At 57.7% G+C, this 57671-nt stretch carries 45 protein-coding genes and 10 pseudogenes (2 of these 55 cut by a window edge); 31 read left to right on the top strand and 24 right to left on the bottom strand.

The annotated features are described in order from the left end of the window. From R5N89_RS14540 to R5N89_RS14495, 10 genes and pseudogenes are all read left to right on the top strand, one after another. Positions 1 to 234, top strand: the end of a protein-coding gene (locus R5N89_RS14540; protein WP_110570112.1) for an ImuA family protein. The gene continues 543 nt to the left of window position 1, outside the view; only the last 234 of its 777 coding nucleotides appear in the window; its start codon lies off the left edge, out of view; it ends in the stop codon at positions 232 to 234. Positions 235 to 277: 43 nt separating this feature from the next. After that, on the top strand, positions 278 to 1672 hold the full coding sequence (locus R5N89_RS14535) for a DNA polymerase Y family protein (protein ID WP_244192294.1): 1395 nt from the start codon (positions 278 to 280) through the stop codon (positions 1670 to 1672). After that, positions 1669 to 4602 carry an IS110 family transposase gene (locus R5N89_RS14530; RefSeq protein ID WP_167400910.1) on the top strand — a complete coding sequence of 978 codons (2934 nt, stop codon included), beginning with the start codon at positions 1669 to 1671 and terminating at the stop codon, positions 4600 to 4602. The genes R5N89_RS14535 and R5N89_RS14530 overlap by 4 nt, the downstream gene beginning before the upstream one ends. Before the next feature lie 336 nt (positions 4603 to 4938). Next, positions 4939 to 6288, top strand: a pseudogene (locus R5N89_RS14525) (OB-fold nucleic acid binding domain-containing protein); the annotation flags it as partial. Positions 6289 to 6380: 92 nt separating this feature from the next. Next, on the top strand, positions 6381 to 7205 hold the full coding sequence (locus R5N89_RS14520; protein ID WP_110570116.1) for an IS5 family transposase: 825 nt from the start codon (positions 6381 to 6383) through the stop codon (positions 7203 to 7205). A gap of 211 nt (positions 7206 to 7416) precedes the next feature. After that, positions 7417 to 8229, top strand: a complete 813-nt coding sequence (locus R5N89_RS14515) for an IS110 family transposase (protein WP_244192293.1) — start codon at positions 7417 to 7419, stop codon at positions 8227 to 8229. 64 nt (positions 8230 to 8293) lie between these two features. Beyond that, positions 8294 to 8653 carry an IS66-like element accessory protein TnpA gene (gene tnpA, locus R5N89_RS14510; RefSeq protein ID WP_007400224.1) on the top strand — a complete coding sequence of 120 codons (360 nt, stop codon included), beginning with the start codon at positions 8294 to 8296 and terminating at the stop codon, positions 8651 to 8653. Further along, on the top strand, positions 8650 to 8997 hold the full coding sequence (tnpB, locus tag R5N89_RS14505; protein ID WP_010510701.1) for an IS66 family insertion sequence element accessory protein TnpB: 348 nt from the start codon (positions 8650 to 8652) through the stop codon (positions 8995 to 8997). Before tnpA (R5N89_RS14510) ends, tnpB (R5N89_RS14505) begins: the two co-directional genes overlap by 4 nt. 63 nt (positions 8998 to 9060) lie before the next feature. Then, positions 9061 to 10671 carry an IS66 family transposase gene (gene tnpC, locus R5N89_RS14500; protein WP_130732979.1) on the top strand — a complete coding sequence of 537 codons (1611 nt, stop codon included), beginning with the start codon at positions 9061 to 9063 and terminating at the stop codon, positions 10669 to 10671. After that, entirely contained in the window at positions 10626 to 10916 is a 291-nt protein-coding gene (locus R5N89_RS14495) for a transposase (RefSeq protein ID WP_408887038.1), read from the top strand. The genes tnpC (R5N89_RS14500) and R5N89_RS14495 overlap by 46 nt, the downstream gene beginning before the upstream one ends. Positions 10917 to 11115: 199 nt before the next feature. Here R5N89_RS14495 and R5N89_RS14490 read toward each other — a convergent pair whose 3' ends face one another. The 6 genes and pseudogenes from R5N89_RS14490 to tnpA (R5N89_RS14465) all read right to left on the bottom strand — a co-directional run bounded on the left by R5N89_RS14490 (position 11116) and on the right by tnpA (R5N89_RS14465) (position 15688). Continuing rightward, the gene (locus R5N89_RS14490) at positions 11116 to 12006 is read right to left on the bottom strand and encodes an FRG domain-containing protein (protein WP_110570269.1); all 891 of its coding nucleotides are present in this window, start codon (positions 12004 to 12006) and stop codon (positions 11116 to 11118) included. Positions 12007 to 12212: 206 nt separating this feature from the next. Continuing rightward, positions 12213 to 12560, bottom strand: a pseudogene (locus tag R5N89_RS14485) (IS481 family transposase); the annotation flags it as partial. Between the two features lie 69 nt (positions 12561 to 12629). After that, a pseudogene (locus R5N89_RS14480) lies at positions 12630 to 12965 on the bottom strand (IS5 family transposase); the annotation flags it as partial. A 345-nt stretch (positions 12966 to 13310) separates the two neighbouring features. Then, complete coding sequence (tnpC, locus tag R5N89_RS14475; protein ID WP_130732979.1) at positions 13311 to 14921, bottom strand: IS66 family transposase; 1611 nt, start codon at positions 14919 to 14921, stop codon at positions 13311 to 13313. 63 nt (positions 14922 to 14984) lie between these two features. Then, positions 14985 to 15332, bottom strand: coding sequence for an IS66 family insertion sequence element accessory protein TnpB (tnpB, locus tag R5N89_RS14470; protein WP_010510701.1), 348 nt, complete (start codon positions 15330 to 15332; stop codon positions 14985 to 14987). After that, the gene (tnpA, locus tag R5N89_RS14465; protein ID WP_007400224.1) at positions 15329 to 15688 is read right to left on the bottom strand and encodes an IS66-like element accessory protein TnpA; all 360 of its coding nucleotides are present in this window, start codon (positions 15686 to 15688) and stop codon (positions 15329 to 15331) included. Before tnpA (R5N89_RS14465) ends, tnpB (R5N89_RS14470) begins: the two co-directional genes overlap by 4 nt. A 113-nt stretch (positions 15689 to 15801) precedes the next feature. Here tnpA (R5N89_RS14465) and R5N89_RS14460 point away from each other — a divergent pair, with 113 nt between their 5' ends. After that, entirely contained in the window at positions 15802 to 16587 is a 786-nt protein-coding gene (locus R5N89_RS14460; protein ID WP_110569784.1) for an IS5 family transposase, read from the top strand. Positions 16588 to 16757: 170 nt separating this feature from the next. On the opposite strand, the gene R5N89_RS14455 is transcribed toward R5N89_RS14460, so the two are convergent. Beyond that, the gene (locus R5N89_RS14455) at positions 16758 to 18773 is read right to left on the bottom strand and encodes a hypothetical protein (RefSeq protein WP_146220222.1); all 2016 of its coding nucleotides are present in this window, start codon (positions 18771 to 18773) and stop codon (positions 16758 to 16760) included. Between the two features lie 1168 nt (positions 18774 to 19941). Beyond that, the gene (locus R5N89_RS14450) at positions 19942 to 20181 is read right to left on the bottom strand and encodes a hypothetical protein (RefSeq protein WP_146220223.1); all 240 of its coding nucleotides are present in this window, start codon (positions 20179 to 20181) and stop codon (positions 19942 to 19944) included. Positions 20182 to 21284: 1103 nt separating this feature from the next. Between R5N89_RS14450 and R5N89_RS14445 the strand changes: the two are divergent. The 3 genes and pseudogenes from R5N89_RS14445 to R5N89_RS14435 form a co-directional block, all read left to right on the top strand. Continuing rightward, positions 21285 to 21650 (top strand): annotated as a pseudogene (locus R5N89_RS14445) (antitoxin Xre/MbcA/ParS toxin-binding domain-containing protein); the annotation flags it as partial. Positions 21651 to 21667: 17 nt separating this feature from the next. Beyond that, positions 21668 to 21871: pseudogene (locus R5N89_RS14440) on the top strand (RES family NAD+ phosphorylase); the annotation flags it as partial. A 116-nt stretch (positions 21872 to 21987) separates the two neighbouring features. After that, positions 21988 to 22158, top strand: coding sequence for a hypothetical protein (locus tag R5N89_RS14435; protein ID WP_259369141.1), 171 nt, complete (start codon positions 21988 to 21990; stop codon positions 22156 to 22158). 144 nt (positions 22159 to 22302) lie between these two features. Here R5N89_RS14435 and R5N89_RS14430 read toward each other — a convergent pair whose 3' ends face one another. Beyond that, positions 22303 to 23721 (bottom strand): alkaline phosphatase family protein, encoded by a 1419-nt coding sequence (locus tag R5N89_RS14430; protein WP_007396762.1) that lies wholly within the window; start codon positions 23719 to 23721, stop codon positions 22303 to 22305. 541 nt (positions 23722 to 24262) lie between these two features. Between R5N89_RS14430 and R5N89_RS14425 the strand changes: the two are divergent. Together R5N89_RS14425 and R5N89_RS14420 are read left to right on the top strand one after the other, a co-directional pair. Further along, positions 24263 to 24421 (top strand): annotated as a pseudogene (locus tag R5N89_RS14425) (hypothetical protein); the annotation flags it as partial. 99 nt (positions 24422 to 24520) lie between these two features. Then, positions 24521 to 24850, top strand: coding sequence for a heavy metal-binding domain-containing protein (locus tag R5N89_RS14420; RefSeq protein ID WP_133251178.1), 330 nt, complete (start codon positions 24521 to 24523; stop codon positions 24848 to 24850). A gap of 397 nt (positions 24851 to 25247) precedes the next feature. Here the strand turns inward: R5N89_RS14420 and R5N89_RS14415 are convergent. Further along, positions 25248 to 26002 (bottom strand): IS5 family transposase gene (locus R5N89_RS14415; protein ID WP_085948970.1). Its coding sequence is split into 2 segments (ribosomal slippage): positions 25248 to 25663 and positions 25663 to 26002, totalling 756 coding nucleotides; the frame shifts between segments, so codons are not numbered across the junction. 339 nt (positions 26003 to 26341) lie between these two features. Between R5N89_RS14415 and R5N89_RS14405 the strand changes: the two are divergent. Further along, a pseudogene (locus R5N89_RS14405) lies at positions 26342 to 27452 on the top strand (IS3 family transposase). A 25-nt stretch (positions 27453 to 27477) separates the two neighbouring features. Here the strand turns inward: R5N89_RS14405 and R5N89_RS14400 are convergent. After that, positions 27478 to 28362, bottom strand: coding sequence for an iron-containing redox enzyme family protein (locus tag R5N89_RS14400; RefSeq protein WP_007396755.1), 885 nt, complete (start codon positions 28360 to 28362; stop codon positions 27478 to 27480). A 19-nt stretch (positions 28363 to 28381) separates the two neighbouring features. Next, entirely contained in the window at positions 28382 to 29290 is a 909-nt protein-coding gene (locus R5N89_RS14395; RefSeq protein WP_010509896.1) for a class I SAM-dependent methyltransferase, read from the bottom strand. A 40-nt stretch (positions 29291 to 29330) separates the two neighbouring features. Here R5N89_RS14395 and R5N89_RS14390 point away from each other — a divergent pair, with 40 nt between their 5' ends. After that, positions 29331 to 30416 (top strand): hypothetical protein, encoded by a 1086-nt coding sequence (locus R5N89_RS14390; protein ID WP_039998446.1) that lies wholly within the window; start codon positions 29331 to 29333, stop codon positions 30414 to 30416. A gap of 96 nt (positions 30417 to 30512) precedes the next feature. Here the strand turns inward: R5N89_RS14390 and R5N89_RS14385 are convergent, their stop codons facing one another. Next, the gene (locus R5N89_RS14385; RefSeq protein ID WP_010509899.1) at positions 30513 to 31322 is read right to left on the bottom strand and encodes an ABC transporter permease; all 810 of its coding nucleotides are present in this window, start codon (positions 31320 to 31322) and stop codon (positions 30513 to 30515) included. Beyond that, a complete protein-coding gene (locus tag R5N89_RS14380) occupies positions 31319 to 31948 on the bottom strand; it encodes an ATP-binding cassette domain-containing protein (protein ID WP_025440182.1) in 630 nt (209 codons plus the stop codon). The genes R5N89_RS14385 and R5N89_RS14380 overlap by 4 nt, the downstream gene beginning before the upstream one ends. 341 nt (positions 31949 to 32289) lie before the next feature. Between R5N89_RS14380 and R5N89_RS14375 the strand changes: the two are divergent. Next, positions 32290 to 32767: pseudogene (locus R5N89_RS14375) on the top strand (multicopper oxidase domain-containing protein); the annotation flags it as partial. 25 nt (positions 32768 to 32792) lie between these two features. On the opposite strand, the gene R5N89_RS14370 reads toward R5N89_RS14375, so the two are convergent. Beyond that, positions 32793 to 33194 (bottom strand): RcnB family protein, encoded by a 402-nt coding sequence (locus R5N89_RS14370; RefSeq protein WP_023524214.1) that lies wholly within the window; start codon positions 33192 to 33194, stop codon positions 32793 to 32795. Between the two features lie 126 nt (positions 33195 to 33320). Between R5N89_RS14370 and R5N89_RS14365 the strand changes: the two genes are divergently transcribed. The 6 genes and pseudogenes from R5N89_RS14365 to R5N89_RS14340 all read left to right on the top strand — a co-directional run bounded on the left by R5N89_RS14365 (position 33321) and on the right by R5N89_RS14340 (position 39882). Continuing rightward, the gene (locus R5N89_RS14365) at positions 33321 to 33674 is read left to right on the top strand and encodes a helix-turn-helix transcriptional regulator (protein WP_048852226.1); all 354 of its coding nucleotides are present in this window, start codon (positions 33321 to 33323) and stop codon (positions 33672 to 33674) included. Continuing rightward, complete coding sequence (arsC, locus tag R5N89_RS14360) at positions 33671 to 34093, top strand: arsenate reductase (glutaredoxin) (protein WP_007396746.1); 423 nt, start codon at positions 33671 to 33673, stop codon at positions 34091 to 34093. Before R5N89_RS14365 ends, arsC begins: the two co-directional genes overlap by 4 nt. Beyond that, positions 34093 to 35388, top strand: a complete 1296-nt coding sequence (locus R5N89_RS14355) for an arsenic transporter (protein ID WP_007396745.1) — start codon at positions 34093 to 34095, stop codon at positions 35386 to 35388. The genes arsC and R5N89_RS14355 overlap by 1 nt, the downstream gene beginning before the upstream one ends. Before the next feature lie 20 nt (positions 35389 to 35408). Beyond that, on the top strand, positions 35409 to 36107 hold the full coding sequence (arsH, locus tag R5N89_RS14350) for an arsenical resistance protein ArsH (RefSeq protein WP_007396744.1): 699 nt from the start codon (positions 35409 to 35411) through the stop codon (positions 36105 to 36107). A 628-nt stretch (positions 36108 to 36735) separates the two neighbouring features. Then, positions 36736 to 38337, top strand: a pseudogene (locus tag R5N89_RS14345) (B12-binding domain-containing radical SAM protein). A gap of 249 nt (positions 38338 to 38586) precedes the next feature. Further along, positions 38587 to 39882 (top strand): carbohydrate porin, encoded by a 1296-nt coding sequence (locus R5N89_RS14340; protein ID WP_110569785.1) that lies wholly within the window; start codon positions 38587 to 38589, stop codon positions 39880 to 39882. Between the two features lie 73 nt (positions 39883 to 39955). Here R5N89_RS14340 and R5N89_RS14335 read toward each other — a convergent pair whose 3' ends face one another. Beyond that, a complete protein-coding gene (locus tag R5N89_RS14335) occupies positions 39956 to 41497 on the bottom strand; it encodes a carbohydrate porin (RefSeq protein WP_039998442.1) in 1542 nt (513 codons plus the stop codon). Positions 41498 to 42066: 569 nt separating this feature from the next. Between R5N89_RS14335 and R5N89_RS14330 the strand changes: the two genes are divergently transcribed. The 3 genes from R5N89_RS14330 to R5N89_RS14320 all read left to right on the top strand — a co-directional run bounded on the left by R5N89_RS14330 (position 42067) and on the right by R5N89_RS14320 (position 44086). Further along, positions 42067 to 42561 (top strand): hypothetical protein, encoded by a 495-nt coding sequence (locus R5N89_RS14330; RefSeq protein WP_014106858.1) that lies wholly within the window; start codon positions 42067 to 42069, stop codon positions 42559 to 42561. Positions 42562 to 42807: 246 nt separating this feature from the next. Next, positions 42808 to 43389: a cytochrome b gene (locus R5N89_RS14325; RefSeq protein WP_007396731.1), complete on the top strand. Its 582-nt coding sequence runs from the start codon at positions 42808 to 42810 to the stop codon at positions 43387 to 43389. Then, positions 43379 to 44086 carry a VIT family protein gene (locus tag R5N89_RS14320; protein ID WP_007396730.1) on the top strand — a complete coding sequence of 236 codons (708 nt, stop codon included), beginning with the start codon at positions 43379 to 43381 and terminating at the stop codon, positions 44084 to 44086. Before R5N89_RS14325 ends, R5N89_RS14320 begins: the two co-directional genes overlap by 11 nt. 431 nt (positions 44087 to 44517) lie before the next feature. Here the strand turns inward: R5N89_RS14320 and R5N89_RS14315 are convergent, their stop codons facing one another. After that, a complete protein-coding gene (locus R5N89_RS14315) occupies positions 44518 to 45204 on the bottom strand; it encodes a response regulator transcription factor (RefSeq protein WP_007396728.1) in 687 nt (228 codons plus the stop codon). 453 nt (positions 45205 to 45657) lie between these two features. Here R5N89_RS14315 and R5N89_RS14310 point away from each other — a divergent pair, with 453 nt between their 5' ends. The 3 genes and pseudogenes from R5N89_RS14310 to R5N89_RS14300 all read left to right on the top strand — a co-directional run. Further along, positions 45658 to 47055: a HAMP domain-containing sensor histidine kinase gene (locus R5N89_RS14310; RefSeq protein WP_053324002.1), complete on the top strand. Its 1398-nt coding sequence runs from the start codon at positions 45658 to 45660 to the stop codon at positions 47053 to 47055. A 190-nt stretch (positions 47056 to 47245) separates the two neighbouring features. Further along, positions 47246 to 47992 carry a sulfite exporter TauE/SafE family protein gene (locus R5N89_RS14305; RefSeq protein ID WP_241503147.1) on the top strand — a complete coding sequence of 249 codons (747 nt, stop codon included), beginning with the start codon at positions 47246 to 47248 and terminating at the stop codon, positions 47990 to 47992. 209 nt (positions 47993 to 48201) lie between these two features. Next, a pseudogene (locus tag R5N89_RS14300) lies at positions 48202 to 48956 on the top strand (IS5 family transposase); the annotation flags it as partial. Positions 48957 to 49200: 244 nt separating this feature from the next. Here R5N89_RS14300 and R5N89_RS14295 read toward each other — a convergent pair. The 7 genes from R5N89_RS14295 to R5N89_RS14265 all read right to left on the bottom strand — a co-directional run. Next, positions 49201 to 49611, bottom strand: coding sequence for an Rrf2 family transcriptional regulator (locus tag R5N89_RS14295; RefSeq protein WP_082267083.1), 411 nt, complete (start codon positions 49609 to 49611; stop codon positions 49201 to 49203). A 167-nt stretch (positions 49612 to 49778) separates the two neighbouring features. Continuing rightward, entirely contained in the window at positions 49779 to 51116 is a 1338-nt protein-coding gene (locus R5N89_RS14290; RefSeq protein WP_014106854.1) for a histidine kinase dimerization/phospho-acceptor domain-containing protein, read from the bottom strand. Beyond that, positions 51113 to 51784, bottom strand: coding sequence for a response regulator transcription factor (locus R5N89_RS14285; protein WP_014106853.1), 672 nt, complete (start codon positions 51782 to 51784; stop codon positions 51113 to 51115). The genes R5N89_RS14290 and R5N89_RS14285 overlap by 4 nt, the downstream gene beginning before the upstream one ends. Next, positions 51784 to 54858, bottom strand: a complete 3075-nt coding sequence (locus R5N89_RS14280; RefSeq protein WP_110569786.1) for an efflux RND transporter permease subunit — start codon at positions 54856 to 54858, stop codon at positions 51784 to 51786. The genes R5N89_RS14285 and R5N89_RS14280 overlap by 1 nt, the downstream gene beginning before the upstream one ends. Beyond that, the gene (locus R5N89_RS14275) at positions 54858 to 56009 is read right to left on the bottom strand and encodes an efflux RND transporter periplasmic adaptor subunit (RefSeq protein ID WP_110569787.1); all 1152 of its coding nucleotides are present in this window, start codon (positions 56007 to 56009) and stop codon (positions 54858 to 54860) included. The genes R5N89_RS14280 and R5N89_RS14275 overlap by 1 nt, the downstream gene beginning before the upstream one ends. Then, positions 56006 to 57253 (bottom strand): TolC family protein, encoded by a 1248-nt coding sequence (locus R5N89_RS14270; RefSeq protein ID WP_019092071.1) that lies wholly within the window; start codon positions 57251 to 57253, stop codon positions 56006 to 56008. Before R5N89_RS14270 ends, R5N89_RS14275 begins: the two co-directional genes overlap by 4 nt. A gap of 11 nt (positions 57254 to 57264) precedes the next feature. After that, a protein-coding gene (locus R5N89_RS14265; protein ID WP_370664434.1) for a hypothetical protein crosses the window boundary here: on the bottom strand, positions 57265 to 57671 show its 3' portion. The gene runs 70 nt beyond the window's last position; the window shows 407 of its 477 coding nt (coding positions 71-477); its start codon lies beyond the right edge, outside the window; its stop codon occupies positions 57265 to 57267.

Here is a 57671-nt window from a genome sequence, read left to right as displayed (position 1 = left end):
GTCACCCGGTGGCGGGTCTCGGTCCTGCCATCCGTGCCGCTGCCGGTCCCCGGCGTCGGCCGGTCCCGCTGGCTGCTGGAACTGATCCGTGCCCGCGCGGGCGAATGCGCCGATTTCGAAGTGGAGGCCTGTGATGCCAAAGGGAGACTGGTGCCGTGTCGTCTCGCTCTACCTGCCGCTCTGGCCGACAGACCGGCTCAGGAAGCGGCTGGGGACCGACGCGCCCGCGCCTGACTACCCATTGGTGCTGGCCGGGCGGGAAGGGCGGCGACGGGTCGTGCTGTCGGTCGATCTCGCCGCCCGCAGGCTGGGCCTGCGTCCCGGCACGCCTGTCGCGAAAGCGCAGGCGCTTCATCCCGATCTGCTCATCATGGATGCCGACCCGGACGGTGACCGGGCAGGGCTGGAGCGGCTGGCCCTGTGGTTCCAGCACCGCATCGCCCCCATCGTGGCCCCCGATCCGCCAGACGGCATCGTGCTGGATACGACCGGTGCCGATCACCTGCATGGGGGCGAGGCCGTCATGCTGGAGAACATGGTCACACGCCTGAAGGAGTCCGGGATCACGGCCCGGGCCGCGATTGCCGATACATGGGGTGCCGCCCATGCGCTGGCGCGCTATGGCCGGGGACGCATCACCATCGTGCCGCCGGGTGAGATGGCAGCAGTGATTGCCGATCTGCCGATCGAAGCCCTGCGCTTACCAGCGGATATCATTGATGGCCTCCATGGGCTGGGCGTATCACGCATCGGCCCGCTGGCCGGCATGCCGCGCGCGCCGCTGGCCCTGCGATTCGGCCCGGATGTCGCCCGCAGGCTGGACCAGGCTTTTGGACGACAGGCAGAAGCCATTGTCCCGGTCCGGCTGCAGGCGCCGGTGCAGGTCAGCCGAAACTTTGCCGAACCGATCAGTGCTGCCGAGACCATAGCTCGCTACATCACCAAACTCGTGCCGCCCCTGTGCGCCGGGCTGGAGGAACGCGAGCAGGGCGTGCGCCGCCTCGACCTGCTGCTGCACCGGGTGGACAGCCGCACCGAGGCCGTCCGCGTGGCCACGGCCATGCCGGTGCGGGATGTCAGACGCCTGACCCGTCTGCTCTGTGACAGGATCGAGACCATCGATCCGGGCTTTGGGATCGAGCGCATGGTGCTGACGGCGTCGCTGGCCGAGCCGATCCTGCATCGTCAGGGTGTATCCGCCCTGATCGAGGAAGAAGAAGCTGATGTCTCCGACCTGATCGATACCCTGGCCAACCGCGTCGGCATGCAGGCCCTGTATCGCTTCGCCCCGGTGGAAAGCGATGTGCCAGAGCGGGCCGTCTGCCGCGTGCCTGCCCTCGCACCCGAGGAGGCAAGGGAGTGGCCTGATCACTGGCCGCGCCCCACGCGCCTGCTGCCCCGTCCCGAGCCGATCCAGACCATGGCGGTGTTGCCCGACCATCCGCCGGTCTTCTTCATCTGGCGTGGCATCCGCCGCCGGATCAGATGCGCCGATGGCCCCGAGCGGGTCTTTGGCGAATGGTGGAAAGGAGATGCCGAACTGACCACCGTGCGGGACTATTTTCGGGTGGAAGACACCAGCGGGGAGACATTCTGGGTTTACCGGACCGGGGATGGCGAACATGGCGAGACCGGTTCGCAGGGCTGGTTCCTGCATGGTCTCTTTGAATGAGCGTGCCATACGCCGAGCTGCAGGTGACGACGTATTTCTCGTTCCTGCGCGGCGCGTCCTCACCAATTGAACTGTTCGAGCAGGCAAAGGCTCTTGGCATTGAAGCGCTGGGGATCTGCGACCGGAATTCCCTGGCGGGCATGGTGCAGGCCCATGTCGCGGCCAAAGAGACCGGCATCCGCCTAGTCGTGGGGTGCCGTCTCGATCTGGCCGATTTTCTGCCCGTGCTGGTCTATCCGACGGATCGGGCCGCTTATGGCCGGTTGTGCCGGCTGCTGAGCCTTGGCAAGGCCCGGGCCGGGAAGGGGAAGTGTCATCTGCTCTGGGAGGATCTGGTGGCATGGGGCGAAGGCCTCCTTGTCATCCTGCTCCCGGATACGGCGGATGATGCCTGTGCCCTGCATCTGCGCAAGCTGAAGGACGCCTTTGCCGACCGGGCCTATATGGCGCTGACCCTGCGGCGCCGGCCCAATGACCAGATGCGGCTGTATGAGCTGGCGAACCTCGCCCATCAGGCGCGGGTGCCAGCGGTCGTGACCAATGACGTCCTATTCCACACCCATGACCGGCGCATCCTGCAGGATGTGGTGACCTGCATCCGCAACCATACCACCATCGACGAGGCCGGGTTCGCGCGGGAGCGCCATGCGGACCGCTACCTCAAGCCGCCCGCGGAAATGGCGCGGCTGTTCAGCCGCTATCCCGAAGCGGTGGCCCGGACCATGGAGATCGTGGAGCGCTGCCGCTTCAGCCTTGATGACCTGGCCTACCAGTATCCCGACGAGGTCTCCGTCCCGGGCCAGTCACCGCAGCAGGCGCTGGAAGCCCTGACATGGGAAGGGGCGGCAGCGGCCTATCCCGAAGGCATTCCGCCCGAGGTCAGGAAGACCCTCAGCCATGAACTCGCCCTGATCGGGCGCATGGATTACGCACCGTATTTCCTCACCGTCCACAGCATCGTCCGTTACGCCCGCTCACAGGGCATCCTGTGCCAGGGGCGGGGATCGGCGGCCAATTCCGCTGTCTGCTACGTGCTGGGCATTACCGCCATCGATCCGGCACGGACGTCGCTGCTCTTCGAGCGGTTCGTCTCCGAAGAGCGCCGCGAGCCACCCGATATCGATGTGGACTTCGAACACGCGCGCCGGGAGCAGGTGATCCAGTGGATTTATGGTCATTATGGCCGCAACCACGCCGCCCTTACGGCCGTGGTCACGCGCTACCGTGCGAAGGGGGCGCTGCGCGATGTCGGCAAGGTCATGGGTCTGCCCGAAGACCTGATCCGCACCCTGTCCGGCCAGATCTGGGGCTGGGGGCGCAAGCTGGATGAGGGCGCGCTGAATGAGACGGGCATCGACCTGTCCGACCGGCGCATCCGGCTGACGCTGGATCTGACGCGCTGCCTGATCGGCGTGCCGCGTCACCTGTCGCAGCATCCCGGCGGGTTTGTCCTGACCCGTGACCGGCTGGATGAACTGGTGCCGATCGAACCGGCGGCCATGGATGGTCGCCAGATCATCGAATGGGACAAGGACGATATCGACGTCCTGAAATTCATGAAGGTCGATGTGCTGGCCCTGGGCATGCTGACCTGCATGAAGAAGGGGCTGGACCTTCTGGCCGAACACAAGGGACAGCATTACACGCTGCAGACCATTCCGGCCGAGGATCCGCGGACCTACGCCATGATCCGGAAGGCGGACACGATCGGGGTGTTCCAGATCGAATCCCGCGCGCAGATGTCCATGCTGCCGCGTCTCAGGCCCCGGGTGTTCTATGATCTGGTGATCGAGGTGGCCATCGTCCGGCCCGGTCCCATCCAGATGGGGTGGACGGCCTCCATGCGGCATCAATGTGCCATGCTGGGGTCGGAAGACCATTCAGAGGAGACCGCCCGGATGAAAGTTACCATAATCGGCCTGGATATCGCCAAGTCTGTTTTTCAGGCGCATGGCACAGACGCAAGCGGAAAGTGTCTGCTCAAGAAGAAACTCGGTCGGAGCGAGGTCGTCCCATTCTTTGAAAAGCTGGAGCGCTGCCAGGTCGTAATCGAAGCCTGCAGCACGTCGCATCACTGGGCTCGTGTCATCCGTGACACCGGTCATGAGGTAAAACTCATTCCTCCTGAAATGGTCAAACCATTTGTCAAACGTGGCAAGAAAAACGATGCTGTTGATGCCGCCGCGATTTGTCTTGCCGCGATCCATCCCGATACGCGGTTCGTCCCGATTAAAAATCGGGAGCAGCAAAGCCTGTTATCGCTGCACTCAACTCGTACCCTTCTGGTCAAACAGCAAACGATGCTGGTGAATGCATTGCGTGCACTTGCAGCGGAATTCGGTTTGATTGTTCCCCTTGGAAATGCCCGTCTGCCCGAACTTCTGGCGAAAATCGAAACCTCATCCAATCTGCCTGACGCCCTGAAACAAACAACCATATTGCTCTTTGAGCAGTATGGCCGGCTGAGCGAGAGCATCGAAAGCCTTGAAGGAGGTATCCGTACCCATGCCAAACAGGATGAAGATGCCCGCCGTCTTTTGACCGTCCCCGGCATCGGTCCGGTAACCGCCTCCCTGATTGTCGCGTCTATTACCGATATTGCAGCTTTCGATACGGCCCGGCACTTTGCGGCCTGGCTCGGACTGGTGCCCCGTCAGCATTCATCCGGCGGAAAGACCCGGTTGGGCAGGATTACAAAAACGGGCAATCGGGAAATAAGAAAAATGCTCGTTCTGGGCGCAACATCCATGCTTTATCGTGCGCAGAAGTGGAACAGCGCTGCGGGAGCATGGCTCTGCAAACTTCTGGAACGTCGCCCGGGCCGCCTGGCAACCGTGGCATTGGCCAACAAGCTGGCCCGGATCATCTGGGCCCTGTTGTCGCGCAAAGAGATCTATCGTCCGGCCGGTCGCAGTGTCGCTACAGTCTGACATGCACCACCAGGATGATGGATACCGGGATAAACCCCGGTAGATCCGGCAGTATGCACTGACCGCGTGATGGGAAAGACTGTAATCAGAAGCAGTTCAGGCAATACCGAATGTCGCCCTGTGCCCTTGAGCACGAGATTCAGATTGGTGCCTGACACGCAAGCGCACACCCATGATGGCCAGCGAAGGATTTCGCATGCACAGGCCGGACATAAGGGCGCATCTGACCGGATCTCCACATCATGACAGTATCCGTGTGTTCCGCTGGAGCAAAAATACGCAGGAAGGAAGATGTAACAATGCGCTCAATGTGATCTCTTGCACCATAAAGGCCGTCCACATAAGGGGGACATGGTGCATCCCTATCTGCGCCGGCGGGCCGGACAGGAAAAGGAAATCTACCCGACGCCGGAACTGGAAAAGGTGCTCAAGAAGACGCTGGGCATTCCGCTGTTCCAGGAACAGGTGATGCAGGTGGCCATGGTGTGTGCCGGGTTTTCGGCATCCGAGGCCGACCAGCTGCGCCGGGCCATGGCGACGTTCAAGAATACCGGCACGGTCTCGCGTTTCCGCACGCGGCTGATCGAAGGCATGACGGCGCGGGGTTATCCCGCGACCTTTGCAGAACGCATCTTCCAGCAGCTGGAGGGGTTTGGCAGTTACGGCTTTCCCGAAAGCCATGCCGCCAGCTTCGCCATTCTGGCCTATTCGTCATCGTGGATGAAATGCACCCATCCGGATGTGTTTCTGGCAGCACTCCTGAACAGCCAGCCCATGGGATTCTACGCACCGGCGCAGCTTGTACGCGATGCGCGCGAGCACGGGGTCGAGATCCGGCCGGTCTGCATCAACGCCTCGCGCTGGGACAGCACGCTCGAAGGCCCGGAGCGGGATGACGGGCTGTTTGCCGTCCGTCTGGGCATGAACCTGGTAAAAGGGCTGGCCAATGAGGAGGCCGCCCGCATCGTGGCGGCGCGGGGCGACCAGCCCTTTGCCTCGGTCGACGATCTGTGGCGCAGGGCAGGGGTGAAGGGGGCAGCCCTGACCCATCTGGCCGAGGCGGACGCCTTCCGGCCAGGGCTGGATCTGGCCCGGCGTGAGGCGCTTTGGGCGATCAAAGCACTACGTGACGAACCCCTGCCGCTGTTTGCGGCGGCTGCGGTTGTGCGTGAGGCGGAAGAACCCGACGTGCTGCTCCAGCCCATGCGGGACGGGGCCGAAGTCGCGCGCGATTACAACCGCACCGGCCTGACCCTGCGGGACCATCCCGTGGCGTTCCTGCGTGCCGATCTTATCGAGCGCGGAATGGTGACGTGCCGGCAGGCCTTTGAGGCAAGGGACAGGAGCAGCCTGTCGGTGGCTGGACTGGTGCTGGTCCGCCAGCGGCCCGGTTCAGCCGAGGGCGTGGTGTTCATGACGTTGGAGGACGAAACGGCAGCGATCAATGTCATCATATGGCCTGATATGTTCGAGCGCTTTCGTCGTGTGGTCCTGTCAGGCCAGATGCTGGGGGTTGTGGGACGGCTGCAGAAGGAAGGGGAGGTGGTGCATCTCGTGACGCGTGAAATTGTTGATCTCTCCCCTCTCCTGGCCGATGTGGGAAATCGGTCGTTGCACGCTTCCCCCGACCCTGAGCAGGGTCGCTTGCGAGAGAATATCGTGGTGAAGCCGCGGAATTTCCATTGAATGTTGTGTCAGAAGGATAATCCTTGTTTGTGACGTTCTTTTGCGTCTTAGAACCTGTTTGGAAAATCGATCTGATGTGTTTCAAGCTCTGGATGTGGACGCCAGAGCAGAGGGGCCGGATGGCTAGGATCACCCGCAAGACGAAACGCTACCCGTCTGACATGACAGACGAGGAATGGGAGCGGATCGCGCCGTTGATGCCAGGTCCTGGGCGTCGTGGCCGCCCACGAGAGGTCGAATTCCGTGAGGTGATCAATGCGGTGCGCTATCTCGTTCGTTCAGGCTGCGGTTGGCGGATGCTACCGATCCACTTCGGGCACTGGCGCACGGTCTATGGCTGGTTTCGTGAGTTGGCGCGACGGTTCCTGTTCCAGACCATCCATGATGTTGAACTGATGCTTGACCGGGAACAGGCAGGCCGCGAGGCCAGTCCGACAGCGGCGGTGATCGACAGCCAGAGCATCAAGGCACCTCATGCGAGGACAAGGGGTTACGATGCCGGCAAAAAAGTCGTCGGGCGCAAGCGGCATATCGCCGTCGACACGGACGGGCGCCTCCTGATGGTCAACCTCACTCCAGCCGACATCTCCGACAGTGCCGGTGCTCAGATGATCCTGGATGCGATCCGCAAGCGTTGGCCGTGGGTGAAGCATCTGTTCGCCGATGGCGCCTATGACCGCCTGAAGTTGATGGACAAGGCGACTTACATGGATTTCATCGTCGAAATTATCCGCCGCCGTGACGGAGCAAAGGGCTTTGAGGTGTTGCCGCGACGCTGGGTGGTCGAGAGGACCTTTGGCTGGATGACCCGCTGGCGCCGGCTCGTGCGTGATTACGAGCGCCGCGTCGACGTGTCACAGGCCATGATCTTCGTCGCCATGGGCGCCAATCTCATGCGCAGAAATGCTCATCCATGATTTTCCAAACAGGCTTGTCTTATGCATTCCGTGTCGCGGCGTGCGACAAAGGACTGATTTTTCCGGGGTGGCCACCCCGGAAAAATCAGGAAGGGGACGGGTCGGCAACAGGCAGACCGTAATGGGTCGTCTTGAGAGTATGACCACCCCTTCTTTTCCTTGTGCCCTGAACGGATACCCGAGGTTCGGCCTCGGATGACAAGCATAGGACATGGAAAAGATGACGCATCCAGTTGCGGCTTCCAAGGCCGAGTTGCCACCCGCATCGATCACAATTGGGATCGATGTATCCAAGGATCATCTCGACGCCGCCCGTCACCCCGGCGGTGATACCGTCCGTGTCGCCAACACCCGCAAGGGCCAGACCGCTCTTCTGCGCTGGATCGGCGACATCAAAGCCGTTGCCCGGGTGGTGTTCGAGCCAACCGGCCCCTATCACCGCACACTGGAGGAACGCCTGGCGGCCGTTGGTATCCCGCAGGTCAAGGTTAATCCACGACAGGCGCGGCGTTTCGCCGAAGCCACCGGCAAACTCGCGAAGACAGATCGCGTCGATGCGTTGATGCTGGCACGCTATGGTGCCCTGCTGGATCCGGTGGCGCGTCCAGTCCGCACGGATCTACAGAACCGTCTAGCCGAACTGATGGCTGCGCGCCGCAGTTTGATGCGAGACCGCACGGCAACGCTCAATCGTCTCAGGACCCTCACGATCGGCTTGCTGCAGCGCCACGCGCGTCATCGCCTGCGGCAGATCGAGGCGCAGGTCACATCCCTCGATGCGGCAACTGACGCGCTCGAGGCGGAAGATGCGCATCTGTCTCGACGCCGGGACGTGCTGGCCAGTATTCCGGGACTGGGAAGGGTCACGGCTCATGCGCTTCTGGCCGACATGCCCGAACTCGGCATGATGGAAGAAGGTCAGGCAGCTGCACTGGCCGGGCTGGCACCCATCACGCGCCAGTCCGGCACATGGCGAGGCCGCAGCTTCATCGTAACCGGCCGTTTGAGGCCGCCTTATGATTGAGGATTGTGACTGGTAACTTACCGTCGTTAACGACGTCGTTATTGACGTCATTTGAGAGGTAAGAATGACCCAGGAAATCCTGATTGGCGTTGAACGCCGCCGCCGCTGGTCGGATGAACGGAAGCTGGCGATACTGGCTGAAGTTGGTGTGGATGGAGCAAGTGTATCGGATGTGGCACGTCGACATGACCTGACCCGCCAACATCTTTACCAATGGCGGACGTCATTCCGTCAAAGACTATCTTCCCCAGATCAGTCTGTGGCGTTTGTTCCTGTTGCTTCAGTGACGACACCTGCTGTGGCATCTGGCGGTGATCCTGACGAACTGGCCATAGTGCTGCGCAATGGCCGTAGTATCAGGGTGACGGGACATCCTGCCGAAGATCTTCTGGCCCGGGTCATCCGGATTGCGGAGACGGCATGATTGGCGTGGGCAACGGCGTGCGTGTCTATCTGGCCTGCGGGGTGACCGATATGCGCAAGGGCATATCGGGTCTGGCAGCACTGGCACAGGACGTGCTGCGTCAGAACCCGACATCAGGGGCGCTCTTTGCCTTTCGTGGTCGCCGTGGGGACAGGATCAAGCTTCTGATGTGGGACGGTCAGGGGTTCTGTCTTTATTACAAGGTGCTTGAGAAGGGACGTTTTCCATGGCCGTCTCCGGCAGAGGGCGTTGCACGCCTGACGACAGCACAGATGGCCATGCTGTGGGAAGGCATGGAGTGGAGACGCCCTTCCTGGTCTGCACCACCGTCTCGCGTGGCCTGATTTTTATGGCGTGAGAGTGCAGAACATTTTGAATTTTCTTAGGTTTTCTGCTATTTTTTCATAATGACGTCTGCACCTGCGGTCCTGCCTGATGATCCGGATACCCTGAGGGAAATGATTGTTTCCCTGCAGACCGAAGTGGCTCGGCTTTCTGCGTCAGCCCGTGCGTATGAAGCTCTTGTCCAGTCTCTCAAAATCCGGATCGCACGTCTTCAGAAACAGAAATTCGGGGCCAGTTCAGAAAAGATAGACCGTGAGATTGAACAACTCGAACTGCTCCTTGAAGATGTAAAAATCGCCATCGCGGCAGCCGATCCTTCTCCTGATATCAGGGAGCATGATGTCAGCGATGATGCACTCTCTCCCCCACGGCAGCGTGGCAAACCAAAGGTTTCTGACACGACACCACGGGAGCGTATTGTTCTCGACCCAGGTGAGGCCTGTCCTGCCTGTGGCGGTCCCCTGCGTCTTGTAGGCGAAGATGTCACCGAAATACTGGACTTTATTGCGGCAAAACTGAAAGTTGTCGAAACGGCACGGCTGAAGAAATCCTGCCGTCACTGCGAAACACTGGTGCAGCCTGAAGCACCGTCGCGCCCTGTCCCACGGGGGATGGCTGGCACCGGGCTTTTAGCCCATATCCTGGTCTCGAAATTCGATGACCACATTCCGCTTTATCGTCAGAATGAGATCTTTGCCCGTCAGGGTGTGGACATTCCCCGTTCAACCCTGATCGACTGGTGTGGTCAGGCCGTTGCCGTTCTGCGTCCTCTGACAGATCTGATCCGTCAGGATGTCGTAAAGGCAGACCTGCTACATGCTGATGATACACCCATCCAGGTTCTTGACCCCCGTCTGCGTCAGGCTGGCAAACCCCGGGGCGTGAAGGAAGGGCGGATCTGGAGCTATCTGCGCGATCCCCGCCCATGGGGAGGGAGTGATCCGCCCGCCGTGGCCTACTGGTTCTCTCCCGATCGCAAGGGGATCAATCCCCAGACCCATCTGGCACAGTTCCGGGGCATTCTGCAGGCTGACGCCTACGCCGGGTTCAGGGATCTGTATAAACCAGACGCAACAGGAACCGTGCACGTGCGCGAAGCGGCCTGCTGGGCTCATCTCCGCCGGGCCTTCCATGATGTCTGGAAGGGCAGTGATTCGACAATCGCAAGGGAAGCACTTGAACAGATCGGAGAGCTCTACGATATCGAGCGCCAGATCACCGGACACCCGGCCCCGTATCGTCTGGCTGTCCGACAGGAACAAAGCCGCCCCCGTGTCACAGCATTCCACGCATGGTGCGAAACACAGCTTGCCCGTATCCCTGGAAAGGGGGAACTGGCAAAAGCGATCCGTTATGCGTTCAACCGGTGGAAGGCCTTTACCCTGTTCCTCGAAGATGGTCGTGTCGCCATCGACAACAATCCTGCCGAACGCGCCATACGGCCCGTATGCGTGGGGCGAAAAAATTATCTCTTTGCCGGATCCGACACCGGGGGCGACAACATCGCTGATGCCATGACGCTTATCGAAAGCGCAAAACTCTCCCGGCTTAATCCGCACGATTACCTCGCCGACGTCCTGGCCCGTATCAACGAGCACAAGATCAACCGGCTCCACGAACTGTTGCCATGGAACTGGAAACCCGTGAATACACTGCACAGACAGGCCGCATAATCAAGGCGGCCCAGAGCGGCCGGTTACGCTTCATCCAGGGTGGTCGTGCCACCGTAAGACAAGCTCTCTACATGCCGGCCATCGTCGCCATGCGGTTCAACCCAGACCTCAAGCGTGTTTACGATCGCCTTATCGCAAAGGGAAAATACGCCAAGATCGCCATTACCGCAATCATGCGAAAGCTCGTTGTCCTCGCAAACGCCCTGCTTCACAAAGATCGGCTTTGGACGCCAAAAGCCGCTTGACCACAACGGATACTCTTAGCAGCAGACACAAAACACGACAGCCTATATTTTTAATAGTGTAAGTCAGTTAAATCATAGTAAATTAGGCAACGTCGGCCCGTTGCGCAATGTCTGATTTAGAATAAACTTATCCGATGTCACCGCCATTGTTTTCAGTGGCATGTTCGGTAGTTCGCAATCAGTTTTATACGAACAAGCTCTATTCAGCAGGACGCCGCAGCAGCTTCGTCGCCGCATTGCTAGACGATAATGTTCCCGTGATGTAACGTGCGGCACGTTCAATGTCCGGAAACATAGTCTTCTCATTTATACCCAGCTTATCAAGTTCATTGAGAATATTTCTCTTAGCATCGGCAGGGATGACGATGTGATTCACTCTAATCCGGTCGCCAGATCTTGATCCAATTTCGTCTTTTAAGCCGAATGCAAAAAAAGCTCCAGCCTGCGCCAGAATGCGTTTATTGTTCTGCTTGGGCTTTACTAGGATAATCGAATCCAGATCGGCAGGGTTGATCTCCCCCAGGAAGCCATTCTTTTCCTGCCTGATGAAATGAAGCAGTCTTTTGATAGATGTGCTATTATTGAACTTTTCCAAGTCTAAATTAGTGTCTATTTCGTTTTTATAATTCCACGAGAGACGTGCTAGATTTGTGATACAACTCACAGTATCGCTGTCGAAGTATCGCACCCGTTGCTTAGGGACGCTAAGCACGACGACGTGCCCGTCCATATTCCTCCTACTTTTCTCGCCTAGGACAGGTATAATCTGCTTGACCTTCTCGCACGCGAAATAGAGCGCCACCAGTGGATTCATCGTCACATCAAGCAACCGCGTAGGTAGAGAGAAGTGCTGCATCCGTACTAACATCTCCAACGCGCTTGTATCTCGGTCGAAATCCTCGGGATGAGCAGCGATAAGTTCACGCAAAAGGATATGCTCATTTTTGCATGTGGCTGTCTTGCGAAAAATGGACGGGGTCAATCTGAAATCGGTACTGCCATGGCCGCGATAGGTCACGACCGCGTTTTTAGTAACTTTTCGGTTCAGGATGATCCCGACGAAATCTGTAACTGATTTAATAGGATTCATGTCCTTCCTCTGCGATATCTACAATAGTAGCTTGTGACCGATCACATAACCATACACGACGGGCATGCGTAAAATGCTGGGACCGCGCATCATTAATTGCGCCGAGACGACATGACGATCGAGCACGGTTGACGAAAATGATCCAATTCAGCACATGGCGGTCATCCATTAGGGGACGACCATGGCTCTTGAGATGGAATGGCTGCGTCAGGCAGACGTGACATCCCATGACGCCGAAAACAGCGATGCAGGGCTGAGCGTGTCAGATGCGGAATGGTGGCCTGCAACGCATAAAGACAATCGTCCAGCGGCAGTAAAGTATGTCGCCGGAAAGCTACGACCATCGCTTCGTCCGTCTCGGACAGAACCGTTGAGCGCGGCTTTTGGTGACCGGTCTTCTGATCCTCGACAGTCGGATGATTCCGCCATTTCGCCACCGTTTTTGGATTGATCCCAAACTTCTCGCTCAGCGCCGAGAGCGAAGCCTGCGATCGCTGTATTGCTGCTCGCACCGCGTGCGTGGTCGTGGCGCTGCCATGACGTATCTGTCCCATAATGCTTCCTTCCACTCGCGTGAAAATACCACACCATCAAACCCTGGGACTAAACACCTAGCGCCTGGTCCTTGCTCCCCCTTTTCCGTTTGCAGCCTGCAGATGGACGCGAACGATCGCTGAATCGAACATCAGATACTGATTGTTCCGATCAGTCGTCCGCATCTCGAAAATCCTGTCCCATACCCCGGCATGATTCCATCTGCTGAAGCGACGATGCACCGTCTTCCATTTGCCATACCGCTCAGGCAGATCCTTCCAATGCACTCCAGAGCGTAAAATCCAGAGGCAGCCGTGCACGAACAGGCGGTTATCCGTCTCACAGCAGCCTGCATCCCCACCCTTGCCTGGGCGCAGAGGCGCAATCCGTTGCCATTGTGCTTCACTCAACTCGTACCGCTTGATTTTTATCTCACACTCCGTGCCCTGACACGGTGATCTATGAAACATCCGTTCCGCAAAAAGAAAATCCTGAATGTCGATCGGTCCTAATGTCTGGATAGCTGCAGCCAACATGTTGCTATCCTCTATACGTAATACATGGTCGATGAAGCCAGTTCCGAACTACACGTCGCGAGTTTCGAAGATTCCAATGGCTACGCATCACTTAGTGTCTGACCGAAAATGAGTTGAGTGATTTCGGCGGGTTATGATTCATGGGTTTGCGAGAACCTGATGAGATCAAGATGGCCTGGACTGAAATCACCCGCGCGCAGTATCAAAGTAACCGGCCGCTCTGGGCCGCCTTGATTATGCGGCCTGTCTGTGCAGTGTATTCACGGGTTTCCAGTTCCATGGCAACAGTTCGTGGAGCCGGTTGATCTTGTGCTCGTTGATACGGGCCAGGACGTCGGCGAGGTAATCGTGCGGATTAAGCCGGGAGAGTTTTGCGCTTTCGATAAGCGTCATGGCATCAGCGATGTTGTCGCCCCCGGTGTCGGATCCGGCAAAGAGATAATTTTTTCGCCCCACGCATACGGGCCGTATGGCGCGTTCGGCAGGATTGTTGTCGATGGCGACACGACCATCTTCGAGGAACAGGGTAAAGGCCTTCCACCGGTTGAACGCATAACGGATCGCTTTTGCCAGTTCCCCCTTTCCAGGGATACGGGCAAGCTGTGTTTCGCACCATGCGTGGAATGCTGTGACACGGGGGCGGCTTTGTTCCTGTCGGACAGCCAGACGATACGGGGCCGGGTGTCCGGTGATCTGGCGCTCGATATCGTAGAGCTCTCCGATCTGTTCAAGTGCTTCCCTTGCGATTGTCGAATCACTGCCCTTCCAGACATCATGGAAGGCCCGGCGGAGATGAGCCCAGCAGGCCGCTTCGCGCACGTGCACGGTTCCTGTTGCGTCTGGTTTATACAGATCCCTGAACCCGGCGTAGGCGTCAGCCTGCAGAATGCCCCGGAACTGTGCCAGATGGGTCTGGGGATTGATCCCCTTGCGATCGGGAGAGAACCAGTAGGCCACGGCGGGCGGATCACTCCCTCCCCATGGGCGGGGATCGCGCAGATAGCTCCAGATCCGCCCTTCCTTCACGCCCCGGGGTTTGCCAGCCTGACGCAGACGGGGGTCAAGAACCTGGATGGGTGTATCATCAGCATGTAGCAGGTCTGCCTTTACGACATCCTGACGGATCAGATCTGTCAGAGGACGCAGAACGGCAACGGCCTGACCACACCAGTCGATCAGGGTTGAACGGGGAATGTCCACACCCTGACGGGCAAAGATCTCATTCTGACGATAAAGCGGAATGTGGTCATCGAATTTCGAGACCAGGATATGGGCTAAAAGCCCGGTGCCAGCCATCCCCCGTGGGACAGGGCGCGACGGTGCTTCAGGCTGCACCAGTGTTTCGCAGTGACGGCAGGATTTCTTCAGCCGTGCCGTTTCGACAACTTTCAGTTTTGCCGCAATAAAGTCCAGTATTTCGGTGACATCTTCGCCTACAAGACGCAGGGGACCGCCACAGGCAGGACAGGCCTCACCTGGGTCGAGAACAATACGCTCCCGTGGTGTCGTGTCAGAAACCTTTGGTTTGCCACGCTGCCGTGGGGGAGAGAGTGCATCATCGCTGACATCATGCTCCCTGATATCAGGAGAAGGATCGGCTGCCGCGATGGCGATTTTTACATCTTCAAGGAGCAGTTCGAGTTGTTCAATCTCACGGTCTATCTTTTCTGAACTGGCCCCGAATTTCTGTTTCTGAAGACGTGCGATCCGGATTTTGAGAGACTGGACAAGAGCTTCATACGCACGGGCTGACGCAGAAAGCCGAGCCACTTCGGTCTGCAGGGAAACAATCATTTCCCTCAGGGTATCCGGATCATCAGGCAGGACCGCAGGTGCAGACGTCATTATGAAAAAATAGCAGAAAACCTAAGAAAATTCAAAATGTTCTGCACTCTCACGCCATAAAAATCAGGCCACGCGAGACGGTGGTGCAGACCAGGAAGGGCGTCTCCACTCCATGCCTTCCCACAGCATGGCCATCTGTGCTGTCGTCAGGCGTGCAACGCCCTCTGCCGGAGACGGCCATGGAAAACGTCCCTTCTCAAGCACCTTGTAATAAAGACAGAACCCCTGACCGTCCCACATCAGAAGCTTGATCCTGTCCCCACGGCGACCACGAAAGGCAAAGAGCGCCCCTGATGTCGGGTTCTGACGCAGCACGTCCTGTGCCAGTGCTGCCAGACCCGATATGCCCTTGCGCATATCGGTCACCCCGCAGGCCAGATAGACACGCACGCCGTTGCCCACGCCAATCATGCCGTCTCCGCAATCCGGATGACCCGGGCCAGAAGATCTTCGGCAGGATGTCCCGTCACCCTGATACTACGGCCATTGCGCAGCACTATGGCCAGTTCGTCAGGATCACCGCCAGATGCCACAGCAGGTGTCGTCACTGAAGCAACAGGAACAAACGCCACAGACTGATCTGGGGAAGATAGTCTTTGACGGAATGACGTCCGCCATTGGTAAAGATGTTGGCGGGTCAGGTCATGTCGACGTGCCACATCCGATACACTTGCTCCATCCACACCAACTTCAGCCAGTATCGCCAGCTTCCGTTCATCCGACCAGCGGCGGCGGCGTTCAACGCCAATCAGGATTTCCTGGGTCATTCTTACCTCTCAAATGACGTCAATAACGACGTCGTTAACGACGGTAAGTTACCAGTCACAATCCTCAATCATAAGGCGGCCTCAAACGGCCGGTTACGTATCAAAGGGACGACCTGGAATATGCAAGCGACCTTCGCGATGCGGAGTGGGCGCTGATTGCGCCTCTGATGCCCGAGAGGAAACGACTGGGGAGACCACGACGTACGGATTTGCGCCGGGTCATGGAGGCGATCCTCCATATCGTCACTACGGGCTGCCAGAGGCAACAATTGCCTCGTAACTTTCCCGCTTTCACGACAGTGCAGGGCTATTTCTACCGTTGGATCCGCGAGGGACGATGGGAAGCGATGAACCATATTCTCGTGATCCTGTCGCGTGGGCAGGACGGGCGGGACGCCACGCCTTCGGTAGGTATTATTGACCGCCAGTCGGTTAAAACTGCTGAAAACGGCGGTCCACGCGGTTATGACGCGGGTAAGAAAATCAGGGGCCGCAAGCGGCACATCACGACCGGTACGCAGGGTCATGTCGTGGCAGCCGTCGTGCATCCCGCCGACATTCAGGATCGTGACGGTGCGCCGCTGGTAGCGACCAGGATACGCTCATTATTTCCCTGGCTTCGCCACCTGATCGGTGACGGCGGGTATGCTGGCGAGAAGTTGCGTAACGCGCTGGCTGAACTCGGCCGATGGACGATCGAAATCGTCAGGCGTAGCGATCGGACCAAAGGCTTCGTCGTCCTGCCCAAACGCTGGATCGTGGAGCGCAGCTTTGCATGGCCCGGACGCTGCCGTCGCCTCACGAAGGATGTCGAGGCAACACCCTCGTCATCCTGCGCGTGGTTGATGATCGCCCATATCCGCAGAGTTCTGCGGAAAGTCAATCAAACCGCTTTCTGATTCAGGCTCTTAGACCACCAACGATCTGTTTAGCAGCCTCATTTCGATATTACCCACTATTCCTCGCCGAGAAAGGCAAGGTAGTCCGTAAGACCGAGGTATTTTTATTTCATATAGAGGCCGGAATATTAAATTAGTTTTATCGCCACATATTGACTTAGTTTTTACAATTAATCACGCTGAATTATGTTACTTAAATAAGCAGAAAAAATCAATATTATCACCCATCCAGAAAGAATCTCCGACCACCCAAGCCAACGCAAAAATACACCACACCAAAAGGTCTCTCCCGTTGTATTACTTGTTAACGGAGACCAGTCACCGTCTTGGCCAAGATCTACTACGGGTAGAAGAAGGTCAAGTGAATACCAAAAAGGTTGGAAACTAGTGTATTCAGGAGGAAGACAACCGGGTTCATTCCACGTATGTTTTTTGATTGGTCCCATACGCGGATCTACGGAACGATCTGTTCCAAAGTCACCCGGTGGCCCACATCGATCACCATCTTTAAGGATCAACTGCGCATTTGTAGGAGCGAAGTATCCATTTGAATATCCATTTTGATAACATAATGAACAGATGACAACTATGCTAATTGATACGAAGACGACTCGCAGTGGCTTATATCCGTATCCAATCAAAATATCCAATAAATGTTCATAAGATACATTTATTATTCTATATATCTTGCGAAATAAATGCTGAAATATCTGTAATACGGCGTCGTAAATTCCATGAGGCTCTCTCCACGCATCATTGGAAACTGTCTTACGTAACAGCCTCTTCTTCTCGATCGCCACGGCTTTTAGTTCCTCAGACTGCCCATCATCGCGGAGAACTTTTATTAGGAATTCCCACGGTTGAGACCGAAATCCATCATGACTATCATCACGATGAAGTTGCGTTTTCAGCCATTTAATTCGAAGAGCAGCATCATATGATCCATCGATATAGTCATACGTAAAACCATCAAGTTTATTTTGTCCTCCAGACCAGCACTCAGGAAGATCTTTTTTATCTTTTTCGTTACTATCTCTAAGAGTGGTTACATGAGTTGACGTAAGATCAATATCACCCATGCAATAACAATACTCGTTTTTTATTTTTTTTTCATTGGATGTAGATGTTTTACATAACATAAATATACCTTTAATATTGGCGCTCCGCAAATTCAGCGCAATACTTTCCGCGCTATTGTCAGATTTACTAAATATTCCTCCGTAACATTCGAAATTTCCCCCAATTATAGCGCCATAAAACCGCACCTCTCCTTTTGCATTAAATTTTTCGTTTAAAAAGACGTCACCATTTACTTTTATCCCGTCTGCAGTTAGAGAAGGGTTATCAATATTTAAAAAATTACCTCCGTTGCATTGGAAGTTACTTCCAATGCTAGCCCCTAGAAAGCGCACCTCGCCAGTCGCATCAAAACCATTGAGCAGATTTACGGTTCCTTCTACGACTATACGGTCCGCATAAATCGCGTAACCGTAAGAATTATGAAATTTTCCATTCGAACAAGTAAATGTACCTTTGACGTTCCCACTTTGGAAAACAACCCTTCCTGATGCTATAAATCCGTCATTTAGAAAAACACTACCGTTTACGCGGATAAGCGCGGCATTAAGAGCATCCCCACCAGGGGCGGTAAAATATCCCCTGTGACAGTCAAAATTGCCACCAATTATAGCATTGACAAAGCTGACAGTGCCGTGTGCTTCAAATCCCTCTCCTAGTAAAACATTTCCGGATATTTTCATTCGGTCAGCATTAATGCAAGGAACACGGCTACCGTTAAGATTTAATCCTGTAAAACTGGAGCCTGTAGTAAGAACCTTTTCATGAAAGTAGCATCGGACTAAACGAATATTTGTTGATCCAATACAATTTGTTAAATCGAGTTGACCGCTAATCCACGCTCCCTCAAGGAACACGCCACATTGATGTGCCGGATATAATATATCACCACCGAGGATTAAAAAACGGATAATAGACGCACGAATCACATTACCATCGCTACCCTCGTTCTCCCTCGGGCATGTCTCTGCAACACTATATCGTTTTCCGTGCACGCACGCATTGATTAAAGCCATTTCAACTCTATTTGGCTTTGGACTAAAATCCCCTAACCATTGTCCAAATGGGACATCGTTTGGCCTCCACGTGAATAGTTTTCTTATCATCATATTTTTATTACCTGTCGTTTTGAAATAATGTCTATTTTAACAATCATGTCGGCGCTCCACAACCTCGCTCAAGAACCTCTTATGTTATTATATTTATATACGTAATTTATATTTTCTACGACTAACGTTTGAAGCGTAGTGGGGTATAAATGGCACTTATCAAATACCAAATGGCGTAGACGCTGAATCGTGTGTAAAGTAACGATTGGCGTCGGTTTTAATTCTCTTGATTTTATTAGGCTTTGACCGATGACTGCACCGGTAAAGCCCCGAGAGGACTCTGTTGATCCCCTGACCTGAGGTGGCTTGCGGCACGCCGCTGGAATGTAAACCCTGCATACCGGTTTTTGGCCCTCGCAGCGATCTGTGACGTGGCCAGCCTGATGGATGCGGCTGGCGTGGATAGTATAAACCGCCAGACATTGCATGACTAGGTTGCGCTGACAAAAGACCGATTGGTCTGGAGAAAGATCTGTTTCACTGGTTGCTTTGGCAAAGCAGCGTAGTGTAACAGATGTGGTACAAGACGATCTACCGGATTAGGAATGGACAATAATTGGTCCGCATTCTTCTGCCTGAATGCGGGCGTTGGGCTCGACCAGCCTGAGACAACCGCCTGTTCCTGAATTGCATTCTGCGTGTCCCGCGCATTGGATGCCCCCGACGGGACATGCACGAACTCTACGGCAAGTGGAACTCCTTGTATGTCCGGTTTCGCCGTTAGGCCGAACAGCGGGAAGGATGGGACGCCCTACTGCAAACCTTGGTGGATCTGGACCTGACCGACGACCGGCAGCATATGCTCGACAGCACCGTTGTCCGCGCCAGTTCGCAGGCCGCAGGAGCAAAAGGGCGCTTATCCGGAAGGTTGTGGTCGATCACGCGGTGGCTTTACGAGCAAGATTCATGCCTAATGTTACGATGAGGAACGTCCGCTCAACTCTGATCTCATAGGGGAGCAGGTCTCAGACTGTAAAGCCAAATGTGCCCTGGTGAAACTGCCGACTTCAAATCCCAGGGCCATGCTGGCTGATCGGGGTATGACAAGCGACAGTTTCCGTCGGGATCTGCTACTGCACGGTATTTTTCTGGTCATTCCATCACGCAAAGGCCGAAGTGCATCGCAGAAAACAGACTGGCGAAGGATTGCATCCTGTCATACCGCATTTTATTCTAAAATTTTTACCTGACCCGTAGAATTTACTGAAAGACGCACATTCGCGTTTTTTAGAGCGCCCTTTACAAAGTTTTCGTCAGCTTCATATAATGAATACGAACCAGATTGTTGACCATTGTTTAATTCAGCAACATATTTCCCTGCATCAATTGTTCCGGCAGGAGACTTATCGGAAAGATATATTTCTATTGATTCCGGGACGATGAGATTAATTGAGTAGACATTCATCATATGTTCTCCTTTTTTACAATTTCACTCTTTATGTCTATCTAGCGTTATGTTTTTTTACCATCATCATTTTGGCAAGTCTGCCATTATCTAGCACTACTTAGACAGGAAAACAGAGCCGTTGGTGCTATCACTCCATCTGCTCCTGCTTGATATTTCGACGGTATATCTGGCACGTCTGAGACAAGTTGGCGTTCCAATGGAACAACAGGGCTCCAAAACCACGCCGGAGATCGGTATCGACGAGATCGACCACCGCTGTGCCGCAGGTATCGGCTTCGGCTACGGTGGATGCAGGCTACTAGGTGCTGAGTGGGGGGAGCCTGCAGCCAGGCAGTGGCGGTTACCGCGCGTCACTCCAGCCAACAGGATCCGATGTCTCCAAGCGAGAAATACGGGTCATTCCGCGTTCATCCGTTATTGCAGCAGCTGCCGGTTTATGCCTATAAGCTGCCGGAAACTGTTACACTGCGCGGGGTCAACTGGCGTCGTCGAACTATGCATGGTTTAGCAGCCCGCTTTGCAGCCATGCGGATCCGCATGGCAAAGGGTCCGTCTAGCGTATCTGTGACCAGACAAACCAGCATATGCTTGGGATGGAAGTTTAACTGATTGGCGAGTACTGCTCCATTGCAGAAGAGAGAGATTACCTGTCCGATCCACCTGCCGATTCATTGCTCAGGTTTTTTGCTGCCCCAATCAAGGCCCGATGGCCTAACGAACAAACGTATCATTAACTCAAAAAGGTATTAAGCCTCGATCACTTTGAGCGGGCGATCGTGTGCAGGCTTGCACCGATATGGCATATCCTATGGAGGTCTTCGATTGCATAGCTCTCAGTGCGTTCCGCCAAAAAAAAGCATTAGACCAGCAGCCTACAAGTTGTCAGTTTGTTGGCATAACAAATATTATGGGATTTACAAGTTTGATTGTTCGGGAAGGCAACCAATGATACTTGCGATTAGCGGACAGCAAGATACCCCGTCTCGCCGCGTGACAAGGTAATCATGCCAAAACGCATGGGCATACCCAATTGGAATCCTTGTCATGGACAGACCGCCTCATATATAATCCCATTCTATGGTCAATATATGAGGCAACCTGTCATGTCCGAAACCACGTTTCTCTACTGACGCCTACGATCCGTCCGGACTGATCGCGGCCGAACGGCTGAGTAGCATGCTGCATATCACTCGTGGCGAACTGGCTGCCACCCTGGGCCTGTCCCGCGACGCCGTCTCCAAAAGTGCCCACCTCGGCCGCCCCGCCACCCAGGCGAGGCTGCGCGACATGGTCGAGATCCTCAATCGTGTCCGGCCATGGGCGGGCTCAGCCCAACAGGCTTTTGCATGGTATCGGTCACAGCCCCTGCCCTCCTTCGGTGATCAGACTGCCGAGGCGCTCGTTCGGGAAAGATACGCCGACGCCGTCCGGCGCGCTATCTCGATCGGATTGCAACCGGCGGTTACGCGCGAGGTTTACCGGACGGGTGTTCCGGGCTCATAATCCCCGCTGGTCTTTCACCCCACTGTCAGGCGACGGTGCGGCGCTTCATGGAGGCCGGTTCAACCTGGACGGCACACCTACCCTTTACACATCTCTGCGGATGGAGACTGCCTGGCTCGAGGCCCAGCAAGGCTTCCCGTTCAAGCCTCAGCCCTTGACCATCTGTGGCTATGACGTCGATAGCGAACCCGTCCTCGATCTGACCGACCCGTCCAATCTTGATAATCTCGGTTTCTCCTCCCCTGCCCCTGGGAAGATCTTGCCGATCAGGGCAAGATGCCGCCCTCGTGGGAACTCGCAAAAATGCTCACAGCCAATGGTGTGGCTGGCATCATCGTCCCGAGTTTTGCCCCCGGAGCAATGGAAAATGACAGGAAGCTGGTCTTCTGGCAGTGGTCAGACAGTCTACCCTCCCGCGTAACCGTCATCGACGATGAAAAGCGTTTGCCAGCAACCGCAACGTCATGGTTGTAAACCGAGAATAAATGAAGGACTTGCGACGATATTAGTCGGTTAAAAGTCCCAACGGAAGCCATTGGGACCATTACGTCACGTCGACCACCAACCATAACAACGGGCGCCCCTCTTTTTGAGGAGCGACAAACAACCAAGCGGCAATTATGCATTCCGTCCTGTAAATGCGTTCATATGAGCCTGAATTTCGAGAGATGCCTCTCCAACGGTCGACGGGTACGTTTGAGCAGTAGTCATCGCCGCGACGCGCTTGTTGTGAAGCGCGAGATCAGCGCCAGCGGTTGGCAATTGTCTAGCTGCCTGCGCCAGACTGATCTGAAGGCTGTTTAAAGGCTCTTTGACGGCATCAATCGAATCACGCATCGAATAAGACGTTGAAGCCTGAACGCTGCTTGGACCTTGATTGTCAGGTGTTTTAAGAAGCTCATCAAGAAAGTCCGGCGCTGCCTGGTCACGTTTGGTTAGAGAACGAATACCAAATAGTTTTCTAAGTGTCGCTATTATTGTCGTATGATCGTAAGGGGTATTGCCTTGTGGCCTGAATACGTGACCCGGCTTTACATATGGTGAGATGATTATTGCAGGGACACGGACACCGAAGTAATCAAAATTAAAACCATCTTGATGTTTATCGTCGGGTGATACTGCTGCTGGTGGAGTCACATGATCATAACATCCTCCGTGTTCATCGTAGGTAATGATTAAAAGTGTCTTATCCCATAAGGGACCATTGCGAACCGCATTATAGACCGATGCAATGAGTTCCTCCCCGTATACGACATCGTGCGCCGGATGCTGGTCATTGGGCATCTTTCTCAAAATGGGGTGAGCAAAATATCGCGGCTCGATGAAACTATACGCGGGTAAAGTCCCTTTTCTCGCATCATTCTCAAACTCCTCAAAATATTTGAAATTCGAGAGCGAGAATTCCCAAAGAGAGGACAAAGTCGTCGATTGCGCAAAGTCATGAAAATATATTTTCCAATCCTTATGAACCTCCCTTAATCTGTTGAATACGGTGGGCATTTCAAACGGGAGCTTGTCCGGATAGTTATTGACCCATCCACCAGACGTGCCCGTATGCGCAAAGATACGGTTTGGCCATGTCTGACATGGCGCAGATGCATGCCAACGGTCTGAAATGCCGAATTCCCGACCCAGCGTCGTCAATACAGGTAGCTGATCGGGGGTGAAGAAATGCATGACTGACTCAGGACTACGCGAACCCGGGCGATCAGGCTGGGCCATATAATTATCTACGAATCCTGACATGTCTGGTAATTTCGAAGCCAAGCTGCCCTTTTCCTGGCGTCCATGAATCTGTTCGTAAATGTCTTTAAATGATTCACCGGGATCAGGATCTGGAATGCGCACCACCTGACGGTCGGTTCCGTCCGTAGTCCACACGGCTATCGATTCGACGGAGCCGTCCGGATGATGCCAGGGATTAGTCTCCGTTCCCGTTAGTCGGTCGATCGGATCGGTGGACGATGGCGACTGTCCAAACATACTATCGAATGACCGATTTTCTAGCATTAATACAACTACGTGCTCAATACCCATTGATTTCCACTCCTTTTATTTTTTACACCATTTAATAAGTCATATATCAGAAAGTTATTTTCTTTTATCTTGTAAATCATACAAATCTCCCGGACCCGAAACCCACGTCTCAGTCATTGATCAAGTCCCAGTTCCCAATGATCACGGGCTGACTGCCCCGCCCAACAGAATGCCAAAAGCCCCCGAATATTGTTACAGTACCAGCTATACTCATACACTAGTTTGTGGGAACTCCGCTAATCCCCTTTTTTAAACGGGTGACACAAGAGAATGTAGAGAACAAGCCTGCAGTTTCTGTACAGACACTAGCTCGGCATATCCGCGTTGCCCTTCTCCCAACAGTATATCCCGCGTGGCGACGCCACGTAACCCCTGATGGTTAGAGACAGAGATCCAGTCGCAGAAACTGGCCATGACCAAATCGGGTCCCACACCGATGACGCCTCCTTGAGGCACGTTTTCATATCCAATCAATAGGGTAACGGCTTCAGACCCTTTACTCTTCCTTCGGCTCGACTGCGGATGTACCATGACATTCTAAATGTCTGACCGAGACGCCTCTTCTTCCTCGTCTTCACCCGTTGCGTCCATCGGGAGAGACCGCATGTCAGGAAAACAGCAGATGGACGGTCAGCATACGTCCACATCTGGTGCCGTTTGGAGCTGTCCGATGCATCCGGACATCAGGGAAGCGCATCCCGGCAAATGCCCGATATGCGGTATGACACTTCAGCCGATGAGCAGCCCCGATACTATGGAACCAAAGAAGGGAATGGGCCACGACCAGGCGATTCATGATATGGCCTGCCATGATCAGAACCGCCATGCGCCCCAGACCGCTGCCTGGCCGCCTACTGGTGGCCACACGATCTGGACATGCCCCATGCGTCCGCAGATCCGGCAGGACCATCCTGGAAACTGCGCGCTTTGCGGCATTGCGCTGGAGGCGGAGGAACCGACCGAACAGCCTGACGACAATTCGGAGCTGAAGGACTTCACGCACCGCCTGATCGTGGCCCCCGCTCTTGCCATCCCACTCACGGTCGTCACCAATGCGCTTAGGCTCGGCGCCCTACGGACCCGCACCATGCTGGTTCCATATAGTTGGTCCGCTATCTCCCTCATCTAAGACGCGCCGCCGCCCGTCTAACCTGCTCGGGAGCGGACGTTCGTGGTCTTAGTCCATCGCATCTCTTCCGACGAAACCTTCGATCCAGCGTCTCGTCAGGTAGACCATGAAGCTTTGCACGAGTTCCGCACGCGTGGGCGCGTGGCATATGTCAGGCGCACGACGTGGAGCGACATCTCCTCGGTACGCCAGTCGCGCACGGTCTCAACGACACGGCCGTCCGCCCATCTCTCGTGTCCCATGAAGCCGTGATCGCCGTGCCCCGCGCTGTAGGATGTCAGCCACGGTGCTCGGGCAAGCCATACACGCGGCTACTCGATGTCTTCCGACCTCGTCCATACAGTCGGCAAGCGCTTCGCCAAGGCGCACCTTAAAAGTGCCCAGCTACGGTGTGTCGTCAGTTAAGCAGGATCATGATTGAGGCGAACTGCACGGCTGCAAGGAATGTTGACTTCAGTTTATCGTAGCGGGTTGCGATAGCGCGAAACTGCTTGAGTTTATTGAAAAACCTCTCAACAAGGTTTCGTTCGCTGTAAAGGGAAAAATCGGTTTTCCGTCGTGTTGTTCTGTTGCGTTTTGGCGGGATGACCAGGGTAATCCCGCGCTGTATCAGCCGATCGATCAACCTGTCCGCGTCATACGCCTTGTCAGCAAGGAAAGCATCCGGGTCGATGTTTTCCAGAAGCGGTTCCGCCTGGGTGATATCTGCGTCCTGTCCCGGTGTGATGCCGAGTTCCACCGGATTGCCCAGAGCGTCGCAGATGGCATGGATCTTTGTAGTCAACCCGCCTCGTGATCGTCCGATGGCCTGATCCGTGCCCCTTTTTTGAGAGCTCCGGCACTATGCTGATGCGCCCGGACAATTGTGCTGTCGATCATCATGTATTCATTGTCGTGATCAGCGGCCAGATAACGAAATATCCGTTCGATGACACCGCTTTCACACCAGCGGCGCAGACGCCGGTGCACGTTTTTCCAGTCCCCGAAACGGGCAGGAAGGTCGCGCCATGGAATGCCCGCGCGATAGCGATACAGTACCGCCTCCACGAACAGACGGTTGTTCGCCGCAGTGCCGCCGACATAACCCTCACGACCGGGGAGAAGATCCTTTATCCGCTCCCACTGGTCATCGCGTAAACCATAGCGCCGCATCCCTCTGTCTCCCCCAAAACTGGGAAAACAGTCAGCACACGCAGCCATAAAGTACAACCCACACGTGCCACATTCAGGGCTTAACTGACGACACGCCGTAAGATAGATGCTTCGAAGGTCAGGGTTATGCCGCATGGCAACCAGAGTAGGCATGTACAGAGCGTTTCTGACATGAATCCGACCAACCCGAATAAAGCTTTTACCCTGCCACTTTCCACACTGCCTGGTCTGCGAGCCCAACAACCTGTCCATTTCCCAGTGTTCCCAGTTCGGGAATATCGACCCTGCCCCCTGAAATGCCCTCGATTTGAAGTAAGGTCTGTCCATAAGAGACAGACGATGAAGAAAGCACGTTTCACACAGGAGCGGATCATCGGGATCCTGAAGGAGCATCAGGTGGGCGCGACGGCTGCGGATCTGTGCCGCAGGCACGGGATCAGCGACGCGACCTTCTACACCTGGCGGTCGAAATACGGCGGCATGGAAGTGTCGGAAGCGCGTCGGCTGACGGCTCTTGAAGAAGAGAACGCGAAGCTGAAGCGGCTCCTGGCGGAGAGCGTAATGGACGTCTCGACGCTGAAGGCCTGCTGGCAAAAAACTCGTGACGCCCGGTTTGCGGCGGGACGCCGTGGCCTGCGCGATCCGGGAGAAAGACTATTCGCAGCGACGGGCCTGCCGGCTTATTGGCATGGATCCGAAGACCTGGCGCTATGCGTCACGCCGCTCGGATGATGCCACAGTGCGGGGGGGGCTGCGTGAACAGGCTGCAGAGCGACGACGATTTGGCTATCGGCGCCTGCAGATCCTGCTCGACAGGGAGGGGCTGGTGATGAACCACAAGAAGCTGTTCCGGCTGTATCGCGAGGAAGGGCTGTCAGTCCGTAAGCATGGCGGCCGTAAACGGGCGATGGGCACGCGCTCGCCGATGATGCTGCCCGACGGGCCAAACCAGCGATGGAGCCTGGACTTCGTCTCGGACGCGCTGAACAACGGACGACGCTTCCGTGTGCTGACAGTGGTGGACGACTACACGCGAGAGTGCCTGGCGCTGGTAGCGGATACGTCGCTGTCAGGCGAACGGCTCGGCCGCGAACTCGACCGGATCGGGGAACAGCGCGGCTTTCCCATGATGATCGTCCGTGACAACCGCACCGAGATGACCTCGAACGCGATCGAGGCCTGACAGGAAAAACGGTCGGTGCTGTGGCACTACATCGCACCAGGCAATCCGCAGCAGAACGGGTTCATCGAGAGCTTCAACCGCCGGTTCCGTGACGAATGCCTCAACGAGCACCTGTTCCGCAACCTCGCCCACGCCCGTTCGGTCATCAAGGGCTTGCGGCCTGACCACAATGCCGTCAGGCCCCACACCAGCCTCGGGGGCATGACCCCAGAGGTTTTCGCTCAACACACCGACAAGGCATACAGCAACCCACAGACCCTAACTTAAAACTGAGGGCACGCTCGGGGTAGGGTCACTTCAGGCCCAGATGATCCCGATAGCGGCGAAAGCAGGCCGCGCCACATTCCAGCCGCATCAGGGCGCCTTCGGCGATGGCCGGGGCACGACGCGAATCTTCCGCGATGAGCGGGCTGATAACCTCTGCATTCCATGTTGCGGAATGGCGCACATCCAGCACGGCATGCAGGTCGAAATAATGCCGGTCATCGGGCTGCACGCCCAATCGTTTCAGCCCTGCCGCGACCATGGCCGCCCTACCCGGCGCGGTCAGTTCGATCACGCCCAACGCGCCGACCGCGTGAAACGCCAGATGCCGGCGGCAGGCCAGACCGGACATGGTGTTGGCTAGGGCCAGCGACTGCCACACCGTCGTCTCCGATTGGGACCGCAGCCCGAGGGCATGGACCAAATGCGCCAGCATCGGACCGTGCATGCCGGCTTCCCGGCCATGACCCATTTCGTCCCAGTAATTGCGCGCCAATTCCAACTTGGGGCGCGTTGGCATACGGACCTGGACCAGTGCCGTCAGGTCCTCGAAACCCGCTTCCCCTGCGGCTTCCTGTTCAAGGAACCAGCCCATGGCCTCACGGGATGCATCATGCGCCAGCCAGGGGAAAAGGCTGTCGTGCTGGCCGGGACCGGTCTGTTCCAGTTCCTCGAACCATGCGAGGAAAGCCGCGGGCTCCCGGGGAGCCTGGGCGGCGATCGGTGCGACCTGTTCGCGCAGGGAGCGCAGAAAACCCGCTTCCTCCGCCAGCAGACGGGGCAGATCCAGTCCCGCCGCACCGTCCTCCTCGGGCAGGCACGGCGTCAGCCTTAGACGATTGAGCCCGGCCAGTGCCAGATGGAGTTCCCGCTGCGCCCGGTCGCTACTCTTGCCCGTCAGGATATTGTTCATTGACACCATTCCTCTCCTGCTATCGCCGTGTCACGGTCAGGCAGATCACCGCGATCCGCTCCGCCGTGGATAGCGGACCATTCTCCAGCTCCTCACCAAAGACATCCGGATCGAGCTCAGTGGCCGCCCACGTAAACTCCCGGCCATCCAGCAGGGCCACCACATCGCGCAGGAAGGGATTGTCCCCATTGATGATTGCGGTCCCGGTATAGAGCAGCAACGTCCCGCCGGGCGTCAGCCGCTCCATGGCCGTTCTGACAATCGCCAGTGACAGGCCCGCCCCCAGCCTGCCGCCGCCATCTCGGTACAGTCTGCAACCGGGATCGGGCAGATAGGGTGGGTTGGAGATGATCAGGTCGAATGCACCCGAAAGCCCCGACAGGAGATCGCCCTGCCACGCCATGATGCCGCCGACGCCGGCAAGACCAACGTTGATCCGCGCCAGCCGCAATGCGTCGGGGTTGATATCGACCATCACCACTTCGGTTGACGGGCAGACCTGTGCAATCATGATCGCGCCAAGTCCCGTGCCGCAGCCAATGTCCACTGCCCGCACGGGCGGCGGGGCGGAGCGCAGGTGGGCCGCCAGCACCGCGCCGAACCGGTAGCTGTCGGGGCCGAAGAACACCGCATCCGCCGCCACGGTGGGAAAGGCGGAATGGAAGAACCCGTTGCCCCCCAGCGTGGAGAACCGGAACCGGCTGCGCCAGGCCCCGTTATCAGCGACAAGCATCCCTGCTTCCGTCGCCTGCGCAAAGAGGGACACGGGCAGCGCATCACGCCGGAAGGGCCGGCTCCAGCCAAAGATATCGACGGGGTTCGCCGCCCACCCATTACCTGGTCGCGCGTTGACGCGGCGCTGGGTCTCTGGCGTGGGGCAGACAAACCTGTAGCCTGATCGCAACAGCGTGATCCCCACCTGTTGCATTGCGTGATCCCGAACTGCCGCGGGGAAGATAGGATTGTCCATGATGAAGCCCCAACGCAGCACGAATTACGCCTGTTCCCACCATGCTGGCAACGCCTGCAGCTTTGGTGCGATGGAACAGCTTCCGAAGCCGGTATTGTGTATACCCCTTGTCCTGCAGTGGCTATGGCTGGGGCTACGCTATCGCAGCCTGACGCTGCCATCGGTGGTCAATCCGGCGATCGAGACCGGGGGACTGGCAGGCGAATCAAAAGCAGCCTGCCTGGCCCGGATCGGTCAGGCGCATGCGCCATGGGTCGCCCGTACCGTCCTCGTCTCCCCCGCTGACATCCCGGCGGCAGCGTCCATGGCGCGGACACTGGGCTACCCGCTGGTTGCCAAGCCCGATATCGGCTGGTGCGGCCATGGCGTGCGACGGATCGATGTCGTAGATGGGCTGACGGCCTACATCGCGGCCTTCCCCCCCGACGCCAGCTTCCTCTTGCAGGAATTCGTGCCCGGCCCCTTTGAGGCCGGACTGTTCTACAGCCGTGGCCCGACCGAAGCCCATGGCCGCCTTATCGGTCTCGCCATCCGGCATTCCCCACAGGTCACGGGCGACGGCGTGCGTTCCATCGCGGCCCTGATGGCCGCCGACCCACGGCTGTGCTCGCGGATCGGGCATTACCGGCGCGCCCTTTCCACCAGAGGGATTGACCATGTTCCGATGCGTGGCGAACGCGTCATCCTTGGCACGGTCGCGTCCCTGCGGGTGGGCGGCCGCTATGAGGATGCCATGCGGCTCAATACCCCTGCCCTTGAAGACCGTGTCGATGCCATAGCCCGCTCCATGCACGGCTTCCATTTCGGTCGCCTGGACGTACGTTTTGGCAGCGAGGCGGCCCTGCAACGCGGAGAGTTCCGGATTATCGAAATCAACGGCGCCGGATCCGAAGCCATCCAGTTCTGGGACCCGACGATGCGCCTGCGGGATGCCTATCGTGGCGTGTTCGCCAAGCAGGCGGCCCTGTTCGCGCTGGCGGCCCGGATGCGGGCCGATGGCGCGGTCCCGATCAGCGCAATGGCGCTGGCCACGGCATGGTGGCGGCAACTCAGGCTGATGCGGCGCTATCCTTCGTCCAATTAGTTCATATGTGCAGCCCGGATCATGATCTGGAAACAGGCTCCGCATCTGTATGACCCTGATCGGCGCTGTCATGCCATGATACGTGGTTCCACCGCCTCACCCCTTCTGCAATCGGGGAAGCAGGCGTTCCAGCCGCAGCCTCCCCCGGCTGTCCGTCAGCCGCCAGGCTGCCAGGTAGGCCGCGGCTGTCGCGCCGATCAGGTTGCCACTGACGATAAGTGACATCAGCAGGACCTGGTACCTTGAGGCTGCCAAGGGGTTCATCCCCGCCAGGATCTGCCCTGTCATGATTCCGGGCATGGTAATGATCCCGGCGGCCGCCATCTGGTTCAGCGTCGGCAGCAGGGCCGTCCGGATGGCCTGGCGAATCAGGCCGTTCATTGCCTGCGCGCGGGTCGCGCCGAGAATGATCCGCGCCTCGATGGCCTGCCGTTCGCGCGTGATGGCGGACAGGAGTGTATTCATCGACAGGCTTGTTGCATTCATGACATTGCCCAGCAGCAGGCCCGTCAGGGGAATGGCCGTGCGGGCCACATACCACGGGTGGGGCTGGAGGCCGGTCAACAGCCCGATCAGCACCACGATGACCGTCCCTGTTACCGTGGAGGCACCCGCGATCCCGAAATGCCACCACAGACCAAGGCGGACCTGCTGGCGTGACCCGGCTTCCCGGGCGGCGGCGGTGAACATGAAGGCCAGCAGCCCGATGGTCAGCCACACGGAGGCATGACCAAACACGAACAAAAGCACACTGCCGACAAGCGCAAGCTGTACCGCCATGCGCACGGCGGAAACCAGCAGCACCCGCTGCAACCCCAGCGACAGCAGGAACGACAGCGCGCTGCCGATGGCGATCAGGGCAGCGGCCACCAGCATGTCCCCGGTCGTCAGCACTATGGGTGTCATGGCGCGATTTCTTCCATGTGTCCCCGTGCCATCCGGAACCGCGTCCCGGCCATGCGCCCCGCCTGCCCCATGTCGTGCGAGACCAGGACAATGGCCGTCCCCTGCGCCCTTGCCTCCTGAAGAACGGCTTCAACCCTGTCCGTCGTGGCGGCATCCAGCGCCGAACAGGGTTCATCAAGCAGCAGGACACGGGGATGCAGCAGCAGGGCGCGGATCAGGGACAGCCGCTGGCGTTCCCCCGTGGACAGGCGTGACAGCGGCGAGCGCAGGCAGTCTTCCCGCAGGCCAAGGCGCGCGACCAGCGCGCGCACCGCGTCCGTATCCACCATGTGGTCCAGCACGATATCGGACCACCACGCGGGTTCCGCCGGGACATATTGCACCAGGCGGCGCCACTGCGCCGCAGGCATGCCCGAGCAGGCCTGTCCATCGATGCGTGCATCGCCTTCATGCGGGTCAAGATCCGCGATCATGCGCAGCAGTACCGACTTCCCGCTGCCTGATGACCCGGTGATCGCCACGCACGCCCCCGCCGGGACAGTGAATGCAAACGGGCCACCATGGACGCTGCGCAAGGCCAGTACCTCCAGCGCCACAGGCCTGGCCTGATCTGTCGCTACAGTCATCCATCCTCCTGAACAGCCATCCCTGCCCGTTCGCGCGAAGACATCAGCCACGTTGCGTCCAGTCCCGGGCCTTTTCTCATATCTGAATTTCTCGATATGAGGAAATATTATATCCTCGCCGGACATGGCGACCGGCATCGCGCCGGTGTGCATGGCCCGGGCTACGGTCCATTTATGGACAGGTCCCGGCGACAGGACGGCCTGCCCCCGCGCCAGCCCGATGAAACCGGCCAACGCTGTAGGCGTTGGGAACCCTGCCTGTTTGCCCATAATCGGATATTACCATGATGCTGGATCGCCGTTCCTTTCTGGCATTGTCCGGACGAACGACGCCGGCGGCCATGATCCCGCGCCGGGGCCGTGGCGCTGGCCCCGTCATGGGTGGAAAAGCGGACCATACGCTGCGGATCGCCACGGGACAGGTCGAACTTGCCCCCGGGCGCATCATTTCAACCATGCTTTATAATGGCCAGTTTCCCGGCCCCCTGCTGCGGCTTGAGGAAGGCAGGCTCAGCGTGATCGACATCTTCAATGATACCGATACGCCGGAACTGGTGCATTGGCATGGCCGGGGGCGATCTCAACCGTGGTACCTATACCGGGCAGGTCGGGCTGGTCTATATCGAGCCGAAGGATAATCCTGGCGCCCATGACCGCGAGATATTCCTTGTGCTGAAGGAATTCGCGCCATTCTTCAGCCGTGGCGGCGACATGGCGGTGGGTGCGCTTGCGGGCGACCCGGTAGCCGAACTCCAGCGGCTGGGAAAGGGCGCCGACGCGGTCGCCACGCAAGGGACGAAGGGGTTCGAGGTCGGCTACAGGTCATTCACGATCAACGGCCCATTCAATAAGGTGGCGTATAAGCTGGTGCTGCCGGATAGGGCGCCGTCGGGTAAGCAGGCACGACCGGTACAGGCATCGCCACGCCTGTAGTGGCAGCAACCACGCCCGCGATCAGTCCGGTTACCGCCGCCACAAGCAGGTACTGCGCTCCGGACTGCATCCAGTAATAGCCTGATGGCGGTGCCCACAGGCCATGGTAGCGCCGCCAGTCACGGCCCCGCCACTGCCGCGACCGCCAGTTGACATAATACTCCCCCCTTCGCCAGTCCCTCATATGGCCATGGCCACGCTCCCCGCCACGACGGTCATGACCGCCATGCCCCCATGGCGGATCCGCACGGGCCGTCGCACTGGTCAGGATCAGGCAGGCTGACAGGATGGCGGCCGGAAATCGATCTATCATGGTGCCTCCATCGGCAAGCAGGGTAAGGAACACAGGCTCTCATGGCTTATGCATGAACGTACGCCCCCCCCCCCCCGCGCCAGGACAGGGATTGACATTATTTTATATATCCACAATCAAAGATATATGGATATGGAATCGGCCCTTGCCGCGCTCAGCGCCCTGTCCCAGTCCACGCGGCTGGCTATCTTCCGCCTGCTTGTGCGCCATGAACCGGACGGCCTGCCCGCCGGACATGTCGCTCGCCATCTTGATATGCCGCAGAACACGATCTCGACCCACCTCGCGATCCTGACACGTGCCGGCCTGCTGAGCGCGCAACGCCACAGTCGGCAGATCGTCTATCGCGCCTGTCTTTCTCGCCTGCAGGACCTGATGCTCTTCCTCGTCAGGGACTGCTGTGCGGGCAGTCCCGAACTCTGTGCGCCCCTGATCGCGACCCTGTCCTCCTGCTGTCCGTCCCCCGAATCCTGCTCATGACCATCACGATCTATCACAACCCGGCCTGCGGCACGTCGCGCAATGTGCTGGCACTGATCCGCAACAGCGGCGAGGAGCCTCGCATTATCGAGTATCTGAAAACGCCTCCCAATCGTGCGGAACTGGTCGATCTGATTGCCCTTATGGGCGTTCCGGTGCGCTCGGTCCTGCGGGAAAAGGACACGCCCTTTCACGAACTTGGCCTCGATAATCCGGCCCTGAGCGATGACGCGCTGATCGATGCCATAATCGCACACCCAATCTTGATGAACCGACCGATCGTCGTCACCCCGCTCGGCGTTGCGCTCTGCCGTCCGTCCGAGACGGTTCTGGACATCCTGCCCAACCCACAGCAGGGCGCATTCGTCAAAGTGGACAACGAGAAAACCGTCGATGAATCCGGAAAGCGGATCGTCTGATGCTGGCGCTTCTGATTTTCGTTGTCACGCTGGTTTTTGTCATCTGGCAGCCTCGGGGGCTGGGCATCGGCTGGAGCGCAATGGCAGGTGCCGCCGTGGCTCTGGCGGCTGGTGTGATCCACTGGCACGACATTCCGGTCGTCTGGCACATCGTCTGGGACGCGACCTTCACCTTTATCGCGCTGATTGTTATCTCGCTGTTGCTGGACGAGGCCGGGTTCTTCCATTGGGCCGCCTTGCACGCGGTGCGTTGGGGCAAAGGGCGAGGCCGGACGCTATTCCCGCTGATCGTGGTGCTGGGAGCGGCCATTGCAGCGGTTTTCGCCAATGACGGCGCGGCCCTGCTGCTCACGCCCATTGTCATCGCCATCCTCACTCAACTCCGCCTGAGCCATACTGCAGCCCTGGCCTTCATCATAGCGACCGGCTTCGTCGCGGACACCACCAGCCTGCCGCTGGTCATCTCCAATCTGGTGAACATCGTCAGCGCCAATTTCTTTGGCATTGCGTTCGATCGCTATGCCACGATCATGGTCCCTGTCGATCTGGTAGCACTTGGTGCAACGCTGGCCGTCTTGTGGCTGTGGTACCGGCGGCAGGTGCCTGCGACCTATCCCGTCGCCGAACTGCCCGCACCTGCCACGGCCATTCGTGACCCTCATGTATTCCGAGCGGCATTTCCGCTGCTAGCCCTGGTTCTGGCGGCCTATTTCCTGACCGCGCCGTTTCATATCCCGGTCTGTGTCGTAGCCTGCCTGGCCGCTGCAATCCTGCTGCTCGTCGCCGGATATGGCCGGGTGATCTCTGTTCGCAAGGTGCTGCGGGGTGCCCCGTGGCAGATCGTGATCTTCTCCCTAGGCATGTATCTGGTGGTCTATGGGCTGCGCAATGCCGGGCTGACCGACTATCTTGCGACCGCACTGGTCTGGCTCGGTCATCAAGGGACGTTCACGGCCACCATCGGCACCGGCTTTCTAGCGGCTGTTCTGTCGTCCATCATGAACAATATGCCGAGTGTGCTGGTCGGGGCGCTGGCGATCCAGCAGGCTCACGACATCACGCCGCTGACACGCGACCTGATGATCTATGCCAACGTCATCGGCTGCGACCTCGGGCCGAAATTCACGCCCATTGGTAGTCTCGCAACACTGCTGTGGCTGCATGTGCTGGCATCCAAGAATCATCGGGTCACGTGGGGGCAATACATGAAGGTCGGGCTGGCCATCACCCCGCCGGTCCTGCTGGCCACGCTCATCGCGCTGGCCCTGTGGCTGCCCCGGGTCAGCCACCCGTAACGCATGAAGGGAACCGCTCCATGACCGCACCTGACTTGCCCGCCCTGCATCCGGAATATCTCGAACGGGTTGACCTCGCGCGGCTTGAGCCACACCCACGGGTTGACCATCCGCCCCGCATCCTGCTGCTCTATGGCTCGCTGCGACCACGCTCGTTCAGCCGCCTGCTGGTGCTGGAGGCGGAGCGCATCCTGAAAGCCCTCGGCGCGGAAACGCGGATATTCGACCCGACCGGCCTGCCGGTGGCGGATTCCGTACCTGCCACCCATCCAAAGGTGCAGGAACTGCGCGCACTCTCGCTCTGGTCGGAAGGCCAGGTCTGGTGCAGCCCCGAACGGCACGGTAACATAACCGCTGTGTTCAAAAACCAGATCGACTGGTTGCCACTGTCCGAAGGCTCGATCCGTCCGACGCAGGGCCGCACGCTGGCGGTGATGCAGGTCTCAGGCGGATCGCAAAGCTTCAATTCCGTCAATGCCCTGCGGGTTCTGGGCCGATGGATGCGGATGTTCACCATCCCCAACCAGTCCAGCGTGCCGATGGCCTATACGCAATTCGGTGATGATGACCGGATGAAGCCCTCCCCGCTCTATGACCGCATGGTGGATGTCATGGAGGAACTGATGAAGTTCACATGGCTGCTGCGGGACCGGGCCGATTACCTCGTTGATCGCTATAGCGAGCGCAGGCAGGACCATCGCCCGCCTGAAGCGCGGTGAGGCCGGGACGGGACGGAACCGTTCAACGTGGTGATTGCGGATGGCGGCCATGCTGCGGGGCCGTAAGCCTGCTACGCTCCAGCCAACGCCAAAGCGGAAACACTTCAGGCTTACCATATCCGTGATCCTGTGATCTGGATTAATAAACCCCAATCTTCGTGCGACCATCTTGTCGCTTTATCAAAGCTCTTGTAAAAACAAAAAGAAATACTTTGTCATGAACATAGCGTTATGGAATCTTTCCAATTGAAAACCTCCATAAACAGTAAAATCCGTCACGATCCACAAGAAACTACCACGGTTCTTGTGGTCAACACCCTCCTGACGTGAAGACAAACACCGTGTCCTGATTTCGCATATAGCGATCTTCCTATACCGCCTTGATGTGCCTGGGCATCATAGCCTGCTCATGCCGTTGGCCACGGTCGTTCGAGATTACCAGGATAAAAGCAATAGTGGCGGTCACCGATATTGTACCGGCCCACCTGACCGACACCACTACGAAAGGGGTTCACCCCATGTCACCCTTACAGTCGAGTTGCGCCCTGCCTGAGGCTGCCACGTCTCGAAATGGACGGGAAGGCATCTGTCTTGATCATGACCAGTCCTTGCAGCAATGGATCCTTGCATGATGACCGAAACCTGCAAGGTCCTGATGATCTTCCCGCTTTTCAACGCCAATTCATTCTGGAACTACAAGGAAGCCTGCGATCTTGCGGGCGCACGCTATCCGGCGGCCCCCCTTGGCCTGGTCACGGTCGCAGCCCTCCTGCCCCGGGACTGGGAAGTCCGGCTGGTCAACCGCAATACCGAAGACCTTGTGGATGCCGATTACGACTGGGCCGACATGGTCATGACCGGCGGCATGCTGCCGCAGCGCAATGATGCGCTGCACATCATCGAGACCTGCCGCGCGCGCGGCAAGCCGGTGGTGGTGGGTGGCCCCGACGTGACCTCCAGCCCATCGCTTTACAGCGCCGCCAATTTTCAGGTTCTGGGCGAGGCCGAAGAGATCATGGATGATTTCATCGCCGTCTGGCACAGCGGCGTGCGGCAGGGCATGTTTGAGGCTCCCATGGGCAAGACGGATGTGACCAAAAGCCCATTGCCGCGCTTTGACCTGCTCAAGCTGGATCAGTACCTGCACGTGGGCATCCAGTTCTCGCGCGGTTGTCCGTTCAGTTGCGAGTTCTGCGACATCATTGAACTCTATGGCCGAGTGCCGCGCACCAAGACCAATGCGCAGGTCATGGCCGAACTCGATGCCCTGTACGCGCTTGGCTATCGCGGACATGTGGATTTTGTCGATGACAACCTGATTGGCAACAAGAAGGCGCTCAAGAAATTCCTGCCCGACCTGAAACGCTGGCAGAACGAGAAGAACTTTCCATTCGAGTTCTCGACCGAGGCATCGATCAACCTTGCCGATGATGCCGACCTGCTGCGCAGCCTGGCCGATACCAATTTCTTCGCCATATTCGTCGGCATCGAAAGCCCGGATACAGACTCCCTCGTGCTGATGCAGTAAAAGCAGAACACGCGGCGCAGCCTGCAGCAGAGCATCGAGACGATCCACAAGGCCGGGATTTTCGTCAATGCGGGCTTCATCGTGGGTTTCGACAGCGAAAAGGGCAGTGTCGCCCAGGGCATGATCGACTGTATCGAGGATACGTCCATCCCAGTCTGCATGGTCGGCCTGCTTTACGCCCTGCCCACGACGCAGCTGACGCGGCGCCTGCTGGCGGAAGGCCGCCTTTTTTCCGGCAGTGAACAGACGCAGTCGGGCGACCAATGCACGGCGGGGCTGAATTTCGAGACAAAACGCCCGCGTCGCGACGTGCTGAACGATTACAGGACGGTGCTTGCGGCCATCTATGACCCAGTCGCCTATTTCGGCCGCGTGCGCAGGCTGGGCCGGATGCTCGGGCGCAAGCGCGCGCACCGGATGATAAAGGGTGATTTGCGCAGCTTTGTCCGGCTCATGTTCCGCATCCACCGTGCGGGGCCGGGAACGGCCGGGCAGTTCTGGCGCATGATGCTGGACTGCGCCCTGCATAACCCGCGCGCGCTGCCCTATGTGGTGATGACAAGCGCGCTTTACCTGCATCTCGGCCCGTTTTCGCGCCAGGTCATTGCCGAGATCGACCGCGAGATCGCGGATGTGGACCAGGGCCGCTGGCACGTGCCGCCCGTTGTACGTCATGTCAAGGCAGAACTCGTGCCAGTCTAAACCGTGTTAAGGGAAGATGAAGGAGTATGCATGATGTACAATAAAAGCGCTAATATGCATTGCCTGTTAAAGCGCATTTCGTATAAATTCCGACATAACGAAGCTATTCCACTTATCAAAATATATATTGAATTAATGAAAAGAATTGTTCAATAAATAATTTGTTTTAAATTTTATTATACGATATTTTCTCGAAAAATGAGGCGCATCTGGCATAATCATCATATATGGTTATTTACAATCATATTATTGAAAACCTTCTCTTTTGCATATGCCCAGCCTGTTCCCGTAAGCGTGCTGAGCGCGGGCGTTACGCCACAGCAGAATATTCCCGACCATATTGACCCGCGCACCCATCTGTCCGGCAACTGGGGCGGAATACGGAACCGGCTGCTGGCACAGGGAATTGATATCCGTATATCGGATACCAATGAATTCTGGTCCAACCCGGTGGGGGGCGCGCAGGCATCCAGCAACTACATCGGGTCCGCCGCGGTTGAAATGGTGACGGATCTGCACACCCTGACGGGCCTGCCACTGGGTACATTTGACATCAGCGCCATGGAAATCCGTGGGCGACCATTCAGTAATACGCCCCTGTATGTTTTCAACCAGACATCGAATATCGAAGCGGATGATAACGGGCGGCTATATGAACTGTGGTACAGCCAGAAATTCATGGGAGAACGCCTGGCCTTCCGGATTGGCAAGCTGGATCTCGGGCATGACTTCATGGTCAGCAGCGTCGGGCTGAACTTCCTCAACGCGTCCTTTTCCTGGCCCATCATGCCCGATAATGACCTGTATGACCAAGGCCCCGTCTCCCCCGTGGCCACGCCTGCGATACGGTTGCGCTATACCCTGTCCCCACACTGGAATTTCCTGTTCGCGGCAGCCGATGACAATCCTGTGGGCGGCCCCTTCATCAACGCGAAGGACCCGTGGAACCAAAACCGCGACCCCGGTGGCACGCGCTTCAGTTTCCGCACGGGCGCTCTTTTCTTCGGGGAGGTCCAGTACCGGCGGACCCTGTACGGAAGGCAGGGCACATATAAACTTGGCGGTTACTTTGATACCGGACGCTTTCCCGACCAGTCCGATCTCAGAAAAAACCATAAAACCAACTGGGCCGTCTACGCCATTGCGGATCAGACGCTGCAGCATTTCGGGCGAATAACGGAGCTTGACGCTTTCATTCGGGGGAACTGGACAGCGGACACCGACCGCAACCAGATCGTCTATGCCGCAGATGCTGGGTTTACCCTGAAGGGGCCGTTTGGACGTGCAGGCGACATGGCGGGGTTTGGTGCGGGCCTGGGGGCGGCTAGTCCCTATCTTGCCCAGGCGGACCGGCGTTCTGGCCTGCCCATGCAGGGCACCGAATATCATCTGGAGTTGACCTATCAGATCCCAATCACGCCATGGTTCATGCTTCAGCCTGATATTCAGGGCATCATATCGCCCAGTGGTGGTGTTCTCGATAATAAAGGGCAGCATGTGCATGACGAAGCCATCTTCGGTCTGCATAGCAGCGTAACATTCTGAACCATTCTGTACAAGGTTTTTTTGAAAAGATCCGACCAGACTGTGTTGCCCCGCCTTTTCATTCTAGGTTCAGCTAGAAATTCACATTGGTATGCAACCCGAATACGGCTTCATTACCAATCAGGCGCGTCGGACAGGATGGATCTCCCGTGCCGCCCGAGGGGTTCAGGACATATTGGAAATCGGGCTGCACGACCATCCATGGTGTGATCTGGGCCTGATAGGTCAGTTCAAAATGATTTTCGTTTCCCTGCACCAGCGCACCGCGCGCGCGATCATAGGCACGCACGCCTGATGTGACGCGACCGATACCCCAGCCCAGACCAAGTGTATCATTCGTCCTGCCTGAAAAGGGCGCCTTCAGGTTAAGGCCGGCATCAATGGCGAAGTTTATGATATTGCGATCACCACTATTACCCGTCGCCCGGACAAACAGGCCAAGTGCGCGTGATGCATCAGGCGACGGACGCCAGATCAACTGGTCGATTATCCCGTAAATCAGCCAGTTTCCCCGATCCCAGCGGGGTGTACCACCATCCGCGCCAAGAGACAGTCCCTGTGTGTTATATCGATAATCCGGAAATCGTGCCGTATCATAATAGCCTCCAAGTTTATAAACACCTGACAGGCCCGGATGACTGGCCGCGCGTCCACTGTCGCCAGATTGAGGATTGAAGGCATACTGAATTTCGGTAATCAGTAGCGCGCCGGTTCCCATATTGAACTGCGTGCCACTTCCATCCCTTATGGTCTGGCTGGTGGGGTCCGCCGGGTTTCCGGTCACGCCAAAGACACTGCTATCCTGATTACCCGACGGATTGTCATCCGCCGCCGCGAACATGAATGTGTATTTTTCACCGGGTCGGTAGCGCAACCGGATTGCGGGAGCTGCAAGCGGCCATGAAGGACCGCCAGCATAAAGATTGACCGAAGGACCCATTGGCCATCCGAAATTGGCGTTGAGGTACAGGGACGCGTAATCGCTGATCAGGAATTCCGTATCGAGATCCTGCTGGCCGATCTTGACGTCCAGCGCGCCCCTGAGAAAGGACTGCTGGTACCAAAGTTCAAACAGGCGGGTGGAGCGATCCGCCTCAAATCCGCTGATGGGGTTGAAATTGCCCAGATGGTCCTGAGTGACGGCACGTCCCCGGATCTGCAGGGCACTGATGTTGATTGTCGCGCCTTTAAGCCCGATCATCCTTTCCAGATCCGCCATCAGGGTCGGCATGGTAATGCCGATATAGGAAGGGCCCGTGCCCGATCCCCTGCCATCGCCATTGGTACTGCCGATCCCGCCCGTGGCGTTACCCCATAACTCGTTGACGTCCTGAATGCTCAGCGTCAGGCCGTAGCGGGCCAGCCATGGACGCAATCCCCCCATATTCCCCAGCAGGCTCCCACCGGCAGACGGCGTATCTTGGCTGTGGCTGGTCGTGATTGCGCCTGCTTGCCAGGAATCACGCACGGTCGCCGGGTCAATCTGGGCCAAGAAAGGTGTACTGGCGCCCAGATGGGCCTGCCCACCCGCAATGGCGGTCTGGGCCTGCCCCGCAACGGAGATGAAACCGCCGATGCCCCAGAAGAAAATTCCCTCACATACACGCCGGGACAATCGGGTAACGCAAACCGCCGGAATCCTGCGTGATGTCAGTTCGCACGGTCGCAAATGTTTCTCATATTATCGTAAAAAAGGTCGTAATCCAGACAGATATCATATACCCGGTCTTCTTTCCACAACATGATGTTTTTGTTAAAGACACAATGTGAATAAAAGAGAATTGTGATATTATATCGTTCTCGTAATTTAATTTATTATTTTTAAAAAATATGCCTGAAGGTCATAAAAAGGTGTCTATTCTGCTTTGGCGATGGACGAAAACACATAGCGGAAAATAAATTATCGCGGCTGCCGCTTCTATGGAAAACAATTCAGACTTTTCACTTTGGCTGCCTGCACAAAATGATCGCCGGCATGCGTGGTAATACTGAGTACCATGCTGCCTGCTACAAGGATTGGCCGCCCTACCATTGCTCATAACGGCTGATCTCTTGCTAGCAGCGTCTCCCCCGTGACCTTATTTTCCGTGTTCAGGTTCACGTCATGTCTGCGTGTTACAAGAACAGCGAGCATCGGCATGATGGCATGGCCAGGGTCAGGTGCCAGGAGGCCGGACAAATATTATGAGATCGATAGTGCATTACGGATTGGCAATCCTGATGATAGTCAGCATATCCGGCTGTGTGGCGCGCGCCGAAACAGAAACAGAAACAGAAACAGAAACAAACGGTATTTGCGAGACAGTGGAACAGGGTATCCGGCTGCATGTCGACGGCACGTATGGCGGATATCCCCATTCCGTCCTGCGTGATGCGGTGCTGGAGAGCGTAGCCTGTCCTTCGGGGGATGCAGAACTACGCGCTTTCCATACCATTGCGATACCGCCGCCCCATATGCGTATTGCCGTCATGCGCCCCATCGGGCAGGGCCAGCAGGGATCGCTGTCCATCATGCTGTTTTCACAAGGGCATTTCGTTATCGGCGAACGGATGTCCCTCTCTCCTTTCTCACGCACCCAGTCTCCTTTTTCGGTAAAGGCAGACATCAACCTTGCAACAGCACGCCTATGGGGCGATCTGGCGAACCGGATCGCACAGGGGAAGCGTGCCATTCCATAACGGGGAAACAAGCTCAGTCCATCACATTTGCGATCCGGTTTACCGAAAATGGCCGTAGCTTGCACATATTCTGCGATGTCATTAGGTCACGGGCGCCACACAGTTATCTGGATACAGGTTCCTTGCTCGCTGCCGGTGTCGTCGTGGGTTTACCATCTCCATTCTTTTTTTACAGTCTGAACACCAACGGACCGCAGGTATCGGCAAGGCGGCCAATCGTTCAGGTTCGCGTCATGTTTGAGTGATATGATCGTTCGGATGAAATACAAATCTGGCCTTTCCCCAGCACGTTATGACGCACCAACAATCATTTTCCACTGGGGATGCACGGCCATTATCATACTGCAGTTCGCAACCGCGAATTTATGGGGCCTGTTCCGGAACCCGCTACACCATCAACTGGTGGTGACCCACCTGACGGCAGGCATGGTACTGAGCGTTCTGTTTCCCGCACGCCTGCTATGGCGACTAGGCTGGGGACGGCAGATCCGCGCCGCCGATCGCTGGCTTGATGCCATGCTGGCGCGCTGCGTGGAATACAGCCTGTATGGTTTAGTCCTGCTGGAAATCCTCCTGGGATATCTGTGGCGATGGGGCAATGGGCAGGCCATGAGTTTCCTGTCCATCCAGATCATGCCGCCCTTTGGCAGGTTTCCGACATCGACAGTCGGCATTCTGCACTGGCTGCACCAGTGGAATGGCTGGCTGATCATCGTGCTTGCCACGGGTCATGCGCTGGCCGCGTGTTTTCATTACTTCATTCTCCGGGACAATGTTTTTCAGAGAATGCTGCTGACAGGGAATGTATCCGATGAATATGGAAAGTAAAATACCGCTGCGCCCCAAAGAAATCCACGCGACCTCCCGTCTGGGCTGGCTGCGGGCCGCTGTTCTGGGGGCGAATGATGGTATCCTGTCAACATCCAGCCTGATCATTGGTGTCGCCAGCGCCCATGCGACACAGGGGAGCATCCTGCTGGCTGGAATTTCCAGTCTGGCTGCCGGGGCCATGTCCATGGCCGCAGGGGAATATGTGTCCGTTAGCTCGCAGGCGGATTCTGAGAAGGCTGACCTCGCCCGCGAAAAAAAGGAGCTTGGCAGTAGCTGGGACGCTGAAGTGAGCGAACTGGCCGGGATATACCGTCAGCGTGGCCTGGATGATATTCTGTCACGCAAGGTTGCCCTTCAGCTCATGAAGCATGATGCACTGGGGGCGCACGCCCGCGATGAACTCGGCATTTCGGACGCGACTGCGGCGCGCCCGGTACAGGCCGCCTTTGCATCGGCTAGCGCATTCTCTTCCGGTGCCATACTGCCCGTGCTGGCAGCCCTGCTGTCGCCAGCCAGCGTGGTCTCGTGGAGTGTATCCGCTGTATCCCTGATTGGTCTGGCGGTGTTGGGAGTCGTGGGTGCGCGTGCAGGTGGGGCCTCACCATGGCGTCCGGCAATGCGGGTCATATTCTGGGGCATCGTAGCGATGGCCGTGACGGCTGCCATCGGCCGGATATTCGGGGTACAGACATAATGTATTAAATATTTCTGTATATTGAACGAATGGAATGATATCGTGAATGTACTTCTTGTAATTGTGCTATCAAAGGCTTTCGTTTCAGTGCTCTGCATGCGACTTGTATTTCATTTATATCGTGACAAAAACAATATAATATTACATAGAAATGGGTCTGTGGGATAATGCTATCCCGGCAATAGATAGTGGGCATCAACTTCCTTGAAGACTTTCCCAAGGCGGCTATGGGAACCCCGCTTCTCCTGCGGGACGCGAATTATATGCGCAGTGATCTCTATTCCGTTGTCGCTGCGATCGTTAATGGCCGACTACGATGTCGGACCGAAAGGCATTTGCCTACACGCCATGGTCATCCTGCTTGCGTACCCATCTCATCCAGGATGGCCGAACCGGGCATGCATGCAAGATCATCCTATACCGCCAGGGAGTCACGCACTCATGACATAACCGCTACCCCTGACGGTGTGGATCAGAGGTTGGCCGTCCTGCCCCAGTTTTTCCCGCAGACGACAAATATGCGTTTCGACGATGTTCGTACGAACCGGGAAATCCATATGCCAGACATCCTTCAGCAGCATTTGCCGGGAAAGCACCGTGCCTGCATTCCTCATGAAATATTCCAGAAGTTTTAGTTCCTGAGGCTGCAGAAGAACCTTTTCGCCATTCCGTGTCACTGCAAGCGTCAGCAGATTGAGTTCAACGTCAGCCACATTCATTATTGTTGTATGCTGGAAGGAAGATGATCGACGAAGCAGTACCTGCACGCGCGCGACCAACTCGCGTAATGCAAATGGCTTGATCATGTAATCATCCGCACCATGCCGCAGACCGGCGACACGGCTTGGTACGCCATCCATCGTCGTCAGGAACAGGACTGGCGTCATGATGGCATAAGAGCGCATGCGCATGAGAATTGTCAGTCCATCCAGACCAGGCAGCATGCGATCTAGAATGACGATATCCCACGTTTGCGACAGGGCATGCTGCGATCCATCGGTCCCGTTAGCGACACAAACCACGTCAATTCCGCTTTCCTCCAGTCCCTGCCGCACGTAATCCGTAGTTGCGTGGTCATCTTCAACCAAAAGCAGGCGGGGGCGTGTTACCAGCGTCATGAAGCAGGCCAATCAACAAATTTAATGTCCCGCCCAGCGAGACTGAGTTCTTGATCAGGTTATCAGAATCATTGTTACATGACACCATCCATGACGATGGATAGACAATTATTGGCATTTTTTAATGTATCGACCATGTCTCCAAATTGAATACAGAATAAATAATATCAATATTTCATGTGATACATATCATAAATGTGGATGTATATGTATTATATTTTATACGGTATTAAAACAAATACTACGTACGCGCAGGCATATAAAAAATAAAAGACGGTAAGTTCTCTCCGGACAGGACAAGGCAAAGGGGTTAACGCGGAAAGACCATTGAGGGTAAAGTCAGGCCACAGGGCTGGAGCCTATGCCAACCGGACCTGTCATGATCGGGGACGGGTGGATCTTGTCCGGTCATCCATATCCTGAGAGGATGTCGCTACATGATAAATATGTCCAATGATGTCGTGGAATAGGATATCCCGACGCCGAAATGTGGAGACACGACGTATCATCGCCACGACGTCGTTTCGTATCGTCACGTTGTTCGCCGGTCTTTTTATATTGGGCGGCATGGTCATGACTATAACGTCAGGCCTTTACAGCCAGTCAACCATGCGCCAGCAGATCCGCCGGGAAGTGGAGAACGAGAGCCATGAGACATTTGCAGATGCTGGTGTTGCGGATGTCCGACATCTCCTGCCAGTTGTGCAAGGACTGATCGAACATGAACCCGGTTTCCATTATTTGCTTCAGGACTCCGGACAGGTCATTGTCGCAGGCAACATGCTGCATCTGCGACCAGTGCCGGGCGAACGCTGGCTGGCATGGTCCCATCGCCTGCCGAAAGAAATCAACCAGGATATCGTTTATGGAATAGGTTATCGCCTTGATGACGGCGGCTATTACTTCGTGGGCATGGATGCCTCGCCCCTGACGCATCTCCAACGCGCATTATGGACAACGATCCTGTGGGGCATTGCAGGATTTGGTCTGATAGGGGTAGCGGGCGGCCTTTTCCTGAGCAACCTGATCCTGAAATGGATCGAGACGATAAGCAGGACGGCACGGAGCATCATGCAGGGCGATATGTCTCGCCGCATCCCGCTACGTGGCACGGATGATGAGCTTGATCATCTCTCGGAGAGCCTCAATGCGATGCTCGACCAGAATGAATACCTGATTGCAAGTCTGAAACAGGTCTCCAATGACATCGCGCACGACATGCGCCGCCCGCTGGCGCGTATGCGCCAGAATCTTGAGCGCGCCATTGGGGCACATGGACCTTCCGATACCATGCATGAGCAGGTCGAGTGTGCAATCGAGGATCTGGATGCCGCATTGGAAATATTTTCCTCGCTGCTCAAGCTGGCGCAACTTGAGTCCGGGGCATGGAACAACGAAATGGAACCCCTCGATCCCGCACGACTTCTGGAATCAGTTCTAGAACCGTATCGCTCCGTTATCGAAGACAATGGACAGCGCCTGGAAACCGAAATCATTCCCGCCTGCCCTACCGTCACCGGTCATCCAGTCCTTTTACGGCAGGCATTCTCCAACCTGATCGAGAATGCCGTACGCCATACGCCTGACCAGACCACCATCACAGCGACCATAATGCTTTCGGACAAGACCATCACGATAGAAATAGCCGATAATGGTCCAGGCATTCCGGACGAAGCCATGCTTCGGGTATTCGACCGCTTTGTCCGTCTTGATACAAGCCGTACGCATGACGGTAACGGGCTAGGGCTTACCATGGTGAAAGCCGTAGTACAACTGCACCGGGGCACGATCGTCTTGTCTCACAACAACCCTGGCGTAAGGTGTATCGTTAAATTACCCATAGAGATCTAGCCTTCACGGCCTCATAGACAGCAGACCTCCTGGCTGGTTAGAGATGTGCAAATACGACTGAAGATTGGGGCATTGTAAGCTGACATCCCCGTGAGCTTTCGCCAGAAATAATGATGCCGCGCGCCCATGCGATGTGGCCGCCTGCAACGGTCCCGGCGAGCAGGGATCCAAATCGGGATTCATACAAACCATGCTGCTCTGGTCCCTGATTCTGGTTGCATCAGCCGCGGCATTTGGCCTGAGCGCCGTGTCGGGAGGCGGTGCCGGGCTGCTCCTAATGCCCCTGCTGGGGCTGGTGCTGCCTGGCACTCAGGTGCCAGCCGCCCTGTCGATCGGGACAGTTGCCAGTTCGGCGACGCGCATCATCTCGTTCCGGCAGGCGATCCGGTGGGACATCGTCCGGCATTTTGCGCCCACCGCGTTGCCCTTCGCCGCCCTGGGCGCATGGGCATTGAGCCGTATGGAGCCAGCCTATCTGTCGCTGCTTCTTGGCGTATTCCTGATGGGCAATCTTCCCCTTCTCTTTCGCAAGCCTGCACCCCAGGTCACTGTGAAAACGCCCCACGCTATCGAACTGCACGTGCTGGGTGCTACCGCCGGCTTCATTTCCGGTTTTACCGGAGCGGTCGGCCTGGTGTTCAATGGGTTTTATTATCGACTTGGTCTGCGGAAGGAAGAAATCGTCGCAACCCGCGCGGCCAACGAAATCATGCTGCATGTGCTCAAGATCGCTCTCTACGCTGAGTTCGGCCTGTTGAATACCCGGGCCAGCATTGCGGGTATCGCTGTTGCTGCGGCGGCGGTTCTGTCATCAATAATCATGAAGTACCTGTTGCCGCACCTACATGATCGCTTGTTTCACCATATTGGTCATGCCGCCATGGTCGTGGCGGGTGTCATGATGGTGATCTCCGCCAGTAGTCAGTTAGCGCGGTAGGCAAATGTCACGGTGCATTTCGCCCACGTAGCCCATGAAGCCGCAGCGTCCGTGTCATGGCGGCAACACACTTTCGCGGTCGAATGGGAAAATGGTGATGAACGCGAGTTGAGCCCCCGAGTGCTTTCCAGACTGGCTTCATCCCCTATGATAACAACCCATTGATTTGAGTGCGGGAATCTGATTCAGGCTCTGTGAGGAGACTGGAGATGAGCGACCTGTTTTGGCTGCCGGACGAACAAATGGAGCGTCTGCGGCCCTTTTTCTTTAAGAGCCATGGTAGAGCCTGCGTTGATGACCGCCGAATGCTGAGCGGCATCATTTTTGTCAATCGGAACGGCTTGCGCTGGCGCGATGCGCCCCGGGAATACGGTCCACATAAGACGCTCTAAAACCGTTGGAAGCGCTGGGGCGCCATGGGGATCTGCGCCCGGATGATGGACGGTCTGGCTGCCGGAAAGGCAGAGCCCCAGACCATCATGACTGATGCGACGTATCTCCAGGCACACCGCACGGCTTCGAGCGTGCGGCTAAAAAAGGGGATCCAGGTCGCTTGATCGGCCGCACCAGAGGGGCATAAACACGAAGCTGCATGCGATCACCGACCAGAGTGGGCGACCGCTGAGCTTTTTCATGACTGCGGGACAGATAAGCGATTATACCGATGCCGCTGCCCTGCTGGATAGTCTTCCTGAAGCACAATGGATGCCGGGAGATCGCGGGGATGACGCCGACTGGTTCAGGGACGCCCTGGAAGCAAAAGGTATAAAAGCCCTGCATTTCAGGACAGAAATCTCGCGGAAAACCGGTCAGATACGACAAGAGAAAATATAAACGCCGCAATCGCGTCGAGATCATATTCGGAAGGCTCAAGGGCTGGCGGCGGGTTGCAACCCGCTACAACAGGTGCCCGACCGTCTTCTTCTCAGCCATCTGTCTCACCGCAACCGTCATGTTCTGGCTATGTGTCCCGAGCCTAGAAGCCGTCCGTACTTTGGTAAAAATCTTTCAACACCGTAATAATAATAACGTCCGCTATCATTATATTACCCGCAACAAAGTGAACTTTTCACCTGAAGATTATATGAATCTTACTTCACACGAGATTCACTATGACTACAGTGATATTTTTTTCATCGACGGCTTCAAATGTTCTATCAAGTGTTTGAGGGAGGCATCATGCCAGGATGGAAAAGTGAGCAAACACATTATCCTGAACCACTAGTGAGATCCAGTAAGCTCATCCCATCGGAAAATGCCATAAATGCATCAACGGCCTGTACTATGAGATGGCGAAACTGACAAGCATTGCCCAGTATACACTGGTTATTGCCAGATGAGTGACAGGCACCAGGGGATTCTTTTTCAGTTTCCATGAGCCGCATAATATGACCGACGTTTATGTTTCTGGCAGACACAGCCAGACGGATGCCACCAGTACGTCCCCGGGTACCTTGTACGATCCCGGCATGACACAGGTGTTGTACAACTTTCACAAGATGATTGTGCGAAATGCCATGCAACTCAGTGATGTTCCTGACGGTAACACGCGAATCAGGATTACACGCCAAGTGGATCAACACACGGAAAGCGTAGTCGGTACGCAGCGAAAGACGCATCAACCCCACCACCCATAGGCACGTGTTGACTGATTTTCCCAAGCAGCCTCTCAGAATATTGCCAACGGGCTGCTACCAGGCAACCGTGACGTAGGGCATTCGTGACATAGGGGAGTAGAGTACGCAAAATGGAGTTGCCTGCGCGTCTGTTCCTCTACAGTCATGAATTAGGTTACCTTCGAGTTTGGAAAGGTGACACACACACCAAATCCTCTGGCAGATCCTGTAAGTGGGGAACGTAAGCGCAGAGTAACGTCCATTTGGGTAGCGATATTACTGGCAATGGCGAGACCCAGGCCACTGCCATGATTACCGGTCCCGCCGCGCACGAATGGGCTAGTCAGCCGCTGGAATATGCCGGGTGGCAGCGCGGGGCAGTCATTGGTGATGTCGATTCCACCATCTGGTAGCACGGCCACCCGCACGGGCATATGGTGCCCTCCATGCAGCAGGGCGTTTTCAAGCAGGTTGCGCAACATGATGCCGGTCGCATCCATGTCACCATGTACGAATATGTGGTGAATCCCGTCTGGCGCGATGACAATGCCCTGCCCGTCACACGGATTATGCCCAAGATCATCGACAAGGACACGCACTACGGTCATCAGGTCGAAACGGTCGCGCCGGAAAGCGACGCCGGACGAGGCGCGGGAAAACTGCAGCAGTTTTTCCACCGTGCGGCCCAGCCTGCGGGTCCGGTCGGCAATGACCTCCACCCGCCGGCCCGTATCCGAACCCGCCGGCATCAGTCGGCCCAGCATCTGTACCTGCGCCAGAAGGGCTCCAAGCGGGTTACGCAGTTCATGCGCAGCGCTTGCGGCAAAGGCGCGCTCGGTAGAGAGCGCTGCCTCCAACCGCGCCAACAGCGTATTGATCGAGCGCTGGATGGAGACTAGTTCGTCAGGGAGATCAAGGGGAGGAATGGGCTGAAGGTTGCCGCTGCCACGTGCGCGCATCTCGTCATGCAGCAGGTCCAGCGGGCGCAGGGCGCGCCGCACGATCAGGCGCACCAGCCACCAGATCACCGGCATGAAAAGCAGCATGGGCACGACAGAGATCAGCATCGCGCGCCGGACGGCCTCGCGCCGGTGGAAGGTCGGTTCCCCCACAAGGACACGGTATTTCTCCGCCACGGGTGACGCGACATAAACGCGAAAATGCGGGACGTTGGCAAACCCGGTCCGCCAGTTGCTGACAAATGCGGTTTGCGGGGCATTCTGGGAACGCAGCACGACATGTCCACTCACGTCCACGACCTGATAGGCCAGTGTGCGCGGTCCGGCCTCGGGCAGCCAGGCGATGGATGACGCCGCACCCGGTTCGTGCAGTCGCGTGGCCACCGCCGTCTGCAACCGCTCGGCCACTTCCTGCAGCGAGTTATCCAGCCGTTCCGTCACCTCGTAGCGGGTAAATCCGCCCACGGCGATACTGAGGATCAGCAGCCCCAGAATAACGACCATAAGTACGCTGCTGATGATGCGGGTGGACAGGCTCCAGCTTTTCATGAGCCGTTCTTTCCATCCAGGCAGTAACCACGACCGCGTATGGTCCGGATCACGTTATTGCCCAGCTTGCGCCGCAGGCGGCTGATGAAGACCTCGACAGTATTGCTGTCCACTTCGCGATCCAGCGCATAAAGGACCGTGTCGATCTGCTGGCGCGAATAGATCCGGCCCGGACTGCGCGAGAGCAGTTCCATGATGCTCCATTCGCGCGCGGTCAGGTCCAGCCGCTCGCCATCACGCGATACGGACCGGTTCTCCCGGTCTATCGTAATCTCTCCCACGCGGCAGTGCGCCTGCCTGCGCGGCGATGCATACCGGCGGGCTACCGCCGCAATGCGGGCCACGAGTTCATTCAGGTCATAGGGCTTGACGATATAATCATCCGCCCCTTCGGACAGACCCGCGATACGGTCACTGATCTGGTCTTCTGCCGTGGTGATGAGGATGGCGATGTCAGACGATGTCCGGCGGACCTCACGCAGCAGGTCGCGCCCGCTTCCATCGGGCAGGCCAAGGTCGAGCAGTATGAAATCATAATCCACCGTTGCCATGGCCGCGCGCGCGTCCTCCAGCGTCGTGAACCAGTCCACGGCATGCCCGTCCAGACCCACGCGCTCCTGCACCGCCACACCCAGATCGTATTCATCCTCGACAATAAGGATACGCATCAGTCCTGATCCTTTTCCCGCATGACCCGGGCGTATAATGAAGGCAATACCAGCAACGTCAGGAGCGTGGACGAAACCAGTCCCCCGATCACCACGCTGGCCAGCGGGCGTTCGACCTCCGCCCCGGCACTGTCGGAAAACGCCATGGGAAAAAAGCCAAGGCTGGCGACAAGGGCTGTGGCCATGACGGGACGGAAGCGGGATTCCGCGGCCGCAAAGGCCGCCTGTGCCACGGCCATTCCCCGTGCCCGCAGGGCTGCGATCTCACTGACCAGCACCACGCCATTCAGGATCGCCACGCCAAACAGCGCGATGAAGCCGATCCCCGCCGAAATGCTGAACGGCATGCCGCGCAGCGTCAGCGCCACGATGCCGCCGGTTGCCGCCACCGGCAGGTTGACGAACACCAGCAGCGCGGGCCGCACCGCGCCAAACGCCACCACCAGCAGCGCAAAGATCAGGCCAAGGGCAACGGGCAGCACGATTTCCAGCCGCCTTGTGGCTGATTGCAGGTTACGGAACTGCCCGTCCCATTCCATGGTATATCCTGCGGGCAGTTTCACCTCCCGCGCCACACGGGCCTGCGCTTCGGCCACGTAACCGGCCAGGTCGCGCCCGCGCACATTGGCCTGCACCACCATGCGCCGGCGGACCCGGTCACGGCTTATGCGCGGCGGGCCATCGACTTCATGCACATGCGCCACCTGTGACAGCAGGACATTGCCCTGCCCGTCCATGCGCCGGACCTGCAGCGCGGCGACGGCGGCGGCAGATGTAACAGTGCGGGGGTCAAGACGCACCTGCGTGCCGATGATGGCATTGTCCACGATGACCGGCCTTGTACCGACATGCCCGCCAACCGCCTCCACCGTATCCAGAATGTCCTGCACCGCCACATTGCGGCTGGCGGCCTGCGTGCGGTCGATATCGGCGACGATCAGCGGTACGGTGCCATCACCCGCCGCCGCGACGTCTGCCGCTCCCTTCACCCCCGACATGGCTGCCACCACCCGGTCACCCAGATTGGCCAGCGTGGCCAGGTCATCGCCAAAGATCGACACCGCGATCTGCGTGCGCACGCCAGACAGCAGGTCGTCCATGCGCATCTGCACCGGCTGGCTCCACGAATACAGCGCATCGGGCAGTTCGCGCCGCAGGGTGTCATCCATCGCGGCCACAAGCCCCGCCTGCGTGCGGGCGGTCTTCCATGTAGAGGGCGGGTTGAGGAAGATGAAGCTGTCGGTCTCGTTCACGCCCATCGGGTCGGTCGGAATGGCGGATGTGCCGGTATTGCTGACCACGGAGCGCACTTCGGGAAAGCGGCGCAGGATCTGTTCCTGCTTCGTGACCGACGCCAGCACGGTGTCGAGCGAGGCCGAGGGCAGCCGCGTGGTGGTGACCGCCAGCGCCCCTTCATCAAGCTGGGGAATGAACTCACCGCCCAGCCTCATCGCAAGCCCCGCTGAAAGGGCCAGCACCACCAGCGTACCGCCAAACAGGATGCGTGGATGGGTTTCCCCCCATGTCACCATATGGGTATAGGGCCGGCGCAGGAAGGCAATCAGCCGCGTATCACCCGCAGGCCGCACGCCCCCCAGCGCAAGGGCGGCCAGGACGGGCACGCAGATGAAGCAGTACGCCAGCGACGCCAGCAGCGCCATGATGACCGTCTGCGCCATGGGGCGGAACATGTGCCCCTCGATCCCCTGCAGGGTCAGGATCGGCAGGTAGACCATGATGATGACCAGTATGGCAAACCCCACCGGGCGCATGACCTGCTGCACGGACGAGATGACCAGCGGGATGAATTCCGCTTCCGGTTCTTCCTCCCGCCGCGACAGCACATGTTCGATCACCACCAGCGAACCATCGACAATCATGCCGAAATCGATTGCGCCAAGGCTGAGCAGGTTGGCCGAGATACCGAACTGCCGCATGCCCGCCATCGCGCAGACAAGGGCAACCGGAATGACCGAGGCAATGACAAGGGCGGCCTGCCAGCTCCCGATCACCACCACCAGCACCCCCACCACCAGCACGGCGCCCATGACCAGGTTGTCACGCACGGTGGCGATGGTCTGCCCGGTCAGGGTGGCGCGGGTGTAATAGGGTTCGATCGTAACCCCGGCGGGCAGCGCCTGCCTTATGCCCGGCAGGGCGCGGTCGATCGCGGCAAGCGTTGCGTTGGAACTCGCCCCGCTTTCCATCATCACCACGCCGATCACAATCTCGCCCTGCCCGTCACGCGTTACCGCCCCCAGACGGGTGCGCGCGCCTGCGCGCACGCGGCCAAGATCGCGCAGCCGCACGGCGGACCCATCGGGGTTGGTGCGCACGGCAATGTTGCCAAAGTCGGCCAGGCTGCCGACCAGCCCGCGTCCGACCACGCTCTGCTGTTCGGCATGGTGCGTGATCCATCCGCCGCCGGATGCCGCGTTGCCGGCATCCACCGCACGATAGACCTCGCCTACCGAAAGGTTGCTGCCGATCAGCCGCGCGGGGTCCAGCGTCACCTCATAGGTTTCTTCCGCCCCGCCATTGACGTTGACATCCACCACACCGGGTACAAGACGCATCTGCGGCACCACGGTCCAGTTCATGATGCGGTTGAGTTCCATGAGCGAACGCCCCGCGCCACGGATCTGGAACTGCATGATTTCGCCCATGCCAGTGGCCAGCGGCCCCATGCTGACGGTAATGCCGGGCACGGATATGTTTGAACGCGCCTGCTGTATGCGCTCGTTCACGCGGGTGCGGTCCAGGTTGATGTCGGTATCATCGGCAAACTGCACATACACCACCGAGACGCCGCCGCGCGATACGGAACGCAGGTCAGTCATGCCGGGGATTCCGGTCATGCTGGTCTCGACGGGAAAGGTGATGAGTTTTTCCACTTCCTCCGTCGCAAGGCCCGGCGCCACGACCGAGACGAGAACCTGCCGGGGCGAAATATCCGGCACCGCTTCCACCGGCAGGCCCAGGACAGTCATGATGCCCGCGGCCAGCAGCAGGCCAAGACCGCCCAGCACCAGCATGCGCGCGCGGATCAGGGTGGCAAGGTAGGCATGTGCCATCAGTCTGCATCCATTCCGGCCAGACCGATGACGGAACGCAGGGCAAAACTACCATGACCCACCACCGGCTCGCCCTCTGTCAGGCCGGAACGCAGCACTGCCTGCCGCCCGTCATCCAGTGCCACATCGACCACGACCGGCCGGTAGTCCGTCGCGTTCACCCGCACGAACACGACGCTGCGCCCGTCAATCTGCTGGATGGCTTCGGACGGCACGACAAGACCCGCCACGCTGTCACGCTGAGCCAGTGCGGAATCCAGCACCATACCGGGCACCAGCGCGCCAGTGGGGTTTGACACACGGCTTATGACCCGGACCAGCCCGGTCAGGGAACTGGCCATCCCGTCCACCGTATCGATACGGGATGTAAACGGGCCGTCTGCCGTCCGCGTTACCTGCTGGCCGCCTGGTGCGATCCGCGCCGCCTGGTCCGGCGGGATGTCGGAGACAAGCCATATGCTGGACAGATCCGCGACGGTGGCCACATCCATGCTCGGGTCCACATCACCCGCCACTGACGTACCGATCACCTGCACCATGCCGTTGACAGGGGAGATCAGGGTCGAGGTTTCGTCTTCCGCGCCCTGACTGTCCTGCTCCGATGATGAATTGAACTCCTCGGCAAAACGGTGGCCCAACGTGTCCACATCCGCCTGGCGTGCACGCATGGTGGCATCCGCCTGTGCCAGCACGTCCTGCCTGCGGCGCAGTTCGGCCAATGATATGCTCTCGCCAGCCAGTGCCCTAGCCCGCTGCACCGCGCCTGCCGCATCGGTCCGGGCCGCAATGGCGGCAGCAAGCGCTGCACGCATCTGAACCGCCTGCAGGCGCGCAACATGCAGGGAATGATCCTGATAGCGCACCAGCGCCTGCCCCCGCTGCACGGATGCTCCGGGCTGTACCAGTACTGCCAGCACCTTGCCACTGCCGGCGGGATGGATATGCACGACCCGCGTCGTATCGGGCATGACCCGGCTCATGACCGGCAGCATGGGTGCCACGCGACCCGGCGTGGCCGTGACGATGGTTACCCCTTCATTGGCAACCGCCGCCCCGTCCAGCTTCACGATCGGGGGCAGCGCCCCCTCCCCTGCATGGGCAGGCAGGGCGGGCAGGCCGAGAAGAAACAGGATGGAGGCAATCCGCTTCATGGCACAACACCTGTTGCAATCAGCATGCGGATGCTAGCGACATGCCATTCCACCTCAGCCCGGGCACTGGCCAGTCGGGTATTGGCGGCCGCCTGCCGGGCGGCAAGCGCCGTATCCACACCGGCTTCGCCTACCCGCCAGGCCCGTTCCTGCGCCTGGGCCCGCTTTTCCATATTCTCTGCGGCACTGCGGGTAGCCTGTCGTGCCGTGGTGGCCGCGATCAGGCGTTCACGCACGCGCATCATTTCCAGATGCACCATGCGCCGCGCCTGCGTTTCCTGGCTGGTGGCCGTGGCCAGGCGGTTGCGGGCTTCGGACATGATGGGCGTGTTACGGACCTCGCTGGGCAGGGGGATGCTGAAATTCACGCCCACACGATCATCCCACGGGCTGCCGTACTGCTTTTCATGAATGGCGTCCACGCCGATTTCCGGGTTGGGCATGAACGAACGGCGCGCCAGTTTCATGTTCGCTTCGGCGGCTTCCACATTGCGGTGCGCGACCTTTATGCGGGGATCGTTGTCTTCCATGTCGCGCGGGCTGACAAAACGGGCCTGCGTCACGTCGCCGCCACCATAACGGCTCAGGTCAGGCACAACCGGGCGCCCCAGCAGCACCTCCAGGGCCGTAGTCGCGTTCTGCGCTTCCTCCTGTGCCAGGGCCAGTTCATCGCGCGCGTTCTCCATCGCCGCCTGCGCCACCTGCCCGTCGGTCGCGGCCAGTTCGCCCCCCTGCACCGCGCGCGTGGCGCTGGCGGCCATGCGCGCGGTCGCATCATACAGGGTGCGGGCCACATCCACCCGGCTGCGGGCGATCAGGGCGGCGGCGCCTGCATCAAGCACCCGGATGGACAGTGCCATGTGTTCGACATTGAGCTGTTCATCAATCGACGCGGCTTCCGCGCTGGCGACCTGTTTCGTGGCGCTGCCCTGCCCCGGCAGCCATAGCGGCACCGACACGCCGCCCTGATAGGTTGTATAGCCTTCGTTACTGCCCAGCATGTGGTCATCCATGTATTCACCCGACAGGGTCGGGCCGCCGGCAAACCATGACCCGGCAGCGCTGGCGCGGGCGCGGGCGGAATGATGGCCGACCTGAAGTTCGGTGCGGACGGGATCGATCGCCCAGGCCATGCCGACGGCTTCATGGAAGGATGGGCCAGGGCGGGCGTCCTGGGCCAGGGCCATCCATGGCAGGGCACAGGCCATGGCGATCGACACGATGGGGGGGATGGCGCGGTTCATGCTTCAGGCCATCATGGAATGGCGCGACCACCATGGCTGATCCGTTCGGCCAAATCGCTCCACAGTCGCGCCATCAGCAGATTGATCTCGGACGTGACCGAAAACGGGGACTGCGAACGCGCCAGGGGCGAAAGGGACATGCGTTCCCCGATGACAAAATGCCCCTGCGAGAACAGCCGGGCCGAAATCGCCCCCTGCTGCCCCTGCCCCATGGGCCTCGTAACGGAAATACGCAGGTGTGGCGGCGGGTCGGCAATGAGACCGAAGACATGCCGTTCAGCTTCATCAGAGGGGCACGCCACGCCCTGCAGCACGGCGTCACGCAGTACGGAATGGGGATAACCCCCATACATGCCATCTACATGCAAACGTATACCATGCCGGACCGTCATACATATGCCCTCTGTCCCATCATCCG

Source organism: Komagataeibacter sucrofermentans DSM 15973 (assembly GCF_040581405.1).
Lineage (GTDB): Bacteria > Pseudomonadota > Alphaproteobacteria > Acetobacterales > Acetobacteraceae > Komagataeibacter > Komagataeibacter sucrofermentans.
The sequence above is the reverse complement of the archived record's forward strand: the minus strand, read 5'-3'. Positions and strand labels throughout refer to the sequence as shown.

Bases quoted from the DNA above. Each gene is read 5' to 3' on its own strand.
- R5N89_RS14530 (WP_167400910.1), top strand. From the start codon at position 1,669: ATGAGCGTGCCATACGCCGAGCTGCAGGTGACGACGTATTTCTCGTTC.
- R5N89_RS14520 (WP_110570116.1), top strand. From the start codon at position 6,381: ATGTGGACGCCAGAGCAGAGGGGCCGGATGGCTAGGATCACCCGCAAG.
- R5N89_RS14515 (WP_244192293.1), top strand. From the start codon at position 7,417: ATGGAAAAGATGACGCATCCAGTTGCGGCTTCCAAGGCCGAGTTGCCA.
- tnpA (WP_007400224.1), top strand. From the start codon at position 8,294: ATGACCCAGGAAATCCTGATTGGCGTTGAACGCCGCCGCCGCTGGTCG.
- tnpB (WP_010510701.1), top strand. From the start codon at position 8,650: ATGATTGGCGTGGGCAACGGCGTGCGTGTCTATCTGGCCTGCGGGGTG.
- tnpC (WP_130732979.1), top strand. From the start codon at position 9,061: ATGACGTCTGCACCTGCGGTCCTGCCTGATGATCCGGATACCCTGAGG.
- R5N89_RS14495 (WP_408887038.1), top strand. From the start codon at position 10,626: ATGGAACTGGAAACCCGTGAATACACTGCACAGACAGGCCGCATAATC.
- R5N89_RS14490 (WP_110570269.1), bottom strand. From the start codon at position 12,006: ATGAATCCTATTAAATCAGTTACAGATTTCGTCGGGATCATCCTGAAC.
- tnpC (WP_130732979.1), bottom strand. From the start codon at position 14,921: ATGACGTCTGCACCTGCGGTCCTGCCTGATGATCCGGATACCCTGAGG.
- tnpB (WP_010510701.1), bottom strand. From the start codon at position 15,332: ATGATTGGCGTGGGCAACGGCGTGCGTGTCTATCTGGCCTGCGGGGTG.
- tnpA (WP_007400224.1), bottom strand. From the start codon at position 15,688: ATGACCCAGGAAATCCTGATTGGCGTTGAACGCCGCCGCCGCTGGTCG.
- R5N89_RS14455 (WP_146220222.1), bottom strand. From the start codon at position 18,773: ATGATGATAAGAAAACTATTCACGTGGAGGCCAAACGATGTCCCATTT.
- R5N89_RS14450 (WP_146220223.1), bottom strand. From the start codon at position 20,181: ATGATGAATGTCTACTCAATTAATCTCATCGTCCCGGAATCAATAGAA.
- R5N89_RS14435 (WP_259369141.1), top strand. From the start codon at position 21,988: ATGCTCACAGCCAATGGTGTGGCTGGCATCATCGTCCCGAGTTTTGCC.
- R5N89_RS14430 (WP_007396762.1), bottom strand. From the start codon at position 23,721: ATGGGTATTGAGCACGTAGTTGTATTAATGCTAGAAAATCGGTCATTC.
- R5N89_RS14420 (WP_133251178.1), top strand. From the start codon at position 24,521: ATGGCCTGCCATGATCAGAACCGCCATGCGCCCCAGACCGCTGCCTGG.
- R5N89_RS14400 (WP_007396755.1), bottom strand. From the start codon at position 28,362: ATGAACAATATCCTGACGGGCAAGAGTAGCGACCGGGCGCAGCGGGAA.
- R5N89_RS14395 (WP_010509896.1), bottom strand. From the start codon at position 29,290: ATGCAACAGGTGGGGATCACGCTGTTGCGATCAGGCTACAGGTTTGTC.
- R5N89_RS14390 (WP_039998446.1), top strand. From the start codon at position 29,331: ATGATGAAGCCCCAACGCAGCACGAATTACGCCTGTTCCCACCATGCT.
- R5N89_RS14385 (WP_010509899.1), bottom strand. From the start codon at position 31,322: ATGACACCCATAGTGCTGACGACCGGGGACATGCTGGTGGCCGCTGCC.
- R5N89_RS14380 (WP_025440182.1), bottom strand. From the start codon at position 31,948: ATGACTGTAGCGACAGATCAGGCCAGGCCTGTGGCGCTGGAGGTACTG.
- R5N89_RS14370 (WP_023524214.1), bottom strand. From the start codon at position 33,194: ATGATAGATCGATTTCCGGCCGCCATCCTGTCAGCCTGCCTGATCCTG.
- R5N89_RS14365 (WP_048852226.1), top strand. From the start codon at position 33,321: ATGGATATGGAATCGGCCCTTGCCGCGCTCAGCGCCCTGTCCCAGTCC.
- arsC (WP_007396746.1), top strand. From the start codon at position 33,671: ATGACCATCACGATCTATCACAACCCGGCCTGCGGCACGTCGCGCAAT.
- R5N89_RS14355 (WP_007396745.1), top strand. From the start codon at position 34,093: ATGCTGGCGCTTCTGATTTTCGTTGTCACGCTGGTTTTTGTCATCTGG.
- arsH (WP_007396744.1), top strand. From the start codon at position 35,409: ATGACCGCACCTGACTTGCCCGCCCTGCATCCGGAATATCTCGAACGG.
- R5N89_RS14330 (WP_014106858.1), top strand. From the start codon at position 42,067: ATGAGATCGATAGTGCATTACGGATTGGCAATCCTGATGATAGTCAGC.
- R5N89_RS14325 (WP_007396731.1), top strand. From the start codon at position 42,808: ATGATCGTTCGGATGAAATACAAATCTGGCCTTTCCCCAGCACGTTAT.
- R5N89_RS14320 (WP_007396730.1), top strand. From the start codon at position 43,379: ATGGAAAGTAAAATACCGCTGCGCCCCAAAGAAATCCACGCGACCTCC.
- R5N89_RS14315 (WP_007396728.1), bottom strand. From the start codon at position 45,204: ATGACGCTGGTAACACGCCCCCGCCTGCTTTTGGTTGAAGATGACCAC.
- R5N89_RS14310 (WP_053324002.1), top strand. From the start codon at position 45,658: ATGATGTCGTGGAATAGGATATCCCGACGCCGAAATGTGGAGACACGA.
- R5N89_RS14305 (WP_241503147.1), top strand. From the start codon at position 47,246: ATGCTGCTCTGGTCCCTGATTCTGGTTGCATCAGCCGCGGCATTTGGC.
- R5N89_RS14295 (WP_082267083.1), bottom strand. From the start codon at position 49,611: ATGCGTCTTTCGCTGCGTACCGACTACGCTTTCCGTGTGTTGATCCAC.
- R5N89_RS14290 (WP_014106854.1), bottom strand. From the start codon at position 51,116: ATGAAAAGCTGGAGCCTGTCCACCCGCATCATCAGCAGCGTACTTATG.
- R5N89_RS14285 (WP_014106853.1), bottom strand. From the start codon at position 51,784: ATGCGTATCCTTATTGTCGAGGATGAATACGATCTGGGTGTGGCGGTG.
- R5N89_RS14280 (WP_110569786.1), bottom strand. From the start codon at position 54,858: ATGGCACATGCCTACCTTGCCACCCTGATCCGCGCGCGCATGCTGGTG.
- R5N89_RS14275 (WP_110569787.1), bottom strand. From the start codon at position 56,009: ATGAAGCGGATTGCCTCCATCCTGTTTCTTCTCGGCCTGCCCGCCCTG.
- R5N89_RS14270 (WP_019092071.1), bottom strand. From the start codon at position 57,253: ATGAACCGCGCCATCCCCCCCATCGTGTCGATCGCCATGGCCTGTGCC.